The sequence below is a fragment of the Mycobacterium paraffinicum genome (assembly GCF_025822865.1).
Lineage (GTDB): Bacteria > Actinomycetota > Actinomycetes > Mycobacteriales > Mycobacteriaceae > Mycobacterium > Mycobacterium paraffinicum.
In genome coordinates this window covers 56,169-113,839 of the sequence record NZ_JACKUR010000032.1, presented here as the reverse complement: position 1 = coordinate 113,839, position 57,671 = coordinate 56,169, and the positions used below count along the sequence as shown (strand labels likewise).

General features: G+C 69.0%; 43 protein-coding genes, 1 pseudogene and 1 riboswitch (2 of these 45 cut by a window edge). Of the genes and pseudogenes, 27 read left to right on the top strand and 17 right to left on the bottom strand.

Annotated features, from left to right (window positions below; translation table 11 throughout):
* The 3 genes in view from H7J89_RS22260 to H7J89_RS22250 are tightly spaced (at most 4 nt apart) and all read left to right on the top strand, a layout consistent with a single transcriptional unit that may run on beyond the window.
* Positions 1–2,744, top strand: the 3' portion of a protein-coding gene (locus tag H7J89_RS22260; protein WP_264046734.1) for a non-ribosomal peptide synthetase. The gene continues 2,575 nt to the left of window position 1, outside the view; the window shows 2,744 of its 5,319 coding nt (coding positions 2,576–5,319); its start codon lies off the left edge, out of view; its stop codon occupies positions 2,742–2,744.
* 4 nt (positions 2,745–2,748) lie between these two features.
* Positions 2,749–3,774, top strand: a complete 1,026-nt coding sequence (locus tag H7J89_RS22255) for an NAD-dependent epimerase/dehydratase family protein (protein WP_264046732.1) — start codon at positions 2,749–2,751, stop codon at positions 3,772–3,774.
* Positions 3,771–5,138 carry an FAD-binding oxidoreductase gene (locus tag H7J89_RS22250; RefSeq protein ID WP_264046730.1) on the top strand — a complete coding sequence of 456 codons (1,368 nt, stop codon included), beginning with the start codon at positions 3,771–3,773 and terminating at the stop codon, positions 5,136–5,138. Before H7J89_RS22255 ends, H7J89_RS22250 begins: the two co-directional genes overlap by 4 nt.
* Here the strand turns inward: H7J89_RS22250 and H7J89_RS22245 are convergent.
* The 3 genes from H7J89_RS22245 to H7J89_RS22235 all read right to left on the bottom strand — a co-directional run bounded on the left by H7J89_RS22245 (position 5,135) and on the right by H7J89_RS22235 (position 7,736).
* Positions 5,135–5,473 carry a hemophore-related protein gene (locus tag H7J89_RS22245; protein WP_264046728.1) on the bottom strand — a complete coding sequence of 113 codons (339 nt, stop codon included), beginning with the start codon at positions 5,471–5,473 and terminating at the stop codon, positions 5,135–5,137. The genes H7J89_RS22250 and H7J89_RS22245 overlap by 4 nt on opposite strands.
* 224 nt (positions 5,474–5,697) lie before the next feature.
* Positions 5,698–6,054, bottom strand: a complete 357-nt coding sequence (locus H7J89_RS22240) for a hemophore-related protein (RefSeq protein WP_264046726.1) — start codon at positions 6,052–6,054, stop codon at positions 5,698–5,700.
* A 239-nt stretch (positions 6,055–6,293) separates the two neighbouring features.
* The gene (locus H7J89_RS22235) at positions 6,294–7,736 is read right to left on the bottom strand and encodes an amidase (RefSeq protein ID WP_264046725.1); all 1,443 of its coding nucleotides are present in this window, start codon (positions 7,734–7,736) and stop codon (positions 6,294–6,296) included.
* Between the two features lie 302 nt (positions 7,737–8,038).
* Between H7J89_RS22235 and H7J89_RS22230 the strand changes: the two genes are divergently transcribed.
* From H7J89_RS22230 to H7J89_RS22210, 5 genes are all read left to right on the top strand, one after another.
* Positions 8,039–9,700, top strand: a complete 1,662-nt coding sequence (locus H7J89_RS22230) for an acyl-CoA dehydrogenase family protein (RefSeq protein WP_264046723.1) — start codon at positions 8,039–8,041, stop codon at positions 9,698–9,700.
* Complete coding sequence (locus H7J89_RS22225; protein ID WP_264046721.1) at positions 9,697–14,385, top strand: type I polyketide synthase; 4,689 nt, start codon at positions 9,697–9,699, stop codon at positions 14,383–14,385. Before H7J89_RS22230 ends, H7J89_RS22225 begins: the two co-directional genes overlap by 4 nt.
* Positions 14,348–14,641, top strand: coding sequence for a phosphopantetheine-binding protein (locus tag H7J89_RS22220; protein WP_264046719.1), 294 nt, complete (start codon positions 14,348–14,350; stop codon positions 14,639–14,641). Before H7J89_RS22225 ends, H7J89_RS22220 begins: the two co-directional genes overlap by 38 nt.
* Positions 14,629–17,358 (top strand): SDR family NAD(P)-dependent oxidoreductase, encoded by a 2,730-nt coding sequence (locus H7J89_RS22215; protein ID WP_264046717.1) that lies wholly within the window; start codon positions 14,629–14,631, stop codon positions 17,356–17,358. The genes H7J89_RS22220 and H7J89_RS22215 overlap by 13 nt, the downstream gene beginning before the upstream one ends.
* A 13-nt stretch (positions 17,359–17,371) precedes the next feature.
* Entirely contained in the window at positions 17,372–22,888 is a 5,517-nt protein-coding gene (locus tag H7J89_RS22210) for an ATP-binding protein (protein WP_264046715.1), read from the top strand.
* Here H7J89_RS22210 and H7J89_RS22205 read toward each other — a convergent pair.
* Both H7J89_RS22205 and H7J89_RS22200 read right to left on the bottom strand, forming a co-directional pair.
* Positions 22,877–23,644: a 4'-phosphopantetheinyl transferase family protein gene (locus H7J89_RS22205; protein ID WP_264046713.1), complete on the bottom strand. Its 768-nt coding sequence runs from the start codon at positions 23,642–23,644 to the stop codon at positions 22,877–22,879. The two genes, H7J89_RS22210 and H7J89_RS22205, sit on opposite strands and share 12 nt — an antisense overlap.
* 1 nt (position 23,645) lies before the next feature.
* Positions 23,646–24,398 carry an MBL fold metallo-hydrolase gene (locus tag H7J89_RS22200; protein WP_264046711.1) on the bottom strand — a complete coding sequence of 251 codons (753 nt, stop codon included), beginning with the start codon at positions 24,396–24,398 and terminating at the stop codon, positions 23,646–23,648.
* Between the two features lie 45 nt (positions 24,399–24,443).
* Between H7J89_RS22200 and fgd the strand changes: the two genes are divergently transcribed.
* From fgd to H7J89_RS22185, 3 genes are read left to right on the top strand one after another with little or no spacing between them, the layout of a single operon-like run.
* A complete protein-coding gene (gene fgd / locus H7J89_RS22195; RefSeq protein ID WP_066954562.1) occupies positions 24,444–25,457 on the top strand; it encodes a glucose-6-phosphate dehydrogenase (coenzyme-F420) in 1,014 nt (337 codons plus the stop codon).
* A gap of 13 nt (positions 25,458–25,470) precedes the next feature.
* A complete protein-coding gene (gene pta / locus H7J89_RS22190; protein WP_264046708.1) occupies positions 25,471–27,564 on the top strand; it encodes a phosphate acetyltransferase in 2,094 nt (697 codons plus the stop codon).
* Complete coding sequence (locus H7J89_RS22185) at positions 27,557–28,714, top strand: acetate kinase (protein WP_264046891.1); 1,158 nt, start codon at positions 27,557–27,559, stop codon at positions 28,712–28,714. The genes pta and H7J89_RS22185 overlap by 8 nt, the downstream gene beginning before the upstream one ends.
* A gap of 124 nt (positions 28,715–28,838) precedes the next feature.
* Here H7J89_RS22185 and H7J89_RS22180 read toward each other — a convergent pair whose 3' ends face one another.
* Genes H7J89_RS22180 through glnX form a run of 3 tightly spaced genes read right to left on the bottom strand, consistent with a single transcriptional unit; the run spans position 28,839 to position 33,414 of the window.
* Positions 28,839–31,118, bottom strand: coding sequence for a serine/threonine-protein kinase PknG (locus H7J89_RS22180; protein WP_264046706.1), 2,280 nt, complete (start codon positions 31,116–31,118; stop codon positions 28,839–28,841).
* The gene (locus H7J89_RS22175; RefSeq protein ID WP_264046703.1) at positions 31,118–32,098 is read right to left on the bottom strand and encodes a glutamate ABC transporter substrate-binding protein; all 981 of its coding nucleotides are present in this window, start codon (positions 32,096–32,098) and stop codon (positions 31,118–31,120) included. The genes H7J89_RS22180 and H7J89_RS22175 overlap by 1 nt, the downstream gene beginning before the upstream one ends.
* Entirely contained in the window at positions 32,095–33,414 is a 1,320-nt protein-coding gene (gene glnX, locus H7J89_RS22170; protein WP_264046701.1) for a protein kinase G-activating protein GlnX, read from the bottom strand. The genes H7J89_RS22175 and glnX overlap by 4 nt, the downstream gene beginning before the upstream one ends.
* 135 nt (positions 33,415–33,549) lie before the next feature.
* Between glnX and H7J89_RS22165 the strand changes: the two genes are divergently transcribed.
* Positions 33,550–34,176, top strand: coding sequence for an NUDIX hydrolase (locus H7J89_RS22165; RefSeq protein WP_264046699.1), 627 nt, complete (start codon positions 33,550–33,552; stop codon positions 34,174–34,176).
* Here the strand turns inward: H7J89_RS22165 and thiE are convergent.
* Complete coding sequence (gene thiE / locus H7J89_RS22160; RefSeq protein WP_264046697.1) at positions 34,148–34,819, bottom strand: thiamine phosphate synthase; 672 nt, start codon at positions 34,817–34,819, stop codon at positions 34,148–34,150. The two genes, H7J89_RS22165 and thiE, sit on opposite strands and share 29 nt — an antisense overlap.
* A 146-nt stretch (positions 34,820–34,965) precedes the next feature.
* Between thiE and thiO the strand changes: the two genes are divergently transcribed.
* The 4 genes from thiO to H7J89_RS22140 are packed head-to-tail and all read left to right on the top strand — an operon-like array spanning position 34,966 to position 37,688.
* Positions 34,966–35,979 (top strand): glycine oxidase ThiO, encoded by a 1,014-nt coding sequence (thiO, locus tag H7J89_RS22155; protein ID WP_264046696.1) that lies wholly within the window; start codon positions 34,966–34,968, stop codon positions 35,977–35,979.
* On the top strand, positions 35,976–36,182 hold the full coding sequence (gene thiS / locus H7J89_RS22150; protein WP_264046694.1) for a sulfur carrier protein ThiS: 207 nt from the start codon (positions 35,976–35,978) through the stop codon (positions 36,180–36,182). Before thiO ends, thiS begins: the two co-directional genes overlap by 4 nt.
* Entirely contained in the window at positions 36,175–36,933 is a 759-nt protein-coding gene (locus H7J89_RS22145) for a thiazole synthase (protein WP_264046692.1), read from the top strand. Before thiS ends, H7J89_RS22145 begins: the two co-directional genes overlap by 8 nt.
* The gene (locus H7J89_RS22140; protein ID WP_264046690.1) at positions 36,930–37,688 is read left to right on the top strand and encodes an SGNH/GDSL hydrolase family protein; all 759 of its coding nucleotides are present in this window, start codon (positions 36,930–36,932) and stop codon (positions 37,686–37,688) included. The genes H7J89_RS22145 and H7J89_RS22140 overlap by 4 nt, the downstream gene beginning before the upstream one ends.
* 3 nt (positions 37,689–37,691) lie before the next feature.
* Here H7J89_RS22140 and H7J89_RS22135 read toward each other — a convergent pair whose 3' ends face one another.
* Complete coding sequence (locus H7J89_RS22135) at positions 37,692–38,213, bottom strand: serine/threonine protein kinase (RefSeq protein WP_067736375.1); 522 nt, start codon at positions 38,211–38,213, stop codon at positions 37,692–37,694.
* 65 nt (positions 38,214–38,278) lie between these two features.
* Positions 38,279–38,806 (bottom strand): serine/threonine protein kinase, encoded by a 528-nt coding sequence (locus tag H7J89_RS22130; protein WP_264046684.1) that lies wholly within the window; start codon positions 38,804–38,806, stop codon positions 38,279–38,281.
* Between the two features lie 360 nt (positions 38,807–39,166).
* Here H7J89_RS22130 and H7J89_RS22125 point away from each other — a divergent pair, with 360 nt between their 5' ends.
* From H7J89_RS22125 to H7J89_RS22100, 6 genes and pseudogenes are all read left to right on the top strand, one after another.
* Positions 39,167–39,502, top strand: a complete 336-nt coding sequence (locus H7J89_RS22125) for a CD225/dispanin family protein (protein WP_046183018.1) — start codon at positions 39,167–39,169, stop codon at positions 39,500–39,502.
* A 14-nt stretch (positions 39,503–39,516) separates the two neighbouring features.
* Positions 39,517–39,942: a DUF2752 domain-containing protein gene (locus H7J89_RS22120; RefSeq protein ID WP_264046681.1), complete on the top strand. Its 426-nt coding sequence runs from the start codon at positions 39,517–39,519 to the stop codon at positions 39,940–39,942.
* 53 nt (positions 39,943–39,995) lie between these two features.
* Positions 39,996–41,489 carry a M28 family metallopeptidase gene (locus tag H7J89_RS22115; RefSeq protein WP_264046679.1) on the top strand — a complete coding sequence of 498 codons (1,494 nt, stop codon included), beginning with the start codon at positions 39,996–39,998 and terminating at the stop codon, positions 41,487–41,489.
* Positions 41,486–42,958 carry a M28 family peptidase gene (locus H7J89_RS22110; RefSeq protein WP_264046678.1) on the top strand — a complete coding sequence of 491 codons (1,473 nt, stop codon included), beginning with the start codon at positions 41,486–41,488 and terminating at the stop codon, positions 42,956–42,958. The genes H7J89_RS22115 and H7J89_RS22110 overlap by 4 nt, the downstream gene beginning before the upstream one ends.
* 44 nt (positions 42,959–43,002) lie before the next feature.
* Positions 43,003–44,546 (top strand): annotated as a pseudogene (locus H7J89_RS22105) (HNH endonuclease signature motif containing protein).
* A gap of 152 nt (positions 44,547–44,698) precedes the next feature.
* Complete coding sequence (locus H7J89_RS22100; protein ID WP_264046677.1) at positions 44,699–45,172, top strand: hypothetical protein; 474 nt, start codon at positions 44,699–44,701, stop codon at positions 45,170–45,172.
* Between the two features lie 382 nt (positions 45,173–45,554).
* Here the strand turns inward: H7J89_RS22100 and H7J89_RS22095 are convergent, their stop codons facing one another.
* Positions 45,555–46,127 carry a hypothetical protein gene (locus H7J89_RS22095; protein WP_264046675.1) on the bottom strand — a complete coding sequence of 191 codons (573 nt, stop codon included), beginning with the start codon at positions 46,125–46,127 and terminating at the stop codon, positions 45,555–45,557.
* A gap of 86 nt (positions 46,128–46,213) precedes the next feature.
* Here H7J89_RS22095 and H7J89_RS22090 point away from each other — a divergent pair, with 86 nt between their 5' ends.
* Together H7J89_RS22090 and H7J89_RS22085 are read left to right on the top strand one after the other, a co-directional pair.
* The gene (locus H7J89_RS22090) at positions 46,214–46,573 is read left to right on the top strand and encodes a hypothetical protein (RefSeq protein ID WP_264046672.1); all 360 of its coding nucleotides are present in this window, start codon (positions 46,214–46,216) and stop codon (positions 46,571–46,573) included.
* A gap of 226 nt (positions 46,574–46,799) precedes the next feature.
* Positions 46,800–48,299, top strand: coding sequence for a neutral zinc metallopeptidase (locus H7J89_RS22085; protein WP_264046670.1), 1,500 nt, complete (start codon positions 46,800–46,802; stop codon positions 48,297–48,299).
* A gap of 16 nt (positions 48,300–48,315) precedes the next feature.
* Here H7J89_RS22085 and H7J89_RS22080 read toward each other — a convergent pair whose 3' ends face one another.
* The 5 genes from H7J89_RS22080 to thiC form a co-directional block, all read right to left on the bottom strand.
* Positions 48,316–49,185, bottom strand: a complete 870-nt coding sequence (locus tag H7J89_RS22080; RefSeq protein ID WP_264046668.1) for an LLM class F420-dependent oxidoreductase — start codon at positions 49,183–49,185, stop codon at positions 48,316–48,318.
* Positions 49,186–49,204: 19 nt separating this feature from the next.
* On the bottom strand, positions 49,205–49,639 hold the full coding sequence (locus H7J89_RS22075) for a MarR family winged helix-turn-helix transcriptional regulator (protein WP_264046666.1): 435 nt from the start codon (positions 49,637–49,639) through the stop codon (positions 49,205–49,207).
* 32 nt (positions 49,640–49,671) lie between these two features.
* Positions 49,672–50,304 carry an alpha/beta hydrolase family protein gene (locus tag H7J89_RS22070; protein ID WP_264046664.1) on the bottom strand — a complete coding sequence of 211 codons (633 nt, stop codon included), beginning with the start codon at positions 50,302–50,304 and terminating at the stop codon, positions 49,672–49,674.
* Positions 50,301–51,128 carry a bifunctional hydroxymethylpyrimidine kinase/phosphomethylpyrimidine kinase gene (gene thiD, locus H7J89_RS22065; protein WP_264046662.1) on the bottom strand — a complete coding sequence of 276 codons (828 nt, stop codon included), beginning with the start codon at positions 51,126–51,128 and terminating at the stop codon, positions 50,301–50,303. Before thiD ends, H7J89_RS22070 begins: the two co-directional genes overlap by 4 nt.
* Positions 51,125–52,783 (bottom strand): phosphomethylpyrimidine synthase ThiC, encoded by a 1,659-nt coding sequence (thiC, locus tag H7J89_RS22060; protein WP_264046660.1) that lies wholly within the window; start codon positions 52,781–52,783, stop codon positions 51,125–51,127. The genes thiD and thiC overlap by 4 nt, the downstream gene beginning before the upstream one ends.
* Positions 52,778–52,888, bottom strand: a riboswitch (TPP riboswitch). (Overlaps the previous gene by 6 nt.)
* Before the next feature lie 164 nt (positions 52,889–53,052).
* Here thiC and H7J89_RS22055 point away from each other — a divergent pair.
* From H7J89_RS22055 to H7J89_RS22045, 3 genes are all read left to right on the top strand, one after another.
* Complete coding sequence (locus H7J89_RS22055; protein ID WP_264046889.1) at positions 53,053–53,703, top strand: PAS and ANTAR domain-containing protein; 651 nt, start codon at positions 53,053–53,055, stop codon at positions 53,701–53,703.
* A 96-nt stretch (positions 53,704–53,799) separates the two neighbouring features.
* Positions 53,800–54,162 (top strand): STAS domain-containing protein, encoded by a 363-nt coding sequence (locus tag H7J89_RS22050; RefSeq protein WP_264046887.1) that lies wholly within the window; start codon positions 53,800–53,802, stop codon positions 54,160–54,162.
* On the top strand, positions 54,159–57,671 hold the 5' portion of the coding sequence (locus tag H7J89_RS22045; protein WP_264046659.1) for an ATP-binding protein. 333 nt of this gene lie beyond the right edge of the window; only the first 3,513 of its 3,846 coding nucleotides appear in the window; the start codon lies at positions 54,159–54,161; the stop codon falls past the right edge of the window. The genes H7J89_RS22050 and H7J89_RS22045 overlap by 4 nt, the downstream gene beginning before the upstream one ends.

The window sequence follows — 57,671 nt, the reverse complement described above, 5'->3', positions numbered from 1 at the left end:
GCGATGCCGCGCACCCCGGTCAGCGGCTCTACCGCACCGGCGACCTGACCAGGTATCTGCCCGACGGCAACATCGACTACCTGGGACGCATCGACTTCCAGGTCAAGATCCACGGCTTCCGGATCGAGCCCGGCGAGATCGAGGCCGCGCTGGCCCAGCACCCCGCGGTGGCCGAGAACGCGGTGGTGATCAGAACCGACAGCCGCGGAAACCCCATCCTCGTCGCGTATGTCGTGCCGGCCGGCGCCGCCGCTCCGTCGACAGCGGAGTTACGCCGGTTCCTGCTTGACCTGCTTCCGGCCGCCATGATGCCCGCGGTCTTCGAGGTGACGGACGCGCTGCCGCTCACCTCGAGCGGAAAGGTGGACCGCAAGGCGTTGATGGCGGCCGACAGGGCATCGGGGCCGCAGGAGCCGGCTTTCGTGGCCCCGCGCACCCCTACCGAACAATTGCTGGCCGAAATCTGGTGCGCCGTACTGGATCTGGAACGGATCGGCGTCAACGACGACTTCTTCGCCCTCGGCGGTGCCTCGACCCAGAGCCTGGAGGTCGCGGTGCGGGCGAACGCGGCGGGCCTGCCGCTGCGGCCGGAGTCGATGTTCGTCTACGGCACCATCGCCGAGCTCGCCGCCGAATACGGTCCGCTCGCCGGCGAGGCAACGGGTCAGCCCGAAGCCCCCGCCGAGGCGGTCGTCACGGCGCCGGCACCGGAGCAACCGGTGCAGGCCGCACCCGAGGAAAAGCGGAACACGGTCATCGAAAGCATCGGCGTGTACCTTCCCTCCCGAACCGTATCGACGAAGACGGTTATGGCCGAGTGCGCCAACGAGATTCGCATACCGCTGGAACGTCTGACCGGCATCAAGAACCGGCGGGTGGTCGGCGAGGACGAGTTCTCGATCGACCTTGCCAGGAAGGCGGCCGACGATTGCCTGTCCCGGTCCAGCTATCGGCGCGAGGAGATCGACCTGGTCATCGCCTGCAACATCTCCCGGCGAGACGGACTCGGGCACCGGTTCAGCTTCGAGCCCAGCACCGCCACGCGACTGCGTGACCAATGCGGCCTTGGCAATGCGCTGGCCTTCGACATCAGCAACGCGTGCGCCGGAATGTTCACCGGCATCACCGTCGCCGACGCATTCCTGCAGACCGGGCTGATTCGGAACGCCCTGGTGGTCAGCGGCGAATACATCAGTCACCTGTGCGAGACCGCCCAGAAGGAAATCGAGGGACCGATGGATCCGCGGATCGCGTGCCTGACCCTCGGCGACGCCGGTGCGGCGGTGGTCCTCGAGCGCGGGCCGAACAACAAGGTCGGGTTCCACGACATCGATATGGCCACCCTGAGCCGCTACAGCAAGCTGTGCATCGCGAAGGTGACCGACGGCCCGCACGGCGGTGCCATCATGTTCACCGACTCCGTCACGCAGACCGCGATCGCGGTCAAGCACGCGGTGCCCTACGTCGCCGCGGTGATGCAGCGGCACGGCTGGCGGCCGGAGACCACCGACCACCTGGTGATGCACCAGACGTCCGAGGCCTCGCTCAACGACGCGGTCGTCGCCATCAACCAGATGTTCGGGGACGGCGCGGCCCACCGGGGCAACACCGTCTACAACATCGCCGAGCGGGGAAACACCGCCACCACGACCCACATCGTCGCGCTGAACGACTACATCCTGAGCAATCGGATCAATTCCGGTGACAATGTGGTCTTTTCGATCACCGGCTCCGGACAGACCGTCGGTGCGGCGCTGTATACCTTCGACGACCTGCCCGACCGGATGCGGCGGGGCGCCGGCGGCGGCCACGCCCCCGGCATGGCGACCGATGGCAACCACAAAGCCGTTCCGGCGATGGTCCGTGTGCGCATCGACGGCGTCGGCCTCGCTCCGGCCGAGCAGCCGGCTTCCCCCAGCTCGATCCAGCTCGCGGTCCAGGCCGCGGAGGCGTGCCTCGAACGCAGCGGCCTGGATCGGAGCTCGCTGGGGCTGATCATCAATTCCGGCATCTACCGCGACGAGTTCCTCAGCGAGCCGGCAGTCGCGGCGCTCGTCGCCGGCGAACTGGACATCAACGGGGAGGTGGACTCCCCGGACGGGCCCAAGACCTTTGCCTTCGACGTCCTCAACGGCGCGGTCGGCTTCCTCAACGCCTGCCAGGTCGCCGCGGGGATGATCGGGGCGGGAAAGGTGGAACACGCCATGGTGGTGGCCTCGGAGATCGAAAACAACAGCCCCGACAGCGGCTATCCGCAACGCGGCATCAGCCAGACGGGCTCGGCGGTCCTGCTGCGCCGCAGTGACGGCCCGGAAGGCTTCGGCCGCTTCGTGTTCCAGCACCACCCGGAGTACAGCGGGGCGCTGGCCACCTACACCCAGCAGCGGGACGGGCGGGCCGGGCTGCAGATCGAGCGGGACCCCAACCTCGCAGCGATCTATCTGAGTTGTATTCCCGCCGCTGCCAAGGAACTTCTGGCGCTCGAGGGACTCAACCCCGCCGACATCGCGGCGGTGCTCCCGCCGTATCTGTCCCCGGAGGCGCTCGACGAACTGGCCGCTCAGCTCGGCATCCCGAGATCGAGGTTCGTCGAACTCGCCGCCGACGGCGACCCCTTCACGTCGTCCGTGCCATACGGGCTGGAGCAAGCCCGGCGGCAGGGGCTGGCGCGGCCGGGCGACGTCGCGTTGATACTCACCGCCGGCTCGGGTGTCGAGGTCGGCTGCACGACCTACCGATTCTGATCCCATGCGCGCATTCGTCACCGGAGGAACCGGGTTCGTGGGGTCGAACCTGGTGGCCGCCTTGGTCAAACGAGGAATCGATGTTCGCGTGCTGCGCCGATCGACGTCGTCGCTGGCGGCATTGGCTGGCGTGGACTGCGAGACGTGCGTCGGCGACGTGCTGGACGATTTCGACACCCTCACCGCCGCGATGGCCGGCTGCGACTGGGTGTTCCACACCGCCGCGATCTCCGACTACTGGCGCTACCGGGGGCAAAACCGCCTCTACCACACCAACATTGTGGGGACGCGCAACATGTTGGCCGCCTCCCTGCGCGCGGGGGTGGAACGGTTCGTCCTCACCAGTTCCCTCGCCGCGCTCGGCGTGCCGGAGCCCGGGCACCTGCTCACCGAGTCCGACAGCTTCAACCTGCGTCCACGCCAATTCCCCTACGGCTACAGCAAACACCTCGCCGAATCCGAGCTGCGCCTCGCCGTCGCCGCGGGCCTTGCGGCCGTGGCGGTCAATCCGTCGGTCGTCATCGGGCCGGGCGACCTCAACGGCACGGAGAGCGCGATGTTCGTCCAGGCCGCACGCGGACGGCTGCGGGTCGCCGCACCCGGGGGCACCAACTTCGTCGCGGTCGGTGACGTGGTGGCGGGCCACATCGCGGCCGCGGAGCGGGGGCGCGCCGGTGAGCACTACATCCTGGCCGGCGAAAACCTCAGCTTCGCTGAGGCTTTCGCAACCGTCAACGACATAGCCGGCCGGCCCGGGCCCCGGGTCGTGCTCCCCGCGTGGACCATACCAGTGGCAGCCGCGGCCGTGGGCGCGGCCCGCTTCGTGGTCGGCCCGCGACTGCCGGTCGGGGGCAAGCAGATGCGGCTGTCGTCCGTCGGCATCTACGCCGACGGCAGCAGGGCCCGCACCGAGTTGGGCGTGCCCTACACGCCGTTTCGGACGGCCGCCCAGAGTGCCTACGACTGGTACCTGGAAAACCACTACCTGCCGGAACAACCCGCGGATTCCCGGGCGCGCGTGCGGCGATGACACGCGCGATCGACGCGATACCCGGCTTCACCGGCCACATAGTCCACCCCGGTAGCGACGACTACGACTCGGCGCGGCAGGTTTTCAACGGCCTGATCGACAAGCGGCCCGCGGTCGTGCTGCGCTGCCGGTCCCGGGCGGACATCGTCGCCGCCGTCCGCCTCGCCGCCGGCTCCGGGGCCGAGATCGCGGTGCGGTGCAGCGGGCACAGCGTCGCCGGACACTCCTCGACAGATGGCGGCATCCTCATCGACCTGTCCCTCATGCGCGGCGTGGTCGTCGACGCCGAACACCGGATCGCGGTCGTTCAGCCCGGCGCGACCTGGCACGACATCGACCGGGTCACCGCCCGCCACGGTCTGGCCTGCCCCGGCGGGGTGGTGTCCACGACGGGCGTGGGCGGGTTCACGCTCGGCGGCGGGGTCGGCTGGTTGTCGCGCGCGTACGGCCTGACTTGCGACAACTTGGCCGCAGCGGAGCTCGTGCCGGCCAACGGAGAGATGCTGTACGTCAGTGCGGCGCAGAACGCGGAGATCCTGTGGGGACTGCGCGGCGGCGGCGGCAACTTCGGCGTGGTCGCACACTTCGTGCTCGACCTGCATCCGGTCGATCAGGTCATCGGGGGCATCCAGGCGTACGACGACACCGACGCCGAGGCCGTGCTGAAACACTTTCGCGCCCAGATGGACAACGCCGACGACCACCTCGCGTCCCTCGTCGACTTCGGCACCGATGAGGATTCGGGACGCCGGCTGGTCACGATGCTGAGCTGCTCGACGAGGCCCGACGAGATCGGTCGGGCCGCCGTCGGCGCGCTGGCACAGGTACCCGGGGCCACCACCGAACCGGTGATGGCGCTGCAACGCGAAATCGCCTATCCCGCTTGGCAACAGGCCCTCGACCACACGGCACCGTTCGGGCGGCTGAACTATTGGAAGTCGACTTTTCTCACGGAGCTATCCGACGACGCCATCCGGCGGATCGCGGTGCTCGGGCGGACCCGCCCCGCGCCGCAGACGCACGTGCACCTGATCCGGCTCGGCGGCGTTGCGAGCCGCGTTCCGCCGCGGGCGACCGCCTTTTCGACGCGCAACTATCCCTACATCGTGCACCTGATCACCACGTGGACCGACCGCGCCGATACCGAACGGTGCAAGTCGTGGACCGACGAAGCGCACGAAACGCTGCGCCCCCTCGGTCCGGCCGGCGTGTACCTCAATTTCGTGGGCGACGAAGGGCCGCTGCGCATCCGGGCGAGCTTCGGTGAAGCAACCTACCGCCGCCTTGCCAAGCTGAAGGCTCGCCTCGATCCGGACAACCGCTTCGCGCTGAACCAGAACGTCGAGCCCGCAGCGGACCGCTAGTAGTTGCCGCAGGAGTTGGCCAACGGCACGACGATGCCGTGGAACGGGGCGGCGTCGGGGTTGTTCCCCATGTCCTGCAGCATCTGGCGGCGCTTGGACCGCGGCGCTGAGACGAGATCGTGCAACCAGGCCTGCGCCTCCGGCGACGCATTGAATTGCGCCGCGGGACCCGGGAACTCCGCATTCAGCGCCGCAACCACCTGCTGGTAATTGCACGGGCTGTTCACGGCCGGCGTGATGTCGGGGTCGGCGGATGCGACTCCGATTCCAGCGGTCAACGGCAATGCCATCCCACAAATTGCGACGGCCAATTTGGCCAATGATGGTGTGGACATATGTCCCCCCTTTACCGAGGCGTCGATACCGATCTCGGCGACATCTGAAGTAGCTCGCCTCTTTCGGTCAGTAGTTGATTCGTTCCAACTACAGCCTCACCCCGCACCCGCCGTTCGACAACCCGCCAATCGGCCCAAATTCCGGGGCCCTTCGGCCCTTCGGCCCTTGGACCAGCCTGGCCCGGGCCGGCCATTGTGCCTGGTGTACGGCCCGGGCCCGGTGCTCAGTACTTGTTGCAGATTTTCGCGACGTTCTTCATCGTCTGCAGGTACGGCTGCGCGTCGGGCATGCCCTGGATCTGCGCGGCCAATTGCCGGCGCTGATCCGGCGGTGAATCGACGAATTGATGCAAGAAGCCCTGCGCAATCGGCGACCCGTTGAATTTCGCGGCATCGTCCGGATATTGCGTGTTGAGCGCCGCCGTCGCCTGATCGTACGTACAGGTCGAGTTGATGACCCGTTCCAGATCGGGATCGGGAGCGGGGGCGGGATCCGCGGCCGCGATGCCGGCTCCAGTGGCGAGGGATAACGCCAGACCACCAGTCGCGACTGCCAATCTGGTCCACGAAGACGTGACCATGTGAATAACCTTTCAAACGGGAAGCGCCGCGATAAATGCGGCGATGATTATGTCAGCCTAGCGCCTGTTTCGCGGGCGGGGCCCCTTCCGGGCTCTGGAGTATCTAAGAATTCATTAGCGGCGAAATAAGACGTCTTTCGTCAGGCGCTCCGCGCATCGTCCGCCGGTCAAATCGCCTGCAGCGCAACGTAAATGAGGCCGGCGCAGCCCGCCGACGGACGATGTTTGGGGAGCCAACCCTAAGCCGGTGTGCGATACCGCGCGGCCGGTGGCCGGTGCTGTGCCCACGGCCGTTCCGACTCCAGTTGCGCGGCAAGCGAAATGAGCGTCAACCCATCGTTGGGCCGCCCCACCAGATGTACCGCTTCGGGCAGCCCGTGCGGCGAGATTCCGACCGGGACCGACATGGCCGGTTGCCCGGTGTAGTTCTGCGTCGGGGTGAACGGCATGAACCCCAAGATCCGTGCCATCGCGCGAGTCGGTCCCAGCCCCTCGAGGTGCCCGACGGGCACCGGCGGCTTGCCCAGCACCGGCGTCAGGAGCACGTCGAAATCGGCGACGGGCCGCAGCCCGCGCTCGCTCATTCGGTCGCGGGCGGCCAGCGCGCGGTGCGCCAGCCAGTCGGGGATCAACCGGGCGGTACGTCCTTCGGCCTGAATCCGCCGTTCCAACAGCTCGGGTGTGGGCAGCCGCTCGATTTCATCGGCGAGGCCGTGCATCATCAGCGCGAACACCGAAAGGACGGCGGCCGGCGGATAGACCGGATCGCGCTCGACGACCTCGTGGCCGAGCGAGCGCAGCAGCTCGGCGGTCTCCAATACCGGCCGACGCACTTCGTCGCTGACCGGCACCGGGATGACCGGTTTGAAGGACATGGCGATCCGCAGGCGCCGTGGCTCGCGCGACACCGCCTCGATCAGGGTCGGCGGCGGTGTCGCAGAGACGATTTCGTCGTTGGGCTCCAGGCCTGCCATCGCGTCGTGCAGCAGCGCCGCGTCGGCCACACTGCGGGCCAGGGCGCCGATGTGATGCAGCCCGTGGAATCGGTAGGCCCGCTCGGGCGATTGCTTGGTGCTGATCCACCCGCGCTGACCCTTCAGGCCCACCACCCCGCAGCACGCGGCCGGGATGCGAACCGACCCGCCGCCGTCGGTGCCCAGCGCGCCGGGCACCATGCCGGCCGCCACCGCCGCCGCCGAACCGCCGCTGGAACCTCCGGTCGTCCGTTCCAGGTGCCAAGGATTGCGGGTAACACCCCAGGTGGGGGACTCGCACATCGGGACGGCGCCGAACTCGGGCAGATTCGTCTTGCCGATGATCACCGCCCCGGCTTCCCGAAGGCGCCGCACGGCGGCGCTGTCGCGGCTCACCGGCCCGGTGTCGATCGCGGTGCCGCACATCGACGACACCCCCGCCACATCGGTGTCGTCTTTGACCGCGATCGGCACGCCCGCCAGCGGCAGCACCTCGCCTGCGGCCAGCCGGCGTTCGACCTGCGCCGCCTCGGCCAGCGCCTGCTCGGCGAGCACGACTCGAAACGCATTCAATATCGGATCGAGTTGAGCGATCCGCTCCAGATGGAACTCCACGAGCTCTCGCGGCGAAACCTCACGATCGCGCACCAACTGCGCCAGCCGCGCCACCCCGGCAAAGCTCAGGCCCTGATCATCAACGGCGGTCATGTACGCCCTTTCGCGCCAACCCCCCGTTGGACTGAATACCCCGCCGAGTGTACGCACACCTTGACCGATGCCGCCGAGCACGAATTCATGCAGGCCAGGGAGGACTTTGTCTCCTCCGGCAATAGGACTTTCGGCTCTCGCCCGGGACGCCCCGACGGTCAAAGAATCACTAATAGCAGCGGTGGGAGGGGAGCCCACCGCCTCTCAGGGAGGACATTTTCGATGAAAAAGTCCATGTCGTCCGCCGCGTCCGGCACGTGGCGCTTGATCGTCATGGCCAGTTGGGGTCCGGGGGCAATGCGATGACCACCGACGTCGGCCTGGACCGCGACAGCCTCGAAATGATGCTGGCGTCACTCGATGATTTCCTCGCCGAGGCGCTGCCGGATGCGCGCCGGCTGGACCTCGACCACGACGACGTCTGCCCGGAGGAAACCGTTCGCGCGATGTGCGGTGAAGACCTCGGCGTGCAGCTCGTCTTCATCCCGGAGGAGTACGGCGGGTTCGGCGGCGGGGCGTTCGACTCCTACCGGGTCTGCGAACGACTCGCCCGGTTCGACATCGGCGTAGCCACCGCCGTGCTGGCCACGTTCCTCGGCAGCGACCCGATCGTCGTGGGCGCGACCGCGCAGCAGCGCAAGGAGTGGCTGGGGCGCATCGCCGAACGGGGCATTCTATTCGCTTACGCCGCAACGGAACCCGAGGCGGGAAGCGACCTGGCCGCGATGAACACGACCGCCACACCGGTCGAGACCGACGGTCAGGTGACCGGCTACCGGCTCAACGGGCGCAAACAGTGGATCAGCAACGGCTCCATCGCGGATGCCTACTCCGTCCTGGCCCTGGCGCCGGGCGGACCGTCCTGGTTCGTCGTGGAGAAGGGCACCCCCGGCTTCTCGGCGGCGCCCCCGGAGGACAAGCACGGCATCCGGTTGTCCGACACCGCAGCGCTATTCCTCGACGACGTGCTGGTCCCGGCGGAGCACTTGGTGGGCCGGGAGGAGGGCCACGGACTTGCCCAGGCCCAACAGGTTTTCGGCTACACGCGGGTGATGGTCGCCGCATTCGGGCTCGGTGGCGGCTGGTCGGCCCTGGACCGGGCGATCGCCTACTCCACCGAGCGGGTGCAGGGCGGCGCCCCGCTCTCGAACAAGCAGGGCTTCACCCACAAGCTGATCGTGCCGCACGCGGTGCGGCTGGAGGCGGCACGCGCGTTCATCGAGGAAACCGCGACCCGGATCGACAGCGGCGAGGGTGCCGACGGCGCGCTCAACACCGAGGGCGCGATCGCCAAATATTTGGCCACCGAGGCCGGTAACGCGGCCGCCGAGGCCGCGATCCAGGCACACGGCGGATACGGCTACACCCGTCCGTACCTGGTGGAGAAGATCAAGCGCGACGTCCGGATCACCACGATCTACGAGGGCACCTCGGAGATCATGGAGATGACGATCGCGCGCGGCCGCTGGCAGCAGCACCTCAAGACGTCCGGCGCCTATTACCGCGACGCGGCTCGCGCACTTGACGATGTCCCCGGTGAATGTGGCGGGCCCACGGCGGCGCTGGCGCTGGAATGCCTTGCCGCCGTGCTGGAATCGTGCCGCGTCGGCCGGCTGACCCGCAGCCAGCACGTGTTGTTGCGGCTGGGCGAACTGATCAGCTACGCCGAATGCGCGGGCGCACTGGCCCGCCGCGCCGCCGCGGCGGCAACCGGTGCGTTGCCGGCGAAATCGGACACCCGCTTCGATGCGGCCGCGCTGGCCGCCGTCAGCCGCGTTTTCGCGCGCGACGCGGCGCTGAAGGTCGCCGAGGAGGGCTCACGGTGGGTGACCGGCGCCAACGCTGGGCCCGACCTCGCCGTCGCGCTGCCGCTCGACCGGGTGCGGGCCGCGCAGGCCGGCCTGCTGGATGACATGGACCGGGTGGGGGACGTGCTGTATCGAAGAGAGGCCGGATCATCATGACGACCACGCAACAGGAGCCGATCGCGGTGATCGGCGTCAGCGCGATCATGCCCGACGCGCCCGACGCCGCCACCTTCTGGGCCAACATCAAGGCCGGCCGCTACAGCATCAGCGACGTGCCGCCCGAGCGCTGGGACCCGGAGCTCTACTTCGACCCCGACCCCCACGCGCCCGACAAGACCTACTCCCGCATCGGTGGGTGGGTCCGCGACTTCACGTGGGAACCGCTGGCCTGGCGGCTACCCATCCCACCGGCGGTGAGCGCACAGATGGACGACGGTCAGAAGTGGGTGGTGGCGGCCGCGCGTTCCGCCCTGCTCGAAGCGGGTTGGCCCGATTGGGCGGTGGACCCCGAACGTGTCGCGGTCATCATCGGCAGCGCCATCGGCGGCGACAAGCAGCACCAGACCAACCTCCGGATCCAGTTTCCGGCGATCATTCAAAAGTTACGTGCCGCACCGTCATTCGCGGCGCTGCCGGAGTCGGTGCGCGACGCCGTGCTCGCCGAGACCCGGGCCTCGTTCCTGGGTGGAATCTCCGAAATCACCGAGGACACCATGCCCGGCGAGCTCGCGAACGTGACGGCGGGCCGGGTGGCGAACCTGTTCAACTTCCGCGGCCCCAACTTCACCACCGACGCGGCGTGCGCCTCGGGGCTGGCCGCCATGTCGGCCGCCGTGCGGGGATTGCAGGCCGGCGACTTCGATGCCGCCGTGACCGGCGGCCTCGACCGCAACATGGACCCGGCGGGGTTCGTGAAGTTCTGCAAGATCGGTGCGCTGTCGGCGACCGGCACCCGCCCATTCGACGCGGGCGCCGACGGTTTCGTAATGGGTGAGGGCGCAGCGCTGTTCGTCCTCAAGCGGTTGTCCGACGCCGAACGCGACGGCGACCGGATCTACGCGGTGCTGCTCGGCATCGCCGGCTCCAGTGACGGTCGCGGCAAGGGCATCACCGCGCCCAATCCGGTGGGCCAACGGCTGGCGGTGGAGCGCGCCTGGGCGGTGTCCGGCCTCGATCCGGCGGCGGCAACCTGCGTCGAGGCGCACGGGACGTCCACCCGGGTGGGCGACGCCACCGAACTGGCCAGCCTCACAGACGTTTTCGGTAAGGCCGGCGCGCAGCCCGGTTCGATCGCGCTGGGCTCGGTCAAGTCCAACATCGGCCACCTCAAGGGCGCGGCCGGGGCCGCGGGCCTGTTCAAGACGGTGCTCAGCCTGCACGACAAGGTGTTGGTGCCCAGCCTGCACTTCGAGCAGCCGAACCCCAACGTGGACTGGAACGACATTCCGTTCCGGGTCAACACCGAACTGAGCGAGTGGCCGGCACCGGACAACGGGGTGCGGTGCGCCGGGGTCAGCTCCTTCGGGTTCGGCGGCACCAATTTCCATGCCGTGCTTGAGGAGTACGTGCCCGGTCGGCATCGCCCGCCGGGGGAGGCCCGCTCCTACCCGGGCGCGACCATCGAGCAGCGCTCCGCGCCGGCGACGGACGCGCCCGTCGCGGCGAAGGCCCCGCTGCGGGGCGCGGCGGTGGTCGGCGGCGCGGATGACTCCGACGTGGCCGCACAGCTGGACCGGCTCGCCGCACGGGCGTCGGCCGGCGAGGCCCCCGCGGTGGCCCCACCGGACCCCACCCTGGCGAGCGCGCCCGTTCGGGTTGCCATCGACTATGCCGACGCGGCCGACCTCGCCACCAAGGCGACGAAGGCGGCCGGCGCGCTGCGGCACGGTGACCCGGCCGTGTGGCGGATGCTGCGGGCGCAGGGCGTCTTCGTCGGCCGCGGCGCACCGGGCAAGGTCGCATTCCTCTACACGGGTCAGGGCTCGCAGTACGTCAACATGCTTTCCGACCTGCGCGCACGGGAGCCGATCGTCCGGGCGATGTTCGACGAAGCCGACCGCGTCACCAGACACCTGCTGGACAAGCCGCTCTCCGACTACATCTTCACCGACAGCACCGATGAGGCTGTCGCGCAACGACTCTCGCAGCAACTCATGCAAACCGAGATCACCCAGCCGGCCGTCCTGGCCACGGATCTCGCCCTGGCCCGGCTGCTCGATGCGTACGGCGTGCGGCCGGACATGGTGATCGGCCACAGCCTGGGCGAATACGGCGCCTTGATGGCCGCCGACGCGCTGTCGCTGGACGCCGCCCTGGAAGCCGCCAGCGTCCGCGGCCGGGCGATGGCCGACCTGCCCGGTCCCGACAACGGTGCGATGGCGGCCGTGACCGGTCCGCTGTCCGAGATCGAGCGGATCGTCGGGGCCACCGACGGCTACGTCGTCGTCGCCAACATCAACAGCACCAATCAGGCTGTCATCGGCGGCGCCACCGACGCCGTCGAGCGTGCCGTCGCCGCACTGCAGGCCGCCGGCATGAGCGCCTCCCGCCTCCCGGTCAGCCACGCGTTCCACACCGCGATCGTCGCGCCGGTCAGCGAACCGCTGAAGACCGCCCTGCGCCGGCTCGGCGTGAGCGCGCCCCGGCTGCCGGTGGTGTCCAACGTGACCGGTGACTTCTATCCGGCCGACGCCGACCTCGACACCATGCTGGACCTGCTCTCCCGTCAGGTGGCCTCGCCGGTGCGGTTCGTCGACGGACTGCGCACGTTGTACGACGCGGGCGCCCGCGTCTTCGTCGAGGTTGGCCCGAAGAAGGCGCTGCACGGCTTCGTCGAAGACGTGCTCGGTGACCTGAAGGACGACGGGGTGGGGGCGCTCTTCACCAACCACCCGAAAACCGGCGATGTCGCCTCGTTCAACCGGGCGCTGTGCGGGCTGTATGCGGCCGGGCTGGGATTCGGCTCGCCTGCCGCGGCGGGTACGGACACGGCCGCCGTGGCGAGCGCCCCGCAAGCCGCAATGCCGGGTGGGAGGTCCGCGATGATCAGCGAAGAGCCGGTGGTGATCACCGGTGCGGCGCTTGGGCTGCCCGGTGTCGAGCGCGTCTTCGACGACGAAAACGTCGCCCGGATCCTCGACGGTCAACAGCTCATCGACACCATCCCGCACCGGCTGCGCCGGTCGATGCTCGACCGGCACATCACCCGCCTGGTCAAGCGGGAATCGGGTGACCCCACGTTCGAGACGATCGACAACGAGGCCGACGTCATCAAACTGGCCGGGCGCAGCGCACCGCTGGACGTGGTCGCCGAGTTCGCGGTCGACACCGCCCGCGATGCCGCGCTGGACTCGACCACCAAGCTGGCGATCGGGGCGGGCTTCGACGCGCTGCGCGACGCCGGAATCCCACTGGTCATGCACTACAAGACCACGACGCTGGGCACCCAGCTGCCCGACCGGTGGGGGCTGCCCGACTCGATGCGCGACGACACCGGCGTCATCTTCGCCTCCGCGTTCCCGGGTTACGACAACTTCGCCCGCGACCTCGAGCACTACTACGTCGACCGGAGCAACCGCGAGCACCTCCTGGCGCTGGAGGCGGTGCGCGCCAGGATGAGCGGCGATGAACCCGCCGCGACGGAGGTCGACCGGCGCATCCACGAGCTGCGGCACGCGTGCGAGTCCAACCCCTACCGGTTCGACCGCCGGTTCATCTTCCGCTGCCTGGCGATGGGCCATTCACAATTCGCCGAGATCATCGGCGCGCGCGGGCCCAACACGCAGGTCAATGCCGCATGCGCGAGCACCACGCAGGCGACCTCGCTCGCCGAGGACTGGATCCGGGTCGGCCGCTGCCGCCGGGTGATCGTCGTCTCCGCCGACGACGCCAGCTCCGACGCCCTGCTGCCCTGGCTGGGGTCCGGCTTTTTGGCGTCCGGCGCCGCCGCCACCGACGACATCGTCGAGGAGGCCGCCACACCGTTCGACCGCCGGCGGCACGGCATGATCCTCGGCATGGGCGCGGCCGCCTTCGTGGTGGAGTCCGCCGAGTCCGCCGCCGAACGCGGGCTGCAACCCATCTGCGAGGTCCTCGGCACCGTCACCGCCAACAGCGCCTTCCACGGCACCAGGCTCAATGTCGAGCACATCGGCGGCGTCATGGAACACCTGGTTGCCCAGGCCGAAGCTCGCGGCGTGGACCGCCACGCCATCGCGCCCAACACCGTGTTCGTCTCCCACGAGACATACACGCCGGCCCGCGGGGGCAGCGCCGCGGCCGAAATCAATGCCCTGCGAAGGGTTTTCGGGTCCGACGCAGATGCCGTGGTCATCACCAACACCAAGGGCTTCACCGGGCACGCGATGGGCGCCGGCATCGAGGACATCGTGGCGATCAAGTCGCTGGAGACCGGTCTGGTTCCCCCCGTCCCGAACTTCAAGGAGCCCGACCCGGAGCTGGGCCGGCTGAACCTGTCGGTGGGCGGAAGCTATCCGGTGCAATACGCGCTCCGGTTGGGCGCCGGGTTCGGCTCCCAGATCGCGATGACGCTGATGCGCTGGACCCCGGTTCCCGACGGCCGCCACCGGGCCCCGGACGAACTCGGTTACGAGTACCGGATCATCGACCGCGCCGCCTGGCGTCGCTGGCTCGCGCAGGTGTCGGGCAGGCCCGATGCCGACCTGGAGATCGTGCAGCACCGGCTGCGGATCGTGGACACCGGAGCGCCGCTGCCGGCCCCGCGGGTTCCGGTAGCCGCCGCGGTGCCCGCCCCGGCGCCGGAACCGGCGATGGTGTCGGCGCGTGGGCACGGTGGCGGAGTTGACCGGTTATCCGCGTGAATTGTTGGATTTGGACCTGGATTTGGAGGCCGATCTGGGGGTGGACACGGTCAAGCAGGCCGAGATTTTCGCGGCGATCCGGGAGCGCTATGGGGTGGCTCGTGATGAGAACCTCAAGCTGCGTGATTTTCCGACGCTGACCCATGTGATCGCCTGGATCCGCGACAAGGCCGGTGTGGCGGCGNCTCCCGCGGAGGTGCCTGCGCCACCGCCGGCGCCGGTGGCGGCCGTCCCGTGGGCACGGTGGCGGAGTTGACCGGTTATCCGCGTGAATTGTTGGATTTGGACCTGGATTTGGAGGCCGATCTGGGGGTGGACACGGTCAAGCAGGCCGAGATTTTCGCGGCGATCCGGGAGCACTATGGGGTGGCTCGTGATGAGAACCTCAAGCTGCGTGATTTTCCGACGCTGACCCATGTGATCGCCTGGATCCGCGACAAGGCGGAGGCCCAGGCCCACCCAAAAGCGCCCGCTGAGGCACCGAAGGCGGCGCAAAGCGCCGTCGCGGTGCCGCCGGCCATCGAAGGCGACATTGCCGCCACCGACCGGATCACCCGGCGGGTGCCCGTGCCCGCGCTGCGACCAGAGCTCGCGGCCTGCGTGCCCACCGGAGTCACGCTCGACAAAGGCACGCGCGTCGCCGTCATGGGCGACGAAGGCGGTGTCGCGGATGCGCTGATCGCGCGGCTGACCCGGCTCGGCGTCGACGTGGTGGCGCTGCGGCCCGACGACGACGTCAGCGCCGTCCTGAGCGACGGGGTCGACGGCGTCTACTGGCTGGCGGCCCTCGACGACGAGGGCCCGCTGGAGCGCTTGGACCTCGCCGGCTGGCACGAAGCGCTGCGGCGCCGGGTGCGCAACCTCTACACCACCATGCGACACCTGTACGAGCGCAGCCCATTCCTGGTCGTGGCCACCCGGCTGGGCGGATACCACGGCTACGACACGACCGGCGCGACCTGCCCGCTGGGCGGAGCGGTCACCGGGTTCGCCAAGGCCTACCGGCGCGAGCGCCCCGAGGCGCTGGTCAAGGCGGTCGACTTCCCGGTCAACCGCAAGACCGCGGCGCTGGCCGATGCGCTGATCGACGAGACCCTCCGCGATCCCGGTTGCGTCGAGGTCGGTCACGCCGATGGCCGCCGCTGGGGCGTCGGGCTGGCGGAGCGACCGTTTTCCGCCGAGGTGAGCGGGGTTCTCGGCCCCGACCCGGTCTTCCTCGTCACCGGGGCCGCCGGGAGCATCGTGTCGGCGATCACCGCCGATCTCGCCGCGGCCTGGCGGGGCACCTTCCACCTGCTGGACCTCACGCCGGAACCCGACCCGGCCGACCCCGACCTGCGCCGGTACACCGAAGACCGCGACGGGTTCAAGGTCGAACTGGCGGATCGGATGCGCGCGCGGGGCGAACGCCCGACACCCGTCCTGATCGAGCGGGAACTGGCCCGGCTGGAGCGTCTGCAGGCCGCGCTGGCCGCAATTCGTGCCGTCGAGGCCGCCGGCGGTTCGGCGCGCTACCACAGCGTCGACCTCACCGATGCAGCCGCGGTGGACAACGTGCTGGCGCAGGTGCGGCAGGCCAGCGGCCGCATCGACGTCCTGCTGCACGCCGCCGGGGTCGAGGTCAGCCACGGCCTTCCCGACAAGGAGCCCGCCGAGTTCGACCTGGTGTTCGGGGTCAAGGGCGACGGGCTGTTCAACGTGCTGCAAGCCGACCTTCCGCTGGGCGCCGTCGTGGCGTTCAGCTCGGTCGCCGGCCGATTCGGCAACATGGGCCAGACCGACTACAGCGCCGCCAACGACCTGCAGTGCAAGATCCTGAGCAATTTGCGCCGCACCCGTCCCGAGGTAAGGACGCTGGCGATCGACTGGACCGCCTGGGGCGGCATCGGCATGGCCACCCGCGGATCGATCCCCAAGATCATGGCGGCGGCCGGGGTCGAGATGCTGCCGCCCGAGGCGGGGGTGGCGTGGATCAGGCGCGAACTGGGCGCCGGCCTGACCGACGGCGAGGTCGTCGTCGCCGGGGCGCTCGGCGCGCTCACCGCCGAACCGCACGACACCGGCGGCGTCAACCCGGCCTCGCTGACGCCGGACGGTCCGATGATCGGCGAGGTTGTCCGCGCCAGCGTGCGCGACGGGCTGGTGCTGCGCACCACCCTCGACCCGGCCACCCGGCCGTTCCTGGATCACCACCGCATCGAGGGCACACCGGTGCTGCCCGGCGTGATGGGCATGGAGACGTTCGCCGAAGCCGCCCGGCTGCTGGCGCCCGACCTGCACGTCGCCGCCATCGAGGACGTCGACTTCCGGGCCCCGCTCAAGTTCTACCGGGACGAGCCGCGCACCCTGACGGTGACGGCCCTGGTACGCCCCGACGGGGACGACCTCGTCGCCGAATGCCGGCTGTCGGCCGAGCGCACGCTGCCCGGCAGCGAGGTGCCGCAGCGCACCGTGCACTTCACCGGCTCGGTGCGGCTGACGGCCGAGCCGCCCACCCTCGCCGACGGCGGCGCTGGTCGCGGCGGCGAAGTGCCCGCGCTGAGCCCGGAGCAGGTCTACCGGCTCTACTTCCACGGCCCGGCCTATCGGGTGGTCGGTTCGGCGTGGAGGTGCGACGCCGGCGCGGCCGCCCGATTCGCCGCCGAGCTGCCTCCGCAAACCGACGAGCCGGTGCTGATCGGGCCGCGACTGGTCGAGCTGTGCTTCCAGACCGTCGGGTTGTTCGAGGCCGGCACCGAGGGCGTCCTGGCCTTGCCGCTGCATGTCGATGCGGTGCACCTGAGCGGGACCCCGACCGAAGGGGCCGGGCTGGTGGCCACCGCGTTGCCGGACGGGCGCGGCGGTTTCGTCTGCACCGTCCGCGACGACGAAGGCCGGCCGGTGCTGCGGGTCGACGGGTACCGCACCGTGCCACTGCCGCAGCCACCGCCTGCGGACGTCGTCGCCCCGATCCGCGCCGTCATGCGCGGTTGAGGGGAAGTTCGCTATGAACAACGAGATTCGCCGGCTTGCGATCGTCAACCGCGGTGAACCCGCGGTCCGCGCGCTGACCGCGGTGGCCGAACTCAATCAGGCCGGCGACCAACCGCCCATCCGGACCATCGTGTTCTATACGGACGCCGACGCCGACGCGTGGTACGTGCGCCAGGCCGACGAGGCCGTGCTGCTGGGGACCGCGACCTTCGCCGACCCGGCCGACGGCACCCGGCGGTCGCGCTACCTCGACCAGCCGGCGGTGATGGCGGCGCTGCGCGAGAGCGCGGCCGATGCCGTGTGGGTCGGGTGGGGATTCCTCGCCGAGCACGCGTCTTTCGCGCAGGCGTGCGAGGAGGCCGGCATCGTCTTCGTCGGGCCGGGCAGCGCCACCATCCGGCGGCTCGGGGACAAGGTGGCCGCCAAACGGCTCGCCGAGCAGGTGGACGTCCCGGTGGTGTGCTGGAGCGGCGGCCCGGTCGACGACGTGGCCCACGCCAGCGCACTCGCGACCGGGCTCGGCTATCCGCTGCTGGTCAAGGCGGCCGCCGGCGGGGGCGGCCGCGGGATCCGAACGGTTTACAGCGCCGCCGAACTCGCCGCGGCACTGCCGTCGGCGCGGGCCGAGGCGCAGCTGGCGTTCGGTGACCCGACGGTTTTCCTGGAGAAGCTCGTGCCGGCCGCCCGTCACGTCGAAGTGCAGGTGATCGCCGACCACTACGGCACCGTGTGGGCGGCAGGGGTCCGCGACTGCACCCTGCAGCGCCGCAGGCAGAAGGTGCTGGAGGAATCGGCGTCAACGGTGCTCGACGCCGCCGGGGAGCGGGCGATCCGCGAAGCGGCGGTACGCCTGGCCGCCGCGGCGGGCTACCGCAACGCCGGCACGGTCGAGTTCCTGGTCGACCCGGGCACCGGGGACTTCCTGTTCATGGAGGTCAACACCCGGCTGCAGGTCGAGCACCCGGTGACCGAGGTGACCACCGGGCTGGACCTGGTGAAGCTGCAGCTCCACGTGGCTCGGGGCGGGCGGCTGGTAGGCGCGCCGCCGCAGGTGTTCGGGCATGCGATCGAGGCCCGGGTATGCGCCGAGGACCCCGAGGAGGCGTTCACCCCCACGCCGGGCCGGTTGACCTGCCTGCGCCTGCCGACCGGCAACGGCATCCGCGTCGACGCGGGCGTGCGCGAAGGGGACCGGATCCCACCCGACTTCGACTCGATGATCGCCAAGATCGTCGCCTGGGGAAGTGATCGCACCGAGGCACTCGCCCGGCTGCGTCGCGCACTGCTCGACACCACGATCGTGGTGGAAGGCGGCACCACCAACCGCTCGTTCCTGCTGAGTTTGCTCAATCGACCGGAGGTGCGCGACGGGCGTTTCGACAACCACTGGCTGGACCGGCTGACCGCGGAGGCGGCGCACCTGCCCGCCCCGGACCCGGTCGCCCTGCTGGTCGCCGCCGTGGAGTCGTACGACCTTGAAGAGGCCGCCGAGCGGGCCGCGTTCCACGCCCGCGCCGCCCGCGGCGGTGCCGAAACCTCGGCAGAGGTGGGACACCGCTGCCGCCTGCGTTACCGGGGCCAGCGATACATCGTGGACGTTTACCGCACCGGTGTCCGTACCTACCGCGTCACCGGCGCCGGCGCCGCGGACGTCACGGTCTCCGACCGCGACGGATACGAGCGGCGGGTGGTGGTCGGCGGCGTGGCGCACCGGGTGCTGTCGGTGGTGGAAGGTGCCATCCTGCGTGTCGAGATCGACGGTGTCGCGCACACCGTGTCGCGCGACGACGGTGGCCTGGTGCGCAGCCCCGGGCCGGCGTTCGTGGTCTCGGTCCTCGTCGAGCCCGGTGACCAGGTCGTCGAGGGCGACCGGCTCGCCGTGCTGGAGAGCATGAAGATGGAAACCACTCTCACGGCGCCGTTCGCCGGCACCGTCGCCTCGGTCGAAGCCGGCGCGAACGTGCAGGTGGAAGCGGGAGCACCGGTGGTCCGCATCGCGACATCCGACACCCGTCAGCGCGTCGGCGCGGCCGCTGTCGACTTCACCGGCCTGCGGGTCGCGGAGCCACCCGGAACGCCGGCGTGCGAGCGCGTGTACGGCGCGCTGCGCTCCTATCTGCTCGGCTACGACCTGGATCCCACCTCGGTTCAGGCCATGCTGACCCGGCAGCGCCGGCTGGGCGAGATCGCGACCCCCACCGACCCCGACCTGCTGCGCTGCGAGGACAGCCTGCTGGACCTGTTCACCGACGTCGGTTCGCTGTACCGGCCGCGCGGCGAGGTCGAGCCGGAGGAGGCGCTCGTCGACGGCAGCACCCGGGAGTACCTGCTGTCGTTCCTGCAGTGGCTGGACGCGGACCGAGCCGGTCTGCCCGACTCGTATCGGCGCCGGCTGGAGCACGCGCTGTCGCGGTACGGGGTGCGCGGGCTGGAACGCACGCCCGAGCTCGAGGAAGCCGTTGTCTGGATGTTCCGCTCATTTCGCCGGGTCGGCGAGCTGGCCGGAGCGGTGACCGCCATCCTCGAGCGCCGACTCCGTTACCGCGCCGAGCTGGCGAAGGTGGCCGACCCCGAGATGCGGTCCCGGCTTGACCGGCTGGCGGCCATGCAGGGTCGGCAGCGCAACGTCGCGGACCTGGCTCGCGATGTGCGGTTCCACTACTTCGACGAGCCGCTGCTGGCGGCGACCGTCACCCACGAGTACTCCCGTGTGCAGCGCGATCTCGATGCGCTGCGGGACGATCCCGACGGCGCCCGCCGGTCCCGCCGGATCGACCGCCTCGTCGCATGCCCGCAGCCGCTGCGGGCCGAGCTGCTGCGGCGATGGCGTTCCAGCCGCGACCCGGGGCTGCACCGGGTATTGGCGGAGGTGTACATCCGCCGCTTCTACCGGATCCGGCGACTGCGCAACGTGGCCGCCGGCGAGCATGACGGTTGGATGTTGGGCAGCGCCGACTACGACTTCGAGAACAAGCACGTTCACCTGGTCACCGCGTACGCGCCCTGGGCGGAACTGCCCGAGCTGTCCGCGGCGATCGCCGGGCAGTTGCGGACCGCCGATCCCGATCGGCAGGTCGTGGTGGATTTGGAGCTGTGGCGGCACGGCGAGTCGGCGGATATCGACACCGTCATCGCGGAAGCCGAAAAGCTGCTTGCCGGATGCCATTTCGGGCGCCTCTTGTGGCGCCTGGATCTGACCGTGACAACCCTGGACGGGGCCGCACCGGAGCGCTTCCGCACCCACCACGTGACCTACCGGCAGCGGGACGGTCAATTCGTCGAGGACGCGCTCTATCGCAATCTGCATCCGATGCTGGCCAAGCGGCTCGAGTTATGGCGGCTGGCGAACTTCGAACTGCGGCGGCTGCGCTCGGCCGAAGACGTGTACGTGTTCCACGCGGTGGCCCACGACAATCCCACCGATCACCGGCTTTTCGCGCTCGCCGAAGTGCGTGACCTGACGCCGGTGCGGGCCGCGGGCGGCGCGGTGCGATACCCGCGCCTGGAGCTGATGGGTCTGCTCGCACTGTCGGCGATGCAGGAAGCGCTGACCACGTTCGAGGCGCGCAACCGGCCGGCCACCAACCGGATGGTGCTCTACGTGCGGCCCCCGTGGGAGGTTTCCCGCGCGGCGTGGGACGAACTGGCCGGATCGTTGGCACCGCTGGCGGTCGGCGCCGGGCTGGAGAAGGTGGTGCTGCGCGTGCGCTATCCCGACGGTCGCGATGCCGTGCTCGACCTGGAGGGCCTGGACGGGGGCATGACGATACGCGAACGCCCGCCGGACAAGCAACCCGTCCGCCCCTTGACGGCGTATCAGCAGAAGTTATTGCGCGCCAATCGCTTTGGCGCCCCCTATCCGTACGAGATCGTGCGGATGCTCACGCCTCCGCCCGGGGCCGTTTCGCGGTTTCCGGCCGGGCGGTTCGTCGAGCACGACCTGGACGAGCGAGGTGGCCTGGCGCCGGTGTCGCGGCCGTACGGGGACAACAGCGCCAACATCGTGGTCGGCTTGCTCAGCAACGACACCGAGAAAATCCCGGAGGGCATGACCCGGGTGGCGCTGTTCGGCGATCCGACCCGCGGGCTGGGCAACCTGGCCGAGCCGGAGTGCCGGCGCATCATCGCTGCGCTGGATCTGGCCGAGCGGATGCGGGTGCCGGTCGAGTGGTTCGCGCTGTCGTCCGGGGCGAAGATCGCGATGGATAGCGGCACGGAGAACATGGACTGGATTGCCGCCGTGCTGCGCCGCCTCATCGAGTTCACCCAGGCCGGCGGGGAGGTGAACATCGTCGTCACCGGGGTGAACGTGGGCGCCCAGCCGTACTGGAACGGCGAGTCGACGATGCTGATGCACACCCGGGGCATCCTGGTGATGACGCCGGCCAGCGCGATGGTGCTGACCGGTAAACAGGCACTGGACTTTTCCGGCGGGGTGTCCGCCGAAGACAACTTCGGTATCGGCGGTTTCGACCGCATCATGGGGCCCAACGGCCAGGGGCAGTATTGGGCTTCCACGCTGGCCGACGCCTGCGACATCCTGCTGCGCCACTACGAGTACACCTACGTGCCGCCCGGCGAGCGATGGCCGCGCCGGCGCACCACCACCGACCCGGTGGACCGTGACGTGCGATCCGCGCCGCACTGCGGGTGCGACATGGCGACGGTTGGCGAAATCTTCTCCGCCGACCACAATCCGGAGCGTAAGAAGCCGTTCGACATGCGCTCGGTGATGCGGGCCGCGGCCGACGCCGACTCCGCGCCGCTGGAACGCTGGAGCCATTGGCGCGGCGCGGAGACCGCGATCGTGTGGGACGCCCACATCGGCGGAATCCCGGTGTGCCTGCTCGGAATCGAGTCGCACACCGTGCCCCGCCGCGGATTCGTGCCCGCGGGCGGCCCCACCTCGTGGTCGTCGGGGACGCTGTTTCCCCAGTCGTCCCGCAAGCTCGCCCGCGCGATCAACGCGGCCAGCGGCAACCGCCCGGTCGTCGTGCTCGCGAACCTGTCCGGTTTCGACGGCTCGCCGGAGTCCATGCGCCGCTGGCAACTGGAGTACGGGGCTGAAATCGGCCGCGCGGTGACGAACTTCCGCGGCCCGATCGTCTTCGTCGTGGTGTCCCGCTACCACGGCGGCGCCTTCGTGGTGTTCTCGACGAAACTCAACGACCGGCTGGAGATCGCCGCCGTCGAGGGCTCGTTCGCCTCCGTGATCGGCGGTGCGCCGGCCGCCGCCACCGTCTTCGTCCGGGAGGTTCAGGCGCGCACCGATTCCGATCCCCGGGTCCGCGAGGCCGCCGAAACGGCCCGCGACGCAATGGTTTCCGATGCCGCGAGCGCACGGGCCCATCTCGCCGAGCTCAGGGCGGGGGTGCACGCGGAGAAGCTCAGCGAAGTGGCCGACGAGTTCGATCGCGTGCACACGGTCGAGCGCGCGCTGGCGGTCGGCTCGGTCAACCACATCATCACCGCCCGCGGGCTGCGGCCCTACCTCGTCGACGCCCTGGACCGGGGCATGTCAACCCTGTAGCGGCCGGTCGAGCCAAGAATGCCGCGGTTGGGCCGCCGCCAGCACGCCGGGAGCACCAAGGGCGACAGGCGGTTCGGCCGCCACCGCGGTCACCTCCGTGGCCACCGTGAGCACGAAACGACCGTCTCGCCGCCACCAGCCGGGAAACACCGTCCCCTCCGCGGCGCCCACCGACAGCTCGCCCCAGCCGTCACCGCGCGGAGCCGTCAGCGTCACCTCCAGGGAGCGGGTGTCCCGGCGCAGTCCGGTGCGCAACACCTTGAGCGCACTTTCCTTCGCGGACCAGATCAGGTTCGCGACCATGTCACGCTCTTCCCCGGCGGCGCGCGAGGCAACGAGTTCTTGCTCGGCCGCGGTGAGGAAGTCGAGCACGAAGCCGGGTGTGCGCGGCTCCACCAGCTCCAGGTCGCAGCCGACCGGCGACTCCGCGCCCTCGCCCGCCGGGCGCGCCACGCAGACCGCCCAACCCGCGCGGTCGGTGATCGACACCTCCAACCCGAGCGTGGTTCCCTCGACGCACACGTACGGGGCGCCGCTGGGCGCGTTGCGGATCTCGATGCCGGCGAGGGCCGCCGGGTCGGTGGGCCGGCCGGTCACTGCGGCGACGGCGTGCTTGGCGACCAACCGCCGCAGCAGATATTCGGTGCGCCGCTTGGTAAACCGCAGCGCGGCCAGGCTGGCCGCCTCCGCGGGCGCCAGCCATCGTTCACCGGCGGGCAGGTCGTCCTCGCCCATGGCGAGCCAGCCAGCTTCCACCTCATCCCCCGCGGGCAAGCGCGGTCGCGCGGTCGGTGGCTTCGCGGATCGGACCGCGCCACAAGTCGCCGTGGCCGGGCGCCAGCGTCTCGGTCTCCAGGAGGGCCAACGCGGCCAGGCTGCGGACGCAATCGTCCTGGCTGTGGCTGAACACCGCCGGCAGCAGCTGCGGCCCACCGCGACGCAGCAACGGATGGCCGGTGATCAGCGCGTCGCCACTGGCCAGCACCCCGTCCACCAGATACGAGCAATGCCCGCCGGTGTGTCCCGGGGTGGGAATGGCCATCGGGCGGCCCGGCAGACCGGCGGCCAGCTCGGCGGTCAGCGGCCGGGTGGACGGGATGCCGTCGCGGATCAGGCCGCCGCTGCGCACCACGTGCAGACCCCACACCGCCCATCGGGGTCGCCAAATGCGAAGTGCGACATCGAAGATCGAGACCTGCTCCAGATACTCGCGCTTCGCGTGCCCCACTTCGTCCGCGTGGCAGTACACATTCGTGCCGTAGGTGCTGGCGAACCAGATCGCCGAGCCCAGGTGGTCGATGTGGGCGTGCGTCAGCAGGATGGCGCGCACGTCGCCGGCGTCGTAGCCCAGCTCCCGCAGCGAGGCGAGCACGTCGTCGCGGTCCCCGGGATAGCCGGCGTCGATCAGCATCACGCCGGTGCCGTCGGCGACCACCGTCCAGTTCACGGCGTGACCCTGAGCGAGGTACACCGTGTCGGTGACTTGAACGAGAGTCGGCGCCGGTCCCATGCCCGCGAGTTTAGAAGCGTTCGCCCCGAGGAGTAGAAATGACCCGTGGCTGAACTGAAACTTGGATACAAAGCGTCCGCCGAGCAATTCGCACCTCGTGAGCTCGTCGAACTGGCCGTGGCCGCCGAAGGCCACGGCATGGACAGCGCTACCGTCAGCGACCATTTCCAGCCGTGGCGGCACGAGGGCGGGCATGCGCCGTTCTCGCTGGCCTGGATGACGGCGGTCGGGGAGCGGACCGAACGGATCGTGCTGGGCACCTCGGTGCTCACCCCGACGTTCCGATACAACCCCGCGGTGATCGCGCAGGCGTTCGCCACCATGGCCTGCCTGTACCCGAACCGGATCTTCCTGGGCGTCGGCACCGGAGAGGCGTTGAACGAGATCGCCACCGGCTACGAGGGCGACTGGCCGGAGTTCAAGGAGCGCTTCGCCCGGCTACGCGAATCGGTGCGGTTGATGCGGGAGTTGTGGCGCGGTGACCGCGTCGACTTCGACGGCGAGTACTACCGCCTCAAGGGCGCCTCGATCTACGACGTGCCGGAGGGTGGCGTGCCCATCTACATCGCCGCCGGCGGCCCGGCGGTGGCCAAATACGCGGGCCGCGCGGGTGACGGCTTCATCTGCACGTCCGGCAAGGGCGAAGAGCTCTATAAGGACAAGCTGATCCCGGCGGTGAAGGAGGGAGCGGCCGCCGCGGAGCGCAACGTCGACGACGTCGACAAGATGATCGAGATCAAGATCTCCTACGACCCGGATCCCGAGCTGGCGCTGGAGAACACGCGGTTCTGGGCGCCGCTGTCGTTGACCGCCGAGCAGAAGCACAGCATCGACGACCCGATCGAGATGGAGAAGGCGGCCGACGCGCTGCCGATCGAGCAGGTCGCCAAGCGCTGGATCGTGGCGTCGGACCCCGACGAGGCCGTGGAGAAGGTGGCCCAGTACGTGGGATGGGGCCTGAACCACTTGGTGTTTCACGCGCCCGGCCACGACCAGCGTCGCTTCCTGGAGCTGTTCGAGAAGGACCTCGCGCCCAGGCTGCGCAGGCTGGCCTCATAGGGCGGCGTTCAGCGTGACCGAGGCCTCCCGGCCGGATTCCCAACCCTCCGCGATCTACATCGCGGCGCCCGAGGGGGACACCGGCAAGTCGGCGATCGCGCTGGGGATCATGCACCACCTCGCCGCGACCGTGGCCAAGGTCGGGGTGTTCCGGCCGATCGCCCGGTTCGGCGAAGACCGCGACTACATCCTCGAGCTGCTGCTGGCGCACAGCACCGCCGGCCTGCCCTACGAGCGGTGCGTGGGCGTGACCTATCAGGAGTTGCACGCCGACCGCGACGCCGCGCTCGCCGACATCGTCGACCGGTACCACGCGATGGCCGAAGCGTGCGACGCGGTGGTGATCGTCGGCAGTGACTACACCGATGTCGCCAGCCCCGCTGAGCTTTCCGTCAACGCCCGGATCGCGGTCAACCTCGGCGCACCGGTGCTGCTGGTGGTGCGGGCCAAGGGGCGCACCGCCGAGGACGTCGTGCATGTCGTGCAGGGGTGTCTGGACGAGTTGGCCGCCCAGCACGCTCACACCGCGGCGGTGGTGGCCAACCGTTGCGAGCCATCGCAGATGAGCGCGGTGGCCGAGGCGCTGCGCACGTTCGCTCCGCAGAGTTACGTGCTGCCGAACGAGCCGCTGCTGCCCGCCCCCGCGGTCTCAGACCTGCAGAAGGCGGTGAACGGAACGCTGGTCAGCGGTGACACCGCACTGATGGGGCGTGAAGTGCTGGGCGTGATGGTCGCGGGGATGACCGCCGACCACGTGCTGGAACGGCTGTCAGACGGGGTGGCGGTCATCGCCCCCGGTGACCGCTCGGACGTGGTGCTGGCGGTCGCCAGCGCCCATGCGGCTGAAGGCTTTCCGTCCCTGTCCTGCATGGTCCTCAACGGTGGGTTCGAGCTGCATCCGTCGATCAGCGCTCTGGTGGCCGGCCTGCGGCTTCGGCTGCCCATCGTCACCACCAAGCTGGGCACCTACGATACGGCCAGCGCCGCGGCATCGGCTCGCGGCCGGGTGACGGCCACCTCGCAGCGCAAGATCGACACCGCGCTGGAGCTGATGGACCGCTACGTCGATATCGGGGACATGTTGGCGCAGCTCGCCATTCCGATCCCGACCGTGACCACGCCACAGATGTTCACCCACCGCCTGCACCTGCTGGCCCGCGCGGATCGCAAGCGGATCGTGCTCCCCGAAGGCGACGACGACCGTATCCTCAAGTCGGCCGGGCGGCTGCTGCAGCGCCAGATCGCCGACCTGACGATCCTCGGCGATGAAGCCGGAATCCGTTTGCGTGCAGCGGAACTCGGTGTGGACCTCGGTGATGCGAAGGTGATCGACCCGCGCACCAGCGAATTGCGCTATCAATTCGCCGACCAGTACGCCGAGTTGCGCAAGGCAAAGGGGATCACGGTCGAGCACGCCCGCGAGATCATGTGCGACGCCACATACTTCGGCACCATGATGGTGCACAACGGCATGGTCGACGGAATGGTGTCCGGCGCGGCGCACACCACCGCGCACACCGTTCGGCCGGCCTTCGAAATCATCAAGACCATCCCCGACGTCTCCACCGTCTCCAGCGTTTTCTTCATGTGCCTGCCCGACCGGGTGCTGGCCTACGGTGACTGTGCGATCGTCCCCAACCCGACGCCGGAACAGCTGGCCGACATCGCCATCTCGTCGTCGCGCACCGCCGCGCAATTCGGCATCGAGCCGCGGGTGGCCATGCTGTCCTATTCCACCGGCGATTCCGGTGCCGGAGCCGATGTGGACAAGGTGAGGGCGGCAACGGAATTGGTGCGCTCCCGGGCGCCGGAGCTGCCCGTCGAGGGTCCGATCCAGTACGACGCCGCGATTGAGCCGTCGGTCGCGGCCGCCAAGCTGCGCGACTCGCCGGTGGCCGGCCGCGCCACCGTGCTGATCTTTCCCGACCTCAACACCGGGAACAACACCTACAAGGCGGTGCAGCGCAGTGCGGGGGCGATCGCGATAGGGCCGGTGCTGCAGGGCTTACGCAAGCCGGTGAACGATTTGTCCAGGGGTGCGTTGGTCGAAGACATCGTGAATACGGTTGCCATCACCGCGATTCAGGCGCAGGGTGGCCGTGGTTAACGCCAACCGGACTGTCCTGGTGATCAACTCCGGCTCGTCGTCGCTGAAATACCAGTTGGTCGAACCCGACTCCGGCGAGGCCCTGGCGACGGGCAACGTCGAACGGATCGGGGAGGAGTCGTCCCCGGTTCGCGACCACGACACGGCGCTGCGGCAAGCGTTCGACGCGCTGTCCGAGCAGGGCATCGACCTACGCGATTGTGATTTGGTGGCGGTGGGCCACCGGGTCGTGCACGGCGGCCAGACGTTCTATAAGCCCACACCGGTGGACGACGCGGTGCTCGACAAGCTGGACGAATTGTCGGAATTGGCGCCGCTGCACAATCCCCCCGCGGTCAAAGGGATCGAGGTGGCGCGCAAGCTGCTTCCGGACGTTCCGCATATCGCGGTCTTCGACACGGCGTTCTTCCATGACATGCCGCCCGCGGCCGCGACCTATGCCATCGACCGCGGCCTGGCCGAACGCTGGCGGATCCGCCGCTATGGGTTCCACGGCACGTCGCACCGGTATGTCAGCGAGCAGGCCGCCGCCTTCCTGGGCCGGCCCCTGCGCGGCCTGAAACAGATTGTGCTGCATCTGGGTAACGGCTGCTCTGCCTCGGCGATCGCCGGGACGCGGCCCCTCGACACGTCGATGGGCCTGACGCCGCTGGAGGGCCTGGTGATGGGCACCCGCAGCGGTGACATCGACCCCAGCATCGTCAGTTATCTCTGCCACACCGCGGAGATGGGCGTCGACGAGGTCGAGTCCATGCTCAACCAGCGGTCGGGGATGCTGGGCCTGTCCGGCGAGCGTGACTTCCGCCGGCTGCGCACCATGATCGAATCGGGCGACGACGCAGCCCAATTGGCCTACGGCGTGTTCACTCACCGGCTGCGCAAGTACATCGGCGCCTACCTGGCGGTGCTCGGGCACACCGATGTCATCACCTTCACCGCCGGCATCGGGGAAAACGATGCGGCGGTGCGCCGCGACGCGGTGGCCGGGCTGGAGGAGTTGGGCATCGTGCTCGACGAACGCCGCAACCTCGGCGGCGGCAAGGGCGCCCGGCAGATCTCCGCCGAGGCGTCGCCGATAGCCGTGCTGGTGATACCCACCAACGAAGAACTCGCCATCGCCCGCGAGTGCGTTGCCGCGCTGACCTGTTGAGCGTGCGGTCACGGCTTTGAGTGTGCGCTGAGGGCGGGGCCTGACGGCGTGTCGCCGCCCTGGACGCACGCTCGACGCCAGGGAAGAAAGATGCGAGGGAGAGACCCCCGGGAGAGCCGACGATCTAGAACGTGCTCGTGGGCCGCACTCTGTTCGCCATGTCCACCAACGCGTAGCGGTGGCGTTGGGTGGGCGCGACCCGGGCCAGGTTGCGCAGCGCGGCCTCGACGCCCAGCCGCAGCCCGTGCTCGGTGAACGGGAAACCCAGGATGTGGTTGGTGCTGGCCTTGTTGTCCTCCAGCCAGTCCATAGCGCAGCCGAGCACCAGCGCGCGGATCTGCAGCACGCGTGGTTCGGTTGGCGGCAGCGCCTCCACGCGCCGGGCAGCGTCGCGGATGTCCTCCTCGCTGATCTCGCTCTTCGTCCGCCCGGACAGCAGGGTCACCGCACTCGTCAGCCGCGCGGTGGTGAAATGCCTTGAGGTGGGCGGCACTTCGTCCAGCGTGCGCACCGCGCCGGCGCGATCACCCTCGGCGGACAGCCATCTCGCCAGGCCGAAGGCCGCCGAGATCACCCCGTCGTTGGTCTTCCACACCGTCTGGTAGTACTTCTGCTCGTCGACGTTGCCGGCCAGCTCGGCGGTGGCGGCCAGCGCCAATTTCGGCGCCAGTTCGCCGGGGAAGGTGTCCAGCACCTCGGTGAAATGCATTGTGGCGGAATCATAGTCGCCGGTGAGCAGCTCGGCGACGGCCTTGTACCAGACCAGCCGCCACTGCCAGCCCACCCGCTCGGCCAGGTCGTCCAGCTTGCGGGTGGCCTTGGCCACGTCTCCCAGGTCCAGCAGCGCGCGAACCTCCATCAGCGGCAACTCGGTCGACTCGGACACCTCGACGCCGTCGGCGTCCAGCGTGCCGTGGCGGGCCGCGCGCAACGAGTCGAGGGTTTGCACCGGTTGGGAGAGCACCGTGGCCTGCAGGACGGGGGCGGCGACGTCGGCCGGGTCGACCAGCGGCACCTGCAGCGCCGTGACGATCTCGCGGGCCGTCAGGCGCTCCGAGTGGACCTGGCCGTCCAGGTAGACGTCGGTGTGCGCGACCAGCAGGTCTACCCCGAACGTCGAGCGGCTCGGGCTGAAGATCGTCGACAGACCGGGTCGCGGCACGCCGGTGTCCTGGGCGACCACCTCCCGCAGCACGCCCATCAGCTGGGCGGACAGCTCCTCGGTGCTGGCGAACCGGCGCCGCGGGTCGGGGTCGGTGGCGCGGCGCAGCAACCGGCGGTACGAGTCGTAGGTCTTCAGCACCGGGTCGTCTTCGGGCAGGCCGTCGACGTAACGGCCATTACGGGTTGGCATGTTCACCGTCAGCGCCGCGAGGGTGCGCCCCACGGTGTAGATGTCGGTCGCGACCGTCGGGCCGGTCCGCACGATCTCCGGCGCCTGGAAGCCCGGCGTGCCGTACAGGTAGCCGAACGAGTTGACCCGCGACACCGCGCCAAGGTCGATCAGCTTCAGCTGCTCCTCGGTGAGCATGATGTTCTCCGGCTTGAGGTCGTTGTAGACCAAGCCGATCGAGTGCAGATAGGTCAGCGCCGGCAAAATCTCCAGCAGGTAGGCGATGGCCTCCGCGACGGGCAGCTTCCTGTCCTTGCCGTGCTTGAGCGGCTGCCCACCGATGTACTCCATGACGATGTAGCCGACCGGGTTGCCGGCGCGGTCCTTGTGCTCGACGAAGTTGAAGATCTGCACGATCTGCGGGTGAACCACCTCGGCCAGGAACTGCCGCTCGGCCATCGCGATCGCCTGGGCCTCCGCGTCACCGGAGTGCACCAGGCCTTTGAGCACCACCGGGCGGTCGTTGACGTTGTGGTCGACCGCCAGATACACCCACCCCAGGCCGCCGTGCGCGATGCAGCCTTTGACCTCGTACTGGCCGGCGACGATGTCACCCGGATTCAGCTGTGGCAGAAACGAATACGGGCTGCCGCACGCGGGGCACCAACCCTCCGACTTGCCCTTGCCCTCCTTGCCCGACCGGCCGACCGGTTTCCCGCAGTTCCAGCAGAACCGCTTGCCCTCCGGCACCACCGGGCTGGTCATCAGGGCCTCGAGCGGGTCGATGTCGCGCACCCGCGGAATCTCGACCAGGCCGCCACCAAGGTGCCTGACCGGTGGCAGCACCCGCGTCCCCACCGTCACCCGGTCTTGCTGATCGCTGTCCAGCGTGCCCAGCGAGATGTGCGGAAAGTCGTCGTCGTCATCGTCGAAGTCGGGCCGGAACAGCGCCTGGGTGGCCTGGATGCGCCCCGTCGTCGGGCCGCCGCCCTGCGTGTCCGGCGGTTGGGTGCCCGGGCTCACGTCTTCGGGGCCGGATTCCGGCTGTTCGGTGCTCTCTGACTCGGTCATCAGTCCGAGTACCTCGGCGTGGGTGGGGCGGGTGCCGGCCCCAGTACGGTTAACCACTTGCGGTACAACGTGTTCCACGTGCCGTCCCGGCGGATCCGCTCCAGCGTGCCGTTGACGAACCGCACCAGCGGCGTGTTGGTGAGGTTGACCCCGATGCCGTAGGGCTGGGTCGCCATGTTCGGGCCGACGATGTGCAGGTAGGGGTCCTCTTCGACCAGCCCGGCCAGGATCGAGTCGTCGGTGCTGACGGCGTCGATCTCGCGCTGCTGCATCGCCACCAGGCAGTCGGCCCAGTTCACCACCGACACCACGATCGGCGGCGGGTCGATCTGGCGGATCCGGTGCAGCGACGTCGTGCCCTTGGCCACGCAGACCCGCTTGCCGGACAGGTCGCCCACCTTGGCGATCGGGGAATCGCGCGGGGCCAGGATGCGCTGGTTGGCGTCGAGGTAGACGGTCGAGAAGTTGACCTCCTTGCGCCGCTCGCAGGTGATCGTCATGGTCTTGACCACCACGTCGACCTCGGAGTTCTGCAGCGCGGTGACGCGCTCGTCGGACGACAGGATGCGGTATTCGACGTGCGACGGGGCGCCGAAGATGTCGCGGGCGATCTCCCCGGCGATGTCGACGTCGAAACCGGTGATCTCGCCGGTGATCGGGTCGCGGAAGCTGAACAGGTTGCTGCCGATGTCGAGCCCGACGATCAGCCGGCCGCGGGCGCGGATGTCGGCGACGGCGGCGTCCGCCTCGGCCTTGGTGGGGAAGGGCCGCAGGCTCGCGGTCAGGTCGCAACTCTGGCTGGCGTCGTCGGCCGGCAGCGGCGGCTCCGGCGGCAACTGCTGCATGCCGACCGGGGTGGGCGGCGGCAGTGTCGGCACGTTGGCCACCGTCATCGATTCAGTGTGCGAGCACCCCGCGACCGCGGCCACCGCGGCGAGCGCGGCGCCCGCCCGCCGCAACCGGCCCGGCCGCGTCGTCATCGATACTCTCTCAGCCGGGGCCACAGGCCCAGGGCCACCGCGATGGCGGCGCCGAGGCTGAGCACCACGCCGCCCACCTGGGCGCCGGACAGCCCGCTGCGCGCGCTCAGGACGTCGTTGCGCAGGTGGGTGCGGCTCTGGTCGATGGCCTTGACCAACTGGTCCTCGAGCTTGTCGAAGGCCGGCGTGGAGTCGTCCTCGCTGCTGCCGAGGGCCACCTGCGTGGCCGCCCGGTAGTTACCCACCGAGATGTAGGAGGTGATCCGGTCGTTGGCCTGCCGCCAGCGCAGCAGCAGCTGGTCGGCCCCCTCCAGATCGGGCTTGTCGACGGCGTCGCTGCGGACCATGTACTGGTCGAGCTGGGAGTGCATGGAGTCGATGCGCTGATAGAACGACTGCTTGCGCTTCTCCTCGTCCCCGCGGCGGATCAGCGATAGCGTCTCGTCGGCGCGGGCCTGCTGGGCGGTGATCGCGACGTTGGTCACGATCCGCAGCGAGTCCGCGGCGGTGTTCTTGGCGCTACGGCTGGCGGCCGTGGAGATCGTTAGCGCAGTTCCGACCCATACCACCATGACGAGAATAGCGAGGCCGCCAACGACCAGCCCCGGGTTGATCCGGCGGCGGGTGCGCCGGGCCAGCCACCGGTGGGAGAAGGCGCCAAAGACCGCGGTCGCGGTGACCACCAGGATGACCGGCGCCGGAATCTGGGTGGACGCGGTGGTTTCCGCGTCCACCCGCTCCGACGTCGCCTGATACAGCTGCGCCGCGTCGGGCAGGATCGTCGACTGCATCAGCCCCGAGGCCTCCGACAGGTACGACGAACCGACCGGGTTGCCCTCCCGGTTGTTGGTGCGCGCGATTTCGATCAGGCCGGTGTAGACGGCCAGCTCGGCGTTGATCCGGCCGAGCAGCTGCACCAGCGGTTCGTCGGTGAGCCCGCTGGACGCCCGGGTGACCGCCACCGCCGCGTCGGTGATGGCTTGCTCGTACCGCTGCCGGACGGGCTGCGGCTCGGCCTCGGCGATGAACGCGGTGGCCGCCGCGGCGTCGGCCACCGAGAGGGTGGTGTAGAGCCGTCCGGCGGCGAACGACAGCGGCTCGGTGTGGTTGAGCACCGTGGTCAGCACCTGCTGCCGGTGGTTGATCGTGGTCGAGGTGGCGAAGGCGCAGATGCCGCCGAGCACCGCCAGCACGATTCCGATGCTCAGGATGCGACCGGGTGTGGTGGAGACGAACCACCAGCGCGGATGGGCTGGTTCGGCCGGCGACCGCGACCCCTGCGGTTCCGTCGACGGGTGCGCCAGCTCAACCGTCACGTCGAATCAGCCCTCATCTTTCGCCGGCCACTGGAACGCTGCACCAAACTCTATAAGCGAATTCTAAGAGAATGTTGCGGCGGATGGGTGGAGGCAGACCAATTGACCAGCCGATCACGTGCATATCCTGAACGCGTGCAGGGCGACGGTGACGGCTGGGTGGTTTCCGACAGCGGCGCCCACTATTGGGGCCGTTTCGGCGCGGCGGGTCTGTTGCTGCGGGCCCCGCGGCCGGACGGCACCCCCGCGGTGCTGCTGCAGCATCGCGCCGTGTGGAGCCATCAGGGCGGGACCTGGGGCCTGCCGGGCGGGGCCCGCGACAGCCACGAGACGCCGGAGGAGACCGCGGTGCGCGAGGCGCACGAGGAGGCCGGTCTGCCGGGCGAGCTGGTGACCGTGCGGTCGACGGTGGTCACCGCCGAGGTCGCCGGGCTCGGCGGCGGGCGCTGGACCTACACCACGGTCGTCGCCGACGCGGCCGAGCAGCTGCACACCGTGCCCAACCGGGAGAGCGCCGAGATGCGCTGGGTCGCCGAGGAGCGGGTGGCCGAGTTGCCGCTGCATCCCGGCTTCGCGGCGAGCTGGCAACGGCTGCGCACCGCCCCGGCGCTGGTGCCGCTGGGCCAGGGCGACGAACGACGGCGTCACCTGCCGCGCACGATCGAGATCGAGGCCGGCGTCTTCGTCTGGTGCATGCCGGGGGACGCTGACGAGGCGCCGCTCCATCCCCGCATCAACTCCCTGCTGCAAGCGCTGAACTGAGCCGCTGCGCCGCGGCCCGCGGGTCGGTGGCCGCCGTGATCGCGCGCACCACCACGATCCGCCGGGCGCCGGCTTCGAGCACCTCGGGCAGTCGCCGCTCGTCGATGCCGCCGATCGCGAACCAGGGCTTCTCGCCGCCGAGGTTGGCGGCCGCCCGCACCAGCCCCAGGCCCGGCGCTTCGCGGTCCGGTTTGGTCGGGGTGGGCCAGCACGGGCCGACGCAGAAATAGTCAGCCGCGCCCTCGGCGGCCGCGGCGGCCTGGTCGGAGTCGTGGCTGGACAGGCCGAGCAGCGTGTCGGGGCCGACGATGTCGCGGGCCGCTCCCAGCGGCAGGTCGCCCTGCCCCAGGTGCAGCACGTCGGCACCCGCGACCCGGGCGATGTCCGCCCGGTCATTGACCGCGAACAGGGCGCCGTGCCGACGGGCCGCGTCGGCCAGGATCTCGCACGCCGCCAGCTCGTCGCGCGCCTCGAGGGCCCCGAACCGCTGCTCACCGGGCGACCCCTTGTCGCGCAGCTGGATGATGTCGACCCCGCCGGCCAGCGCGGCGTCGGCGAACTCGGCCAAATCGCCGCGTTCGCGGCGCGCGTCGGTGCACAGATACAGCCGCGCGGCCGCCAGGCGGATAACTCGCTGATGCACACCGCGACGCTAGCGCGCTAGCGTGGGAGCCGAAGAACGTACAGACACGGGAGTCCCGGGAACGGGGTCTGAGAGTGGGCGCGCCTGCCCTTACCGTCACACCTGATCCGGGTCATGCCGGCGAAGGGAGGCCCAGAATGGACGGGATGCCAGCAGACCTTGGGTCGTTGGCGGTCATCGGCGGCGGCGTTATCGGGCTGGCGGTGGCGCGCCGCGCCGCGCAGGCCGGCTGGTCGGTCCGGGTGCACCGCACTTCCGAGAAGGGCGCGTCCTGGGTCGCCGGCGGCATGCTGGCCCCGCACAGCGAGGGCTGGCCCGGTGAGGAGCGGCTGCTGCAGCTGGGGCTGGAGTCGCTGCGGCTGTGGCGCGAGGGCGGTTTCCTGGACGGGCTCCCGGCGCACGTGGTCACCGCCCGGGAGTCGCTGGTGGTCGCCGTCGACCGGGCCGACGTCGCCGACCTGCGCACCGTCGCCGACTGGCTGTCCGCGCAGGGGCATCCGGTGGTCTGGGAGTCGGCCGCCCGGGATACCGAACCGCTGCTGGCACAAGGCATCCGGCATGGCTTTCGGGCCCCCACCGAGCTGGCGGTTGACAACCGCGCGGTGCTGGACGCCCTGTCCGCGGAATGCGAGCGCCTCGGGGTGCGATGGGCGCCGCCGGCGCACGACCTGGCGGTCGACGGCGACGCGGTGGTGATCGCCAACGGGATCGACGCCCCCGCGCTGTGGCCCGGCCTGCCGGTGCGCCCGGTCAAGGGCGAGGTGCTGCGCCTGCGTTGGCGCCGGGGGTGTATGCCGGTGCCGCAGCGCGTCATTCGGGCCCGCGTGCACGGGCGGCAGGTGTATCTGGTTCCACGTGCGGACGGGGTGGTCGTCGGCGCCACCCAGTACGAACACGGGCGCGACACCGCGCCGGCGGTCTCCGGAGTGCGGGACCTGCTCGACGACGCGTGTGCGGTGTTGCCCGCACTCGGCGAATACGAGCTGGCCGAGTGCGCCGCCGGGCTGCGTCCGATGACACCGGACAACCTGCCGCTGGTGCGACGGCTGGACGAGCGAATCCTGGTGGCAGTCGGCCACGGCCGATCCGGATTCCTGCTTGCGCCGTGGACCGCGGAACAGATCGTCTCTCAACTGGCCCCGGTCGGAGCGCCGTCATGATCGTGGTGGTCAACGATCAGCAGGTCGATGTCGACGAGCAGACGACGGTGGCCGCGCTGCTGCAGTCGCTGGGCTATCCGGACCGGGGAGTCGCGGTGGCGATGGGCGACGCCGTGCTGCCACGATCCAACTGGACGACAAAGCTTTCCGGGTTTTCCGGGCCGGTCCGACTCGAAGTGGTGACGGCGGTGCAGGGTGGCTGAATTGAAGCTCACGATCGGCGACCGCAGCTTCGCCTCGCGGCTCATCATGGGGACCGGGGGAGCGACCAGCCTGGCCGCGCTGGAGGAGGCGCTGGTCGCGTCGGGCACCGAGTTGACCACCGTCGCGATGCGGCGGGTCGACGCGGAGGGTGGGACGGGCCTGCTGGACCTGCTCAACCGGCTCGGCATCACGCCGCTGCCCAATACCGCGGGGTGCCGCAGCGCGGCCGAGGCGGTGCTCACCGCGCAGCTGGCCCGCGAGGCGCTGAACACCAACTGGGTCAAGCTGGAGGTGATCGCCGACGAACGCACGTTGCTGCCCGACGCGGTCGAATTGGTCCGGGCCGCGGAGCAATTGGTAGACGAAGGGTTCGTCGTACTGCCCTACACCAATGACGACCCGGTGTTGGCGCGCCGGCTCGAAGACGCCGGATGCGCGGCGGTGATGCCGCTGGGTTCGCCGATCGGCACCGGCCTTGGCATCACCAACCCGCACAACATCGAGATGATCGTCGCCCGGGCCGGCGTTCCGGTGGTGCTCGACGCCGGCATCGGCACCGCCAGCGACGCCGCGTTGGCGATGGAGTTGGGTTGCGACGCCGTGCTTTTGGCCACCGCGGTGACCCGCGCCGCAGATCCGGCGACGATGGCGGCCGCGATGGCCGCCGCGGTCACCGCCGGCTATCTGGCCCGCCGGGCGGGACGGATTCCCAAGCGCTTCTGGGCACAGGCGTCCAGTCCAGAACGATGAAACGCTATGTCGCGCTGGGTAGTTCGATGGCCGCCGGTCCCGGCATCGGACCCCGTGCCACCGGGGCTCCCTGGGGCTCCGGCCGGTCGGCGCGCAACTATGCGCACTTGGTCGCGCAGCGATGCGACCTCGATCTGGTAGACGTCACATTTTCCGGCGCGACCACCGCTCACGTGCTCGCAGACCACCAGCGCGGCGCGCCGCCCCAAGTCACCGCGCTGAACGGTTCGGAAAGCCTGGTGACCATCACGATCGGCGGCAACGACGTCGGCTACATCCCGCTGCTGATGGCCGCCTCCTTGCCGCGAGCCGTCCGGCGCCTGCCGCTGCTCGGTCCGCGCCTTTCCGCACTGCTGGACCGGGATGCGCGGAATCAGGCCTTGGACGCGGTGTTCGAGTCGTTGTGCGCCGTCGGTCTCGCGGTGCGCGATCGCGCACCGCGGGCCCGAGTCTTCTTCGTCGACTACCTGACCGTGCTGCCGCCGTCGGGCACGCCGGCCGCCCCGCTCTCGGTCGCGGACGCCGACCTCGGGCGCCACGTGGCCGCGACGCTGGAACGGCTCACGGCAGACGCGGCGACGGCCACCGGCTGCGAAGTGGTCGGCGCCGCGGCGGCCAGCCGGGAGCACCACGCGTGGTCGCCGGAGCCGTGGACCACGAGACCCGGTGTGCCGCTACCGGGCCGGGCGGCGCCGTTGCACCCCAACGCCGCCGGGATGCGTGCCGTAGCCGAACTGGTGTCCGCGCGGTGGTGAGGGTCAGCCGTTCGTGCGCCACCACTGGTAGAGGGCGTTGACGTCGGAGTTGGACGAGGTGAGGTGCCCCAGGACGTTCTTGGCGTCGGTGGTCCACGTCAACGTCGCGTAGTTCTTGTAGGTGCCGCAGGCGATCTGGCCGCCGGTCTGGCCGTTCTGCTTCCAGGTTCCCGGTGACTGCCCGGCGTCCCCGCACGCGGCCAGGGATACGTCCTTGATGGTGGAACTGAACGCGGAGGCCAAGTTGGTGCCGTTGGAGAAGAGGGCGTAGACGCCCGAGCCGGGTCCGCTTGGGTCAGGGCTCTGCCCGCACAGGAGCTCGGCCAGCTCACCGGATTCGGTCAACTCCTGCGACTTGCAGTTGTTGAGGCCGTAGCCCTTCGACAGGTTGGCGGCCAGCGTGTTCATATCGGCTGCGGTGCCGGTGTTGGGTTCCGCGACCGCGGTGGCGCTTCCCGCGAAGGCCAAACCGCCGGTGAGCGCTGCCGCCGACAGGGCGCGCAGCGCGGTGTTGAGGTGTGACATTTTTGTTGACTCCCTATGGTTGTTGGATGGGTGATGCCGAAACCCGTTGCCCCCCAATTGCTTAGTCAGCCGTTGGCGCGCCACCACTGGTACAGCGCGGCGGCGTCGTTGTTGGACCCGCGGATATAGCTCAAGATGTTCTTGGCGTCCGAGGTCCAGATGATCTCCGCGGCGTTCTGATACGTCCCACATGCGACCTGTCCGGCATTGCCGCTGTTGCTGCCCTGGTGCCAACTGGTGGGGGATTGGCCGCTGTCCCCACAGGTGCCCAGCACGTCGTCTTTGATGCTGGCCTTGAACGAGCCGACCAGGTTCTCGCCGTTGTTGAACAGGATGTACTTGGCCTGCACCGGCCCGCTCGGGTCGGGACTCTGCCCGCAGGTCAGCGACGCCAGTTCGCCAGTCGTGATGCTCTGGGCGGTGCAGTTGTTCAGCCCGTAGCCCTTCGACAGCGACGCCGCAAGCGTGTTGATGTCCGACGAGCTACCGGTGTTCGCGGGATCCGCGGTCGCGGTGGCCGTGCCCGCTAAGGCGCAACCGCACGCGGACGCCGCGGCCGTGGCGACCCGCAACGCGTTGCTGAGATGAGACATCCTCTGACTCCTAAGCGGTTGTGGGACCAGCGTCGCTCACCGGAGAAACATACTTCCGCTAAGTAGGGATCGTAGGGATATGTCCAGACAAAGCAACACATTCCGCTGGCAATTGTCTGTCTCGGCATCTTTCTCAACACCGCAGCGCAACGGGCGGTAACGCGCGCTTCCGAAACCGTTTTCTTGCCAGTCTTTTTCGTGATGCGCCGGCGGGGGAACGGAGCCTTAACGCGGAGGGGCGGCCGCGCCGCACGTGAGCGGGTCCGAACGGGATTTTCAAATTGCTAGTGCCGCCGCGACTGTGCTCGGGTATGGTTAGCACCGCTTTACGCCAGCTAACTTCTCGGGACTGGAGAATTCATGACACAACCGCCGGCACCGCCCCCTCCGCCGCCTGGTTACCCGCCGCAGCAGCCCGCCGGGCAAGCGCCGAATAACTATTTGGTGTGGTCCATCCTGGTGACCCTGTTCTGCTGCCTCCCCTTCGGGATCGTGGCGATCGTCAAGTCCAGCCAAGTCAACGGTCTCTGGGCGCAGGGCCGTTATGCCGAGGCGCAGGCGTCCGCCGACAGCGCCAAGAAATGGGTGATCTGGTCGGCGGTCATCGGTGTCGTCGTGGGCATCATCTACGGCATCCTGATGGCGGTCGGCGCGCTCAACACGAACACCAATGCGGCGCTCGCCGCGATGTTCTGAGCCAGGTTCGCACTATGGTGACCCGTCAAGGGTCGGCGCCGCTGAGTCTGGGAGCGCCACTGGTGGTGGCCGCTTCCACGACGTTGATGTGCGCCGCCATCTGGGCGGGTGACCCGACCACTCCCAATGGTCCGCTGCCGGTGTGTCCCACCAAGGCGCTGTTGGGGATCGACTGTCCGGGATGCGGCAGCCTGCGCATGCTGTATTCCCTGATGCACGGCAATGTCATGGCGGCCGCCAGGTTCAACGCATTGGGCCTGGCGGCCGTCGTGCTGTTGGTATGGGCGTACCTTGCCTGGACCTATGGACGGGTGGCGGGCAGACGGGTTCGGAGCTGGCAGCACGGTCGCTGGTCCGCGGTGCTGACGCTGACGCTGGTCGCGGCCTGGTTTGTGGTGCGCAACATTCCCTTTGCGCCGTTCAATGCGCTCTATGTCTGATACCGCCGTGTCCTGATCCCGGCCGCTCGTCGCGCGGTCTAACCTGGGGCGCGATGGTGAACAAATTCACGACGATTCCGGCGGCGCTCGTTGTGGTCGCGCTTACCGCATTCTCGGCCGGTTGCTTCCATCGGTCCTCGCCACAAGCGACCGGCAACCCCGACGCGGCCAAGTTCGCCGGCGCGCTGCACGACAAAGTCACGGCCGACGCAATGCTGGCCCACCTGACAAAGCTCCAGGACATCGCCAACGCCAACAACGGCACCCGGGCGGTGGGCACCCCCGGTTACGAGGCCAGCGTCGACTACGTCGTAAACACGTTGCGCGGCAGTGGCTTCGACGTGCAGACCCCCGAATTCTCCGCGCGGGTGTTTCATGGGGACAAGCCGGAGGTGACGGTGGGTGGCAGGCCGGTCGAGGCGCACGCGCTCGACTTCAGTCTCGGCACCCCACCGGACGGGGTGAGCGGACCGCTGGTCGCCATTCCCGCAAACAACGCCCCCGGTTGCGCGGCCTCGGATTACGGCAACCTCCCGGTGCAGGGGGCCGTGGTCCTGGTGGACCGAGGCACGTGCCCGTTCGCTCACAAGGAGGACGTCGCGGCGCAGCGCGGTGCGGCCGCGATGATCGTCGCCGACAACGTCGACGAGCAACAGATGGGCGGGACGCTGGGGCCGGACACGAACGTCAAGATTCCGGTGGTGAGCGTGACCAAGTCCGTCGGCGTGCAACTGCGTACCCAGCCGGGACCGGCCACCATCAAGCTGAACGCAAGTGTGCAGAGCTTCAAGGCCCGCAACGTGATCGCTCAGACCAAGACGGGATCGACGACCAACGTCGTCATGGCGGGCGCGCACCTGGACAGCGTGCCCGAGGGACCGGGCATCAACGACAACGGTTCGGGAGTGGCCGCGATATTGGAAACCGCGCTGCGGCTGGGTAGTTCGCCACAGGTGCACAACGCGGTGCGATTCGGGTTCTGGGGGGCAGAAGAACTCGGCCTGATCGGATCGCGCAACTACGTCGAATCGCTTGACCTGACTGGGCTCAAAAACATTGCGCTGTACTTGAATTTCGACATGCTCGCGTCGCCGAACCCCGGCTACTTCACCTATGACGGGGATCAATCGCTGCCGGCCGACGCCCGCGGGCAGCCGGTGGTACCGGAGGGGTCGGCCGGTATCGAGCGGACGCTGGTCGCCTACCTGAAGTCCGCCGGAAAAACCGCGCAGGACACGTCTTTTGACGGACGCTCCGACTACGACGGGTTCACCCTGGCGGGCATTCCCGCCGGCGGTCTGTTCTCCGGCGCCGAGGTGAAAATGTCTGCGGAGCAGGCAAAGTTGTGGGGTGGGACCGCCGACCAGCCGTTCGACCCGAACTATCACCAGAAGACCGACACCCTCGAGCACATCGACAAGACCGCGCTGGGCATCAACGGCGGCGGCGTCGCCTACGCGCTCGGCCTTTACGCCCAAGACCTCGGCGGCCACAATGGGGTGCCCACGATGGAGGACCGCACGCGTCACGTGCTCACGAAGCCATGAGCCGCCGGCTGGGGGCGGCACTGCTGCTGGCGACCGCGCTGGTGGCGGGCTGCTCGTCGGCGCGGCCGGGATCACCCGCCGCCGCACCGGATTTGGGTCGCGGCCTGGCCGGAAAAGTGACCGCCGACCAGATGTTCGCCCATCTGCGCGCGCTGCAGGACATCGCCAACGCCAACAAGGGAAACCGGGCGGACGGCACGCCGGGATACGACGCCAGCGTCGACTACGTGGCCAAGGCCCTGCGCGACAGGGGGTTTGAGGTGATGACCCCGCAGTTCGACCGGCTATACAGCGTTTCCCCGGGCAAGCCGGCGCTGACGATCGGCGGCCGCAGCTACCCCGTCGACCAGGCGTCGTTGTTGGTCCAGACACCGCCCGGTGGCCTGACCGGCCAGCCCGTCCACCCCGCCCAGCCCTCGGGCTGTGCGGCCGGCGATTATCCGGCCACGCTGCCCAAGGGCTCGATCGCCGTCGTCGACGACGCGCGTTGTTCGGTGGTGGACAAGCAGAACAGCGCGGTGGCCAAGGGCGCCGCCGCGCTGGTCGTGCTCAGTGCGCCGGCTGGCCAGGGCGCCCCGGCCACCTTGTTCAATCCGGGCTACTTCAAGCAGCTGACCGTGCCGGTCGCGGTCGCGGGCCGGTCCGCGGCGACCGCGCTCGCCGGCGCGAGCGCGCCCATACATCTGCTGCTCGACGCCCAGAACACCAAGATCACATCGCGAAACGTGCTGGCGCAGACCAAGACCGGTTCTCCGCACGAAGTGGTCATGGTCGGGGCGCATCTCGACAGCTCGCGTGGCGGTCCCGGCATCAACGACGACGGATCCGGGGTCGCCGCGGTGCTGGAAACGGCGCTGCAGCTGGGTCCGTTGGCGCCGGTGAACAACGCCGTGCGGTTCGCCTTCTGGGGCGCTGACGAGGACGGGCTCAACGGCGTCATGGATTACGTGTTCGGCCTGGACAGCGGTCAGCTCAACGATCTCGCGATGTACCTGAACTTCACCACGCTGGGTTCGCCCAACGCCGGCTTTTTCACCGACGACGGCGATCAGTCCGGTCCGCCGGCCCCCGGGGTGACTTACGCGGACATCCCCGATGGCTCGGCCGGCATCGAGCGCACCCTGGCCGGGTATCTGAACCTGGCCGGAAAGCGGCCCGCGGACATGCCGCTGAGCACCCTCGCGGACTACCACCCCTTCATGGTCGCGGGCGTACCGATCGGGGGCATGACGGCCGGCGCCACGCAGCCGAAAACCACCGTGCAGGCCCGATTGTGGGGTGGGCAGGCCGGCGTCCCGTTCGACCCCAACTATCAGGGCCCCCACGAAACCGCCGACAACATCAACCGCGACGCGTTGGCCATCATGGGTGCTGGCGTCGCGTACGCCGTGGGCAGCTACGCGCAGTCCACCGGCGGGGTGAACGGCGTCCCGCCGCACGACAAGCGGCATCGCACCCGGATGCCGTAATCGCCGGCCGACGGTTGTCGGTGGGTCCGACTACACTCGAACGTATGTTCGATAGACGCCTGCATGACTATTGGGAGCCGCCCCAATGCGAGCGGTCACGCGCCCTGGTGGGTCGGATGTGTGCGTCGTGGAAGTTGGAGGCTCAGGTAGTCGCGGACCGGTTGGATGCGATCGGGGAGTTGTTCGAGCTGCGCCGCGGCCAGCGCGGTGAAGAGTCCGATTGGGCGGTGGACACCTGGGCGGCGGTGGGGGCCGAGGTGGCTGCGGCGTTTCGGGTGAGCCTGGCGATGGCGGGCAGCTTCATGAGGTATGCGCTGGCGATGCGTGAGCGGCTGCCGCAAGTGGCCGCGGTGTTTCGCGCCGGCGACATCAGCTATCGGTTGTTTCAGACGATCGTGTACCGCACCGATCTGATCACCGACGCTGCCGTGCTGGCCGCCGTGGACGCCGAGCTGGCGGTGCGGGCGGCGCGGTGGCCCTCGATGACTCGGGGCCGGTTGGCCGGCGAAGTCGACAAGGTCGTGGCCAATGCCGATGTCGACGCGGTGCGCCGTCACGAGCAGTCGCAGGATGAGCGCCGCGTCGGAATCGAGGACCTCGAGGGCGGCATGTCCGAAATCCACGGCAGCCTGTTCAGCCCGGATGCGCACGCGTTGGACAAACGGTTGGATGCCTTGGCGGCCACGGTGTGTGAACATGACCCGCGCAACCTCGACCAGCGGCGCGCCGACGCGCTGGGGGCGCTGGCGGCGTCGGCGGATCGGCTGGGTTGCCGCTGCGGGCGCGCCGATTGTGCGGCCGGAAAGCGCGCGCCGACAACGCCGGTCGTCATTCACGTGATCGCCGAGCAGGCCACCGTGCAGGGCCGCGGGTCGGCTCCGGCGTCGGAGGTGGGAGTGGACGGGCTGATCTCCGCCGAGGTGGTCGCGGAGTTGGCCGGCTCCGCGAGGCTGGTGCCGGTGAGCGCCCCGACGCAGGCCGAGCCGCGCTACCTTCCGTCGGCGCGGCTGGCCGACTTCGTGCGGTGCCGGGATTTGACGTGTCGGGCGCCCGGGTGTGATCGGCCGGCCGTGGACTGCGATATCGACCATACGATCCCCTACGCCGATGGCGGTGCGACGCATCCGTCGAACCTGAAATGCCTGTGCCGCCAACATCATCTGCTGAAAACGTTCTGGGGCTGGCGCGATGAGCAGTTGCCCGATGGCACCCTGATCTGGCGCCTACCCGACGGACACAGCTACGTCACCACCCCGGGCAGCGCGCTGCTGTTCCCCAGCCTGAGCAGTTGCCCGATGGCACCCTGATCTGGCGCCTACCCGACGGACACAGCTACGTCACCACCCCGGGCAGCGCGCTGCTGTTCCCCAGCCTGTGCGCGCCCACCGGCGACCTGCCGGCCCCCGTGCCCGGCACCCAGCGCTGCGGCGAACGCAGCGCGATGATGCCGCTGCGCACCCGCACCCGCGCCCAGAACCGGGCCCAGCACATCGCCACCGAACGCCACCACAACCGCCAAACCCGACTAGCCACCCAACCCACCCAAACCGGCCCCGCACCCCCCGACGACGAACCCCCACCCTTCTAGTTCCGTTCGGCTCGAGCGCAATCAGATGCGCACTAGCACGCCTCGACGGAAGGCTGAGGCAGCGTTTGCCACTGTTAGAACGGCCGTGGTCACTCCCGTACAGATCACCGCTAACAGGACGTGATTGTTGCGGTAGCTGGCCATCGGACCGATTGGGCAGCACGGCGGCGATTTCTTGTCGGCGGGCCGATGAATGCGTCCGATTTGATGAACTCTTCAGCGGCTATGGCGGTACGATTCGTCTTGATCCTGGAGAGAGAACGACCGTGAGATATGTCGCTAATGGTCTTGCGTTACTCGCCGTCTGCCTTCCGGCCATCGATGCGCCGGGAGTTGTGTTCGCCGACACCGTGGCCCCAAACCACCTAGCTTCGGTGGAGAGTTGGCCGGACAACGCTTGCGGCGGCTTTTATTCCTGGCACGTGATCAACGACTTGAAGGATGCTTCGGTCCGGGCGACCGTGGCGCTTCAACGCAAAACGGGTACTCAGGAGTTCGACGATCAGTACGTTTACGATCTAGCACGTGGCGCATCGAGCTTTGTCTCGTGCAGAAGAATAAAGGCCCCTGACGGCCCGGGTTTTTACGACGTAAATGCCTGGCTGGTGGGCGCGGAGAAGGCTTAGGAACCAATCCGACGTCCCTTCACCCAAATACAACCAACTGCGGCGATTCGAGCATTCACCCGAATTGTCGCCGCAGATAGAAGCACTCCACCCTGGCCACGACGCCGATTGATAGGCCAAATCGTTTGTCTGCGATACCAACTGGACACGATGTTCTGTAGTTGGTTCGCTTAGTGAAGTGACGCCCCGGACATGTTGTGGCGCGGTGATTGTGACACGTCGGCCTGGTTCGATTGCCCGTATCGGTTCGTTGTTCACACCGTCGCAGTCGGCGCAAACTTCTTCAGCGGCACAACCGCCAAACCCGACTAGCCACCCAACCCACCCAAACCGGCCCCGCACCCCCAGACGACGAACCCCCACCCTTCTGAGGCATTGGGCGTCAAGGCATGCGAGGTCCCATCATCCGGCCGCAGCCCATCCCGCCCTGACCCATCATCTGCTGCATCATGGCGGGCATTCCGTCCCGCACGAAACCGGTGACCTCGCGCGCGTGCGCATGGATGACATCGGTGAGGGCCGGATCGTCGGCGGTTTCCTCGGCGATCACGCCTTTGGGCGTGAATGTGAGCTGTCGCCGGTAGCCGTCGGCACTACGGAAAAGCGTCGGCAGGCTTTGGCTCATGCAACGGATTTCGGTTCCCCGGTCGAGGTGGGCGTACATGCTTGAAACATGCTCTTGCAGTTGAGCAGTCAGGTCTGGCGATGTCGATTCGGTGGTGGTGCGCACCCCGCCGGGAATGTCCTCGACGACGCGGTCGATTTCGCTGTGCCGCATGAACATCTCCATGTAGCGGCTCATGTCCATGTGGCCGGCGCCCATGAAACCGGCCCCGTCCGTGAGGCGGATAGCCGTCGACGCAGGCCGAAACACCCGCGGACGCAGATGGGCCAGACCCAGGATGCTGCCCGCGCCGAGCGCGGCAAGCACCGCCCGCCTCGTCGGTCCGGCCATACGGCAAGCCGAACACATAGGCACGGCCTTTTCTAGGGCCAATGGTCCCTACCCCCGGTGGGTATACCCGTGCCATCGTTTGGGGCATGACGCAAAATCCTGAATCAAGCGTCGGACCGACCACCGTGACCGGCCACCCCGGGGACGGGCATCGATTCGGCGCGCACAGTCGGCTGAGTCAAGTCGTCGCGTGGGTGGTCATCGTCGCCGGCGTCGTTTTCGTCGTCGCGGTGATCTTCTTCTCGGGCGTTTTCTTGGGCTGGGCCTCTGGTGATCGTTACGGCTGGCACCACGGCTACGGTGGCGGGCGTGGCGGCACCTGCCCGATGATGAGCCCCGGCGGCATGATGAGCCCCGGCGGCATGATGGGGCCGGGCGGAATGGGACCGGGTGGTCCGATGGGACCTCAGCAAACGCCCACGCCCACGCCCACGCCGCGCCCCTAGCGCACGCGCCGGGGCGCCCTTCGACGCCGCCCTGGGTTCGCTACTCCGAATATGAAACTTGCCCGGTGTTTGCCGTTCGGCAACGGGCAAGCCGGCCGCAACCCCGCGCTGCTGTCGCGGGGGGTGGCGTTGAACCGCGGCCTTCATTCTGACTGTCAGGGTTAGCCAACCGCTCTAGAATGAGACCCTTTGGTGCTGCCCTGTAGCCGGTCGGGATGAGGTTGGTATGAATAGCCCTGCGCGCAATCGACGTCAGCTGGCTGGTGGCCGTCCGCGCAGGGCGGCCGCCTTGCTGCGGGCGGCGTTCAGTTGCGCAGCGGCGGCAATCGTGGTGGCCGGGTGCACATCCTTCGTCGACGGGCGGGCACTGTCGATGCTCAACGACCCGTTCCGGGTGGGCGGTCTGCCCGCGACCAACGGCCCCAGTGGGATCCGCTCGAACGCACCCGCCCCCACCGGCACGGTCGTCAATACCGACAACGGTGAGATCGACAAGTTGGCGTTGCTATCGGTCAACGACATCGAGGACTATTGGAAGTCGGTCTACAGCCAATCGTTGAAAGGCGACTTCGTCCCGGTTGGCAAGATGGTGTCGTACAACTCGAAGCAAGCGTCCAGCCCCATCGTTTGCCACAACGACACCTATAAGCTCGTCAACGCCTTCTTCACGTCGCGGTGCAACTTGATCGCCTGGGACCGCGGGGTATTCATGCCCGTCGCGCAACGGTATTTCGGCGACATGTCCGTCAACGGCGTGCTGGCCCACGAATTCGGCCACGCCTTGCAGACCATGGCGAAGCTGGTGACCAGACGAGACCCCACGATCGTGCGCGAGCAGCAGGCCGACTGCTTCGCGGGCGTCTACCTGTTCTGGGTCGCGGACGGTAAGTCGCCGCGGTTCACGCTGAGCACCGCCGACGGGCTGGACCACGTGCTGGCGGGGATCATCACCACAAGGGACCCGGTGATGGACAGCGAGGCCGAGAACGACGACGAGCACGGGTCGGCCTTGGACCGGATCAGCGCGTTCCAAATGGGTTTCATCGACGGCGCCTCGGCGTGCGCGGCGATCGACAAGAAGGAAATCGGGCAACGCCGCGGCGACCTGCCCAACGCCCTGCGTGTCGACAGCAGCACCGGGAACCCGGAGACCGGTGAGGTCCCGATCGACCAGGACACCCTGTCGACGCTGATGGAACTCCTGGGAAAGGTGTTCTCCCCGAAGAATCCGCCGGCGTTGTCCTACCAGGCCGCCGATTGCCCGGACGCCAAGGCCAGCCCGCCGGCGTCATACTGCCCGGCCACCAACACGATCGTGATCGATCTGCCGAAGCTGTCGGCGATGGGCAAGGTCGCCGACGAGAACGAACAAACCCTGCCGCAGGGCGACGACACCGCGCTGTCGGCCGTGATGTCGCGGTACGCGCTGGCCGTACAGCACGAGCGCGGGCTGGCCATGCAGAGCCCATGGACCGCGCTACGCACGGCTTGCCTGACGGGCCTGGTGCATCGCAAGATGGCCGAACCCATTGAGCTGTCCTCGCAGAAACAGCTGCTGCTGACGGCCGGCGATCTCGACGAGGCGGTGGCCGGGTTGCTCACCAACCACCTCGTCGCCAGTGACGCGGACGGCACCAGCGTGCCGGCCGGTTTCACCCGGATAGCGGCGTTCCGCGGTGGCGTCACCGGCAACATGGACGCGTGCTACTCCCGCTATCCGGGATGACCGAAAGCCGGCGCTGTCAACCGATCTGGGCGAGCCGGGGGATCACTTCGTCGCCGAGGCGACGGATGAAGCCGACCGGGTCGGGGTTGCCGGGGAACGGCCCGGCATTGACCATCTCTACGCCGAGTTCGCCGTAGCGCTCGACGGTCTTGACGTAGCCATCGAGGTCTTCGAAGGGATTCACGAAATAGCCGACCGTCTTGCGGATTTCGTTCGGGTCTCGGCCGACCGCGTCGCAATGGCGGTTCAGCACCTCGATCTTGTGCTCGAGCGTGTCGGGGTCGGCGGCCGTGCTGTTCCAGACGTCGGCGTACTGCGCCACCAGGCGCAGCGTCTTCTTTTCGCCGTCGCCGCCGATCAGAATGGGAGGGCGCCGGATCGGTTGCGGCTCACAGATCGTCTCCGCCAACTGGTAATGCTTGCCCTGGTAGGGCCCGTTGTCCTCGCTCCACATCTGCCGGCAGATCTGCAGCGTCTCTTCTAGCATCTCGAAGCGCTGACTCACCGGCGGATAGGGAAAGCCGAGGGCGGCGTGCTCACGGTCATACCAGGCGGCGCCGAGACCCAGCATCGAGCGGCCCTGCGACAACACGTCCAGTGTGGTGACCGCCTTGGCCAGCAGGCCCGGATAGCGATAGGTGACCCCCGTGACCAGCAGGCTCAGCTCGATCTTGGTCGTCTGCCCGGCCGAGAAACCCAGCGACGTATAGCCCTCGAGGAACGGGTCCTCGGCGGGTCCCATGGCTTCCATCTGGAAGAAGTGGTCGGCGAGCGTGAACAGCGTCGCCCCGCCCTGCTCGGCGGCCTTGGCCGCATCGGCCAGTGTCGGACCGAGCGCCGCCGGGTCGCCCGGTAGAAAATCGATGAAGTGCAGTCCTACTTCCATTGCAGCCCTTGCCCTTTCGTCATTCGGTCAAGCGCTCGAGCAGCGTTAGCGCGTCGAGGATGACGCGACGCTCGCGTTCGGAATACCGGTCGTGGATGGCGCGTGCCAGCCACTCCTCCCGTACCTGTCGGTTACTCTCGGCGCGTTGCCGGCCCGCCGCGGTCAGCGAAATCAATTGCCGCCGGCCGTCTTCAGGGTCGGGCGCGCGCTCGATGAGCCCCCGCTGCCCGAGGGCGGCCACTATCGTGGCCATGGACTGTGGACGTACCCGTTCGGCTGAAGCCAGGACGCTCGCCGATGAGGCGCCCTCTTTCCAGAGCCGGTTGAGCACCGCGGTTTGTGAGGGGGTCAAGTCGCTGTCGGTGGCGAGGTCCCTCAACTGGCGTCGCAGCCGACTGAACATCACCCGCAGGTCGCGGGCCGCCGCAGCCGCCGACTCGGCGATTCCGTCCACGACGTCAGTCTAAACTGATAAGTCCAAACTGTCTAATTGCGCCCGAGCAGCTGCAGAGCGGCGTCGACTGCCAGCGCCGCCACGTTCAGGGTCTTGGAGCGCAGATCGTGTCGCGCACCGGCGATCTCGACGACGGCGGTCGTGCCGGTGACCAGCGCGGCGGCGGCGCGCAACTCGTCGGGCGTTCCGAAGGGATCCGACGTCCCGTGCGTGAACACGGTCGGCACCCTGATGTCGGGCAGGTGCTCGGTGCGGGTCCGCTCCGGCTTCCCCGGGGGATGCACCGGATACGAGAACAGCGTCAACAGGTCCACTTCGATAGGCGATGCCTCGCGGGCGGCCACCACCATGGACGTCTGCCTACCGCCATAGGAATGCCCGCCGGCGATCAATGGGCCGTCGGCGAGGCCGCGGCACAGCGTGATCGCCTCGACGATCCCGGCGCGGTCGGCGGCGGCCGAGCCGGACGGCGGTCCGGTGGGGCGGCGCCGCCGGTAGGGCAGGTTGTACCGGACGGCGAGCCAGCCGCGCCGCGCCCATTCGTCGCAAACCTGTTGCAGGAGCGGCGAATCCCGGTTCCCGCCGGCGCCATGGGTCAGCACCACCACCCCGGCGGCCGGCCCTTCGGGTTCGTGCGCGATGCCCGCGATCTGGTTGAGGTTCATAGCAGCCGGAACAGGGGGGAGACGGGGCCGTGGCCATGGCCCAGCGGATAGGAGGCGCGCAAGCATTCGGTGACCCATCGCTTCCCGAACCCGACCGCGTCGGGCACGGCGAAGCCGTGCGCCAGCGCGCAGGCGATGGCCGTGGCCAGCGTGTCGCCGCCGCCGTGGTCGTTGCCGCCCGGCAACCGTTCCGAATCGAACTCGTAGCAGGAGGCACCGTCGTAAAGCAGGTCGCAGCTGCGGTCGGATGACCGCAGGTGTCCGCCCTTGACCAGCGCCCACCGCGGTCCCAGCGCGTGCAACGCCTTGGCGGCAGCCCGCTGTGACTGCGCGTCCACCACATCGATGCCCACCAGCAACCGCACCTCGTCGAGGTTCGGCGTGACCAGGGTGGCCAACGGAAACAGTTGTGAGCGAAGGGCATCCAGGGCGGACGCCTCCAGCAGTGCATCCCCGTGCATGGACGCGCACACCGGATCGACGACGAGCGGTACCGTCGACCCCAGCCGCTGCCACGTCTCGGCCACCGCGGTGATGATCGGAGACGATGCCAGCATTCCGGTCTTGGCGGCCTGGACGCCGATGTCGGTGACCACCGCCTCGATCTGATCGGCGACCACGTCGGGTGGAACCTCGTGAAACCCCTTGACGCCCATCGTGTTCTGCACGGTGACCGCGGAAACGGCCACGCAGGCGTGCACGCCCAGCAGTGCCATGGTGCGCATGTCGGCCTGAATGCCCGCGCCACCCCCCGAGTCGGATCCGGCGATGGACAGCACCCGCAGCGGCGTGGTGCCCGGCGGAGCCAGCGGGAGGTAGCTCACTGGGTGATCGGCAGGTACACCCGCTTGCCGTGCTCGGCGAACTCGCGCGACTTCTCGGCCATGCCCTCGCTCATGACGGCCTCGATCGCCTCCTCGCTGTCGAGTCCGTGCTCCGCGGCGTAGGCCCGAACGTCGGCGGTGATCCGCATGGAGCAGAACTTGGGCCCACACATCGAGCAGAAGTGCGCCGTCTTGGCGGGTTCGGCCGGCAGGGTCTCGTCGTGGAATTCCCTTGCCGTGTCGGGATCCAACGACAACGCGAACTGGTCGTTCCAGCGGAACTCGAACCGCGCGGTCGAAAGGGCGTCGTCGCGCTCCTGGGCGCGCGGATGCCCCTTGGCCAGGTCCGCGGAGTGGGCGGCGATCTTGTAGGCGATCACCCCGTCCTTGACGTCCTTGCGGTCCGGCAGCCCCAGATGTTCCTTGGGCGTCACGTAGCACAGCATCGCGGTGCCGGCCTGGGCGATGATCGCCGCGCCGATCGCCGAGGTGATGTGGTCGTAGGCCGGCGCGATGTCGGTGGCCAGCGGGCCCAGCGTGTAGAACGGCGCCTCCTCGCACAGCTCCTCTTCCAGCCGCACGTTCTCGACGATCTTGTGCATCGGGACGTGGCCCGGTCCCTCGATCATCACCTGCGCGCCATGGGCTTTCGCGATCTTCGTCAACTCGCCCAGGGTGCGCAGCTCGGCGAACTGCGCGGCGTCGTTGGCGTCGGCGATCGAACCCGGCCGCAGCCCGTCACCGAGCGAGAAGGTGACGTCGTAGCGCGCGAAGATGTCGCAGAGCTCCTCGAAGTTGGTGTAGAGGAACGACTCCCGGTGATGAGCCAGGCACCAGGCCGCCATGATGGACCCACCGCGGGACACGATGCCGGTGACCCGCTTGGCGGTCAGCGGCACGTAGCGCAGCAGCACGCCGGCGTGCACGGTCATGTAGTCCACGCCCTGCTCGCACTGCTCGATCACGGTGTCGCGGTAGATCTCCCACGTCAGTTCCGTGGGGTCGCCCTTCACCTTCTCCAGCGCCTGGTAGATGGGCACGGTGCCGACCGGGACGGGGGAGTTGCGCAGGATCCACTCGCGGGTTTCGTGGATGTTCTTGCCGGTGGACAGGTCCATGATGGTGTCCGCACCCCAGCGGGTGGCCCACACCATCTTGTCGACCTCCTCGGCGATCGAGGACGTGACCGCGGAGTTGCCGATATTGGCGTTGACCTTCACCGCGAAGGCCTTGCCGATGATCATCGGTTCGATCTCGGGGTGGTTGTGGTTGGCGGGGATCACCGCGCGGCCGCGGGCGACCTCGTCGCGCACCAGCTCGGCCGGCATGTCCTCGCGGGCGGCGATGTATGCCATCTCCGCGGTGATCTCGCCGGCCCGGGCCCGCTGCAGCTGGGTGCCGCGGTCGCGGACCACCCCCGGCCGAGCCGGCAGCCCGGACGTCAGGTCGATGACCGCTTCCGCGTCGGTGTAGGGGCCGGAGGTGTCGTAGAGGTCGAAGTGGTCCCCGGTGGACAGGTGCACGCGCCGGAACGGGACGCGTGCGCCGGGGAACCCCTCGACGTCGCGGTAGACCTTGCTGCTGCCTGCGATGGGTCCCGTGGTGACGGAAGCCTCGACGGCTTGGGAAAGGACGGGGGTTTTTTCCAAGGTCATTTTTCTTCATCTCCCTACGCCGGCATTACCCGGTCAGGTTCGTACGGTCGACGGCCCCGAGCCGTCCTCTCAGCGCATTCGACGTGCGCTCCCGCGTTTTTGGATGGTCCGCACGCGACGTTACCCCCACCCCGGACCTCCTGGCATGTGGGCGGGCCTTTTGGTCAGGGCGGTAGCCGGTGTGATCCCCCGGGTGCGAGGATGCAAACGTGCACGAGCAAGGGGAAACGGACGGGCCGACACCCGACGCCTCCCGCAGCGGCCCACAGCTGAGCCCGGTCGAGGCCGTCGCCCGCCATCTCAACGTCGGCGCCTTCCGGTTCTGGTTCATCGGCGAGCGCTGGGAGTGGTCCGACGAGGTGGCCAGGATGCACGGCTACGAACCGGGCGCCGTCGAGCCCACGACGAAGCTGTTGTTGTCGCACAAGCACCCCGAGGACCGTCGGCACGTCCAGGAGGTGCTCGACTACGCCCTGCAGTCGGCGGAGTCCTTCTCCAGTCGGCACCGGTTCCTCGACACTGCCGGCAACGTGCACGACGCGATCGTCGTGGCCGACCGCATGCACGACGAGTCGGGTGCCGTGGTGGGTACCGCGGGCTATTACATCGACCTCACCAACACCTTCGACGAGACCCGGCAAGAGGTGCTCGACGAGGCCCTCCCGGACCTCTTCGAAAACCGCGCGGCGATCGAGCAGGCGAAGGGCGTGCTGATGTTCGTCTACCGGGTCAGCGCCGAGCAGGCCTTCCGCGTTCTGCAATGGCGGTCGCAAGAGACCAACGTGAAGCTGCGCGCGCTGGCCCGGCAACTGCTCACCGAGGTGACCACCCTCGAGGGCTCGACCGCCACTCTGCAGAGTCAGTTCGATCATCTGCTGCTGACGGTGCATGAACGGATTTCCGCCGAGTCTGCCGGGTAACCAGAGGAATACGCGAACGCGGCAGCCCGCAAACAGTTAGTGTTCCTAGACACTCCGAACGGCGCGTCCCGCGCATTCGGACGACCGGGAAAGGCGCTGGAGTTGTTGGCGGTGGAACATGAGTCTCTCGAAGGTGCGGTCGTCGTGCGGGTTACGGGCGCCGTCGACTCCAGTACCGTCGACGAGGTAACCGCTCACCTGACCGCCGCGCTCAAACTGGCCGAGAGTCACCCGGCCCGGCTGGTCGTCGTCGACCTGCAAGCCGTCGACTTCTTCGGGAGCGCGGCGTTGAACGCCGTGCTCGACTGCCACGACGAAGGCAAGGAAGCCGGGACGGCCGTCCGCCTGGTCGCGAACAACGACCAAGTGCTTCGGCCGATCGAGGTGACCGAACTGGATCGGATCTTCGACATCTACCCGACGCTGCCCGAGGCTCTGCAGCACAAGCGACGGCAATGAACCCGAGGCTGCCGGCCGACTTGGCGGCTGCGGTCGAACTGGGCGGCGAGATGGGCCGCCGTTTCGCCGAATTCGACTGGGAGAACCATCCTTTGGGGTCGCCGCGGGACTGGTCGGCCGAGGTGCGCGCGGCCGTGGCGATCGCTCTGACCTCGCGGTTCCCCATCGTGCTCTGGTTAGGGCCGGAAAATCTGTTCTTGATGTACAACGACGGCTACGCGCAGATCCTGGGGGACAAGCACCCGGCGGCCCTGGGTTGCCCCGCGGAGCAGGTGTGGTGGGAGATCTGGGAGCAGATCTCCCCGATGCTCACCAGCGTGATGGACACCGGTGTCGCGACCTGGTCCGACGACCTCATGCTGACGCTGATCACGGGCGGTCAGTCCCAGGAGCGGTATTTCACCTTCACCTACAGCCCCATCATCGGCGGCGAGGGTGCGGTCACCGCCGTTTTCTGCCCGGTGATCGAAACGACCGACCGGGTGTTGAGTGAGCGTCGGCTCCACCTGCTCAACACGGTGGCGACCGCCGTGATGGACGCGCATGCCATCGATGACGCGGTGAGCAGCACCGTCGCGGTATGCGATGCGCAGCCGCTGGACTTGCCGTTCATTGCCGTCTACGTGGCGGACGACGAGGCGGCGCGCGACAGCACACTGCGGGGGGCCACGCCGGCGATCCGGCCGCTGCTGCCCCGCTCGCTGTCCGAGCTCAGCGGTTGGGACACGACGCCACGTGCCCGTGCCACGCGCGTCATCGACCGGCTCGAGGACGTAATCCCGGGCATCACAGAGCGTTTCGGCGAGAACTCTCCCCGGCAGGCCCTGGTTTTGCCGCTGGGAGAAACCTCCAACGCCGGGGCGGTGGTGATCGGGGTCAGTCCGCGGCGTCCCCTCGATGCGATGTACCGCGGGTTCTGCCAACTGCTGGCCGACCAGCTGTCCGCGGCGTTCGCCTCCGCCGTCTCCTACGAACAGCAGCGACGCCGGGCCGACGCGCTGGCCGAATTGGACCGCGCGAAAACGGCTTTCCTGACCAACGTCAGCCACGAGTTCCGCACGCCCCTGACGCTGCTGCTCGGGCCCCTCGACGATGCGCTGTCCGAAGCGGCGCCGGGAAGCCTACTGGCGGACCGGCTGAGCACGGCGGCCCGCAACGCGCGGCGCCTGCAGCGCCTGGTGGACTCGCTGCTCGACTTCTCCCGCATCGAGGCCGGCCGCGCGAACGCGAAGTTCGCGTGTACCGACGTCGGCGCGCTGACCGCCCACATAGCATCGTCTTTCACCGAACTGTGCCACCGGGCGGGGCTCGATCTCGTGGTGAACTGTTCCCCGGTGCTGGCCGACGTCGACCCTGGCATGTGGGAGACGATCGTCCTGAACCTCCTGTCGAACGCGGTCAAATACACTCTGCGGGGCTCGATTTCGGTCGAGGTGCGGGCCGAGCCCGCGCACTGCGTCGTCACCATGCGCGACACCGGAGTGGGGATCGCCGCCGAGGATTTGGACCGCCTGTTCGAACGCTTCTACCGGGCCGACAACCTTCGCGGCCGCAGCGTGGAGGGCACCGGCATCGGGCTCTCGCTGGTGCGCGGGCTTGTCGAGCTGCACAGCGGAACCGTGCAGATCGACAGCGAATTGGACTGTGGCACAACGGTAACCATCCGGCTGCCGCCATCGGCCGGCACGGCGGTCGATCAGTCACCCGCCGGCCCGCTGGACGAGACCAACCCGTACGTGGCGGAGGCCCGCCAATGGCTGGCGCCGATTCCGGAGCGTGACTCGCCGGCGGCTGCGGCCGAGGGGGCTCGACAGTTGGTGTTGATCGCCGACGACAACGCCGACATGCGGGACCATCTTGACCGGGTGCTGTCGCCCCACTGGGAGACGGTCCTTGCCGCAGACGGCGAGTCGGCGCTGGCGGCGACCCGGAGCCTGCGCCCGGACGCGGTCGTCACCGACGTCATGATGCCCGGCGTCGACGGCTTCGGACTGGTGGCGGCCATCCGGGGGGACCCCGAATTGGCCGCGACGCCGGTCCTCATGCTGTCGGCCCGGGCCGGCGCGGAGGCGATCGACGAGGGCTATGCCGGTGGGGCCGACGACTACCTGCCCAAGCCGTTCCGATCCCAGGAGCTGATCGACCGGGTGAAGTCGCGGCTGTCCGCGGTGGCCCGCGAGCGCGACCGCCAGCGGCGGGCGGCGGCCTCCGATCTGGTGCCCCTCGACTCCGCTCTGCAGGCCACCGACTCGATCGCCGGCATTCTGGATGCCTTGCTGGAGTCGCCATTCGGCTCGGCCGACGCCGCCGCCGTCACGATCGGCGTTCTCGACGGCGAACGCCACATCCGGTTCGAATACGCCGGCGACCTACCCGGCGAATTGCGCGACCGCTACCACGTGACCGAGCTCGACTCCCCGGTGGTCGGGGCCGACGTCGTGCGCACCGGCGAGCCGATGGTCATCACGGACACGTTCGACCTGCCCCCGCGCTACCAGCACGCGGTGCAGGACACCGCCGACAGCGTTCGGGCCTGCGTCGCCCATCCGTTGCGGGATCACACGGGCCGCGTCATCGGCGTGCTGGGCCTGCTGTGGTCCGCGCCGCGCCGGTTCGACGCCGCCGAACTCGACGCGTTCAGCCGCATGGCCGAGCTGACGTCCTCGGCGTTGGACCGGGTTCGCGTCATGGCGCGCGAACACCGCATCGCCGTCGACTTCCAGGAGCATCTGCTGGATCTGGACCGGGGCTCGACCGCCGCGGTGGTGGCCGCCGTTTACCAGCCCGCCGGTGAGGCGATGCGCGTCGGCGGCGACTGGTATTCGGTGACCCCGCTGGATCGCGCCGGCCGGGTCGGGATATCGGTGGGCGACGTCGTCGGACACGGGTTGGCCGCCGCGATCGTGATGAGCAGACTGCGCGCTGCGGTGGCCGCATCGGCCCTCACCGCGGGCGAACCGGGCGCGGTGCTGGGAGCGCTGGACCGATACGGGGCCAGCGTCGCGGGCGCGCGCTGCGCGACGGTGGCCTACGCGCTCGTCGAGACCGAACCGGAGACCGGTTGCGCCACCGTCCGGTACAGCTGCGCCGGCCACCCCTATCCGCTGCTGGTCTTTCCCGACCATCGCGCGGTGTTCCTGACGTCCGGGCGGCGTCTACCGGTGGCCGTCAAGGAACACGATGCGCAGCGCTATCCCTCCGATGCCACCGCGACGGCGAATCTGCCACCGGGAAGCCTGATCCTGCTCTACACCGACGGGCTCATCGAGCGCGCCGGCGAGCCGCTCGACGACGGGCTCGGCCGTCTGAAAGCCGCGGCCGCGGAATGCGTCGACCTTCCGGTGGAGGCGGTCTGTACCGAGTTGCTGTCCCGGATGGCCCCGCCCGCCGGCTACCGCGACGACGTCGTCGTGCTCGCGTTGCGGCCGAGCCACGATTCCCCGCGCAGCTTCGCCACCGTGGTGACGGCCGCGCCGGGGCAGATTCCCGTGGCGCGCGAGCGGTTACAC

Bases quoted from the DNA above. Each gene is read 5' to 3' on its own strand.
- H7J89_RS22255 (WP_264046732.1), top strand. From the start codon at position 2,749: ATGCGCGCATTCGTCACCGGAGGAACCGGGTTCGTGGGGTCGAACCTG.
- H7J89_RS22250 (WP_264046730.1), top strand. From the start codon at position 3,771: ATGACACGCGCGATCGACGCGATACCCGGCTTCACCGGCCACATAGTC.
- H7J89_RS22245 (WP_264046728.1), bottom strand. From the start codon at position 5,473: ATGTCCACACCATCATTGGCCAAATTGGCCGTCGCAATTTGTGGGATG.
- H7J89_RS22240 (WP_264046726.1), bottom strand. From the start codon at position 6,054: ATGGTCACGTCTTCGTGGACCAGATTGGCAGTCGCGACTGGTGGTCTG.
- H7J89_RS22235 (WP_264046725.1), bottom strand. From the start codon at position 7,736: ATGACCGCCGTTGATGATCAGGGCCTGAGCTTTGCCGGGGTGGCGCGG.
- H7J89_RS22230 (WP_264046723.1), top strand. From the start codon at position 8,039: ATGACCACCGACGTCGGCCTGGACCGCGACAGCCTCGAAATGATGCTG.
- H7J89_RS22225 (WP_264046721.1), top strand. From the start codon at position 9,697: ATGACGACCACGCAACAGGAGCCGATCGCGGTGATCGGCGTCAGCGCG.
- H7J89_RS22210 (WP_264046715.1), top strand. From the start codon at position 17,372: ATGAACAACGAGATTCGCCGGCTTGCGATCGTCAACCGCGGTGAACCC.
- H7J89_RS22200 (WP_264046711.1), bottom strand. From the start codon at position 24,398: ATGGGACCGGCGCCGACTCTCGTTCAAGTCACCGACACGGTGTACCTC.
- H7J89_RS22180 (WP_264046706.1), bottom strand. From the start codon at position 31,118: ATGACCGAGTCAGAGAGCACCGAACAGCCGGAATCCGGCCCCGAAGAC.
- H7J89_RS22175 (WP_264046703.1), bottom strand. From the start codon at position 32,098: ATGACGACGCGGCCGGGCCGGTTGCGGCGGGCGGGCGCCGCGCTCGCC.
- thiO (WP_264046696.1), top strand. From the start codon at position 34,966: ATGCCAGCAGACCTTGGGTCGTTGGCGGTCATCGGCGGCGGCGTTATC.
- thiS (WP_264046694.1), top strand. From the start codon at position 35,976: ATGATCGTGGTGGTCAACGATCAGCAGGTCGATGTCGACGAGCAGACG.
- H7J89_RS22140 (WP_264046690.1), top strand. From the start codon at position 36,930: ATGAAACGCTATGTCGCGCTGGGTAGTTCGATGGCCGCCGGTCCCGGC.
- H7J89_RS22135 (WP_067736375.1), bottom strand. From the start codon at position 38,213: ATGTCACACCTCAACACCGCGCTGCGCGCCCTGTCGGCGGCAGCGCTC.
- H7J89_RS22130 (WP_264046684.1), bottom strand. From the start codon at position 38,806: ATGTCTCATCTCAGCAACGCGTTGCGGGTCGCCACGGCCGCGGCGTCC.
- H7J89_RS22125 (WP_046183018.1), top strand. From the start codon at position 39,167: ATGACACAACCGCCGGCACCGCCCCCTCCGCCGCCTGGTTACCCGCCG.
- H7J89_RS22120 (WP_264046681.1), top strand. From the start codon at position 39,517: ATGGTGACCCGTCAAGGGTCGGCGCCGCTGAGTCTGGGAGCGCCACTG.
- H7J89_RS22115 (WP_264046679.1), top strand. From the start codon at position 39,996: ATGGTGAACAAATTCACGACGATTCCGGCGGCGCTCGTTGTGGTCGCG.
- H7J89_RS22110 (WP_264046678.1), top strand. From the start codon at position 41,486: ATGAGCCGCCGGCTGGGGGCGGCACTGCTGCTGGCGACCGCGCTGGTG.
- H7J89_RS22095 (WP_264046675.1), bottom strand. From the start codon at position 46,127: ATGGCCGGACCGACGAGGCGGGCGGTGCTTGCCGCGCTCGGCGCGGGC.
- H7J89_RS22090 (WP_264046672.1), top strand. From the start codon at position 46,214: ATGACGCAAAATCCTGAATCAAGCGTCGGACCGACCACCGTGACCGGC.
- H7J89_RS22085 (WP_264046670.1), top strand. From the start codon at position 46,800: ATGAATAGCCCTGCGCGCAATCGACGTCAGCTGGCTGGTGGCCGTCCG.
- H7J89_RS22080 (WP_264046668.1), bottom strand. From the start codon at position 49,185: ATGGAAGTAGGACTGCACTTCATCGATTTTCTACCGGGCGACCCGGCG.
- H7J89_RS22070 (WP_264046664.1), bottom strand. From the start codon at position 50,304: ATGAACCTCAACCAGATCGCGGGCATCGCGCACGAACCCGAAGGGCCG.
- thiC (WP_264046660.1), bottom strand. From the start codon at position 52,783: ATGACCTTGGAAAAAACCCCCGTCCTTTCCCAAGCCGTCGAGGCTTCC.